Source organism: Rubinisphaera margarita (assembly GCF_022267515.1).
Taxonomy (GTDB): domain Bacteria; phylum Planctomycetota; class Planctomycetia; order Planctomycetales; family Planctomycetaceae; genus Rubinisphaera; species Rubinisphaera margarita.
The window spans coordinates 807,400-865,070 of sequence record NZ_JAKFGB010000014.1; the positions used below are offsets into that span (position 1 = coordinate 807,400).

Annotated in this window: 47 protein-coding genes (2 of these 47 only partly in view); 23 read left to right on the plus strand and 24 right to left on the minus strand. The window is 58.0% G+C overall.

The features are described from left to right. Positions 1-123 carry the 3' end of a GDP-mannose 4,6-dehydratase gene (gmd, locus tag L1A08_RS16060; protein ID WP_238757462.1) on the plus strand. 972 nt of this gene lie to the left of the window's left edge, so only the last 123 of its 1,095 coding nucleotides appear in the window; the start codon falls outside the window, past its left edge; its stop codon occupies positions 121-123. 92 nt (positions 124-215) lie between these two features. Here the strand turns inward: gmd and L1A08_RS16065 are convergent, their stop codons facing one another. The 10 genes from L1A08_RS16065 to L1A08_RS16110 all read right to left on the minus strand — a co-directional run bounded on the left by L1A08_RS16065 (position 216) and on the right by L1A08_RS16110 (position 10,527). Beyond that, the gene (locus L1A08_RS16065) at positions 216-1,316 is read right to left on the minus strand and encodes a hypothetical protein (RefSeq protein ID WP_238757463.1); all 1,101 of its coding nucleotides are present in this window, start codon (positions 1,314-1,316) and stop codon (positions 216-218) included. Next, positions 1,291-2,622, minus strand: coding sequence for a hypothetical protein (locus L1A08_RS16070; RefSeq protein ID WP_238757464.1), 1,332 nt, complete (start codon positions 2,620-2,622; stop codon positions 1,291-1,293). The genes L1A08_RS16065 and L1A08_RS16070 overlap by 26 nt, the downstream gene beginning before the upstream one ends. A gap of 16 nt (positions 2,623-2,638) precedes the next feature. After that, entirely contained in the window at positions 2,639-3,664 is a 1,026-nt protein-coding gene (gene pseI / locus L1A08_RS16075) for a pseudaminic acid synthase (protein WP_238757465.1), read from the minus strand. 122 nt (positions 3,665-3,786) lie between these two features. Beyond that, positions 3,787-4,581: a UDP-4-amino-4,6-dideoxy-N-acetyl-beta-L-altrosamine N-acetyltransferase gene (gene pseH / locus L1A08_RS16080; protein WP_238757466.1), complete on the minus strand. Its 795-nt coding sequence runs from the start codon at positions 4,579-4,581 to the stop codon at positions 3,787-3,789. Between the two features lie 5 nt (positions 4,582-4,586). After that, a complete protein-coding gene (locus L1A08_RS16085; RefSeq protein ID WP_238757467.1) occupies positions 4,587-5,327 on the minus strand; it encodes a cytidylyltransferase domain-containing protein in 741 nt (246 codons plus the stop codon). Continuing rightward, entirely contained in the window at positions 5,327-6,520 is a 1,194-nt protein-coding gene (gene pseC / locus L1A08_RS16090) for a UDP-4-amino-4,6-dideoxy-N-acetyl-beta-L-altrosamine transaminase (RefSeq protein WP_238757468.1), read from the minus strand. Before pseC ends, L1A08_RS16085 begins: the two co-directional genes overlap by 1 nt. A gap of 106 nt (positions 6,521-6,626) precedes the next feature. Continuing rightward, a complete protein-coding gene (pseB, locus tag L1A08_RS16095) occupies positions 6,627-7,640 on the minus strand; it encodes a UDP-N-acetylglucosamine 4,6-dehydratase (inverting) (protein WP_238757469.1) in 1,014 nt (337 codons plus the stop codon). A gap of 192 nt (positions 7,641-7,832) precedes the next feature. Further along, on the minus strand, positions 7,833-9,083 hold the full coding sequence (locus L1A08_RS16100) for an ABC transporter ATP-binding protein (RefSeq protein WP_238757470.1): 1,251 nt from the start codon (positions 9,081-9,083) through the stop codon (positions 7,833-7,835). Then, a complete protein-coding gene (locus L1A08_RS16105) occupies positions 9,083-9,937 on the minus strand; it encodes an ABC transporter permease (RefSeq protein WP_238757471.1) in 855 nt (284 codons plus the stop codon). The genes L1A08_RS16100 and L1A08_RS16105 overlap by 1 nt, the downstream gene beginning before the upstream one ends. 89 nt (positions 9,938-10,026) lie before the next feature. Next, positions 10,027-10,527 carry a hypothetical protein gene (locus tag L1A08_RS16110; protein ID WP_238757472.1) on the minus strand — a complete coding sequence of 167 codons (501 nt, stop codon included), beginning with the start codon at positions 10,525-10,527 and terminating at the stop codon, positions 10,027-10,029. A 254-nt stretch (positions 10,528-10,781) separates the two neighbouring features. Here L1A08_RS16110 and L1A08_RS16115 point away from each other — a divergent pair, with 254 nt between their 5' ends. Continuing rightward, a complete protein-coding gene (locus L1A08_RS16115; protein WP_238757473.1) occupies positions 10,782-11,363 on the plus strand; it encodes a DJ-1/PfpI family protein in 582 nt (193 codons plus the stop codon). A 60-nt stretch (positions 11,364-11,423) separates the two neighbouring features. Next, the gene (locus L1A08_RS16120; RefSeq protein ID WP_238757474.1) at positions 11,424-12,341 is read left to right on the plus strand and encodes a hypothetical protein; all 918 of its coding nucleotides are present in this window, start codon (positions 11,424-11,426) and stop codon (positions 12,339-12,341) included. Between the two features lie 126 nt (positions 12,342-12,467). Here L1A08_RS16120 and L1A08_RS16125 read toward each other — a convergent pair whose 3' ends face one another. Then, positions 12,468-15,266, minus strand: coding sequence for a hypothetical protein (locus L1A08_RS16125; RefSeq protein ID WP_238757475.1), 2,799 nt, complete (start codon positions 15,264-15,266; stop codon positions 12,468-12,470). 493 nt (positions 15,267-15,759) lie between these two features. Here L1A08_RS16125 and L1A08_RS16130 point away from each other — a divergent pair, with 493 nt between their 5' ends. The 3 genes from L1A08_RS16130 to L1A08_RS16140 all read left to right on the plus strand — a co-directional run bounded on the left by L1A08_RS16130 (position 15,760) and on the right by L1A08_RS16140 (position 19,350). After that, a complete protein-coding gene (locus L1A08_RS16130) occupies positions 15,760-16,047 on the plus strand; it encodes a transcriptional regulator (RefSeq protein ID WP_238757476.1) in 288 nt (95 codons plus the stop codon). 159 nt (positions 16,048-16,206) lie between these two features. Beyond that, the gene (locus L1A08_RS16135; protein WP_238757477.1) at positions 16,207-17,979 is read left to right on the plus strand and encodes a c-type cytochrome; all 1,773 of its coding nucleotides are present in this window, start codon (positions 16,207-16,209) and stop codon (positions 17,977-17,979) included. 222 nt (positions 17,980-18,201) lie between these two features. Next, positions 18,202-19,350: a hypothetical protein gene (locus L1A08_RS16140; RefSeq protein ID WP_238757478.1), complete on the plus strand. Its 1,149-nt coding sequence runs from the start codon at positions 18,202-18,204 to the stop codon at positions 19,348-19,350. 196 nt (positions 19,351-19,546) lie between these two features. On the opposite strand, the gene L1A08_RS16145 is transcribed toward L1A08_RS16140, so the two are convergent. Continuing rightward, the gene (locus L1A08_RS16145; protein WP_238757479.1) at positions 19,547-20,365 is read right to left on the minus strand and encodes an HAD-IIB family hydrolase; all 819 of its coding nucleotides are present in this window, start codon (positions 20,363-20,365) and stop codon (positions 19,547-19,549) included. Positions 20,366-20,602: 237 nt separating this feature from the next. Here L1A08_RS16145 and L1A08_RS16150 point away from each other — a divergent pair, with 237 nt between their 5' ends. The 3 genes from L1A08_RS16150 to L1A08_RS16160 all read left to right on the plus strand — a co-directional run bounded on the left by L1A08_RS16150 (position 20,603) and on the right by L1A08_RS16160 (position 25,182). Continuing rightward, the gene (locus L1A08_RS16150) at positions 20,603-22,765 is read left to right on the plus strand and encodes an HAD family hydrolase (protein ID WP_238757480.1); all 2,163 of its coding nucleotides are present in this window, start codon (positions 20,603-20,605) and stop codon (positions 22,763-22,765) included. 11 nt (positions 22,766-22,776) lie between these two features. Then, positions 22,777-24,741, plus strand: coding sequence for an amylosucrase (locus L1A08_RS16155; protein ID WP_238757481.1), 1,965 nt, complete (start codon positions 22,777-22,779; stop codon positions 24,739-24,741). Positions 24,742-24,984: 243 nt separating this feature from the next. After that, the gene (locus L1A08_RS16160; protein WP_238757482.1) at positions 24,985-25,182 is read left to right on the plus strand and encodes a cold-shock protein; all 198 of its coding nucleotides are present in this window, start codon (positions 24,985-24,987) and stop codon (positions 25,180-25,182) included. 294 nt (positions 25,183-25,476) lie between these two features. Here L1A08_RS16160 and L1A08_RS16165 read toward each other — a convergent pair whose 3' ends face one another. Beyond that, on the minus strand, positions 25,477-26,283 hold the full coding sequence (locus L1A08_RS16165) for a 3'-5' exonuclease (protein WP_238757483.1): 807 nt from the start codon (positions 26,281-26,283) through the stop codon (positions 25,477-25,479). A gap of 154 nt (positions 26,284-26,437) precedes the next feature. Here L1A08_RS16165 and L1A08_RS16170 point away from each other — a divergent pair, with 154 nt between their 5' ends. Both L1A08_RS16170 and L1A08_RS16175 read left to right on the plus strand, forming a co-directional pair. Further along, on the plus strand, positions 26,438-27,508 hold the full coding sequence (locus L1A08_RS16170) for an AAA family ATPase (protein ID WP_238757484.1): 1,071 nt from the start codon (positions 26,438-26,440) through the stop codon (positions 27,506-27,508). 54 nt (positions 27,509-27,562) lie between these two features. Then, on the plus strand, positions 27,563-27,973 hold the full coding sequence (locus tag L1A08_RS16175) for a hypothetical protein (protein WP_238757485.1): 411 nt from the start codon (positions 27,563-27,565) through the stop codon (positions 27,971-27,973). 240 nt (positions 27,974-28,213) lie between these two features. Here the strand turns inward: L1A08_RS16175 and cysK are convergent, their stop codons facing one another. Together cysK and L1A08_RS16185 are read right to left on the minus strand one after the other, a co-directional pair. Beyond that, positions 28,214-29,146 (minus strand): cysteine synthase A, encoded by a 933-nt coding sequence (gene cysK, locus L1A08_RS16180; RefSeq protein ID WP_238757486.1) that lies wholly within the window; start codon positions 29,144-29,146, stop codon positions 28,214-28,216. Positions 29,147-29,337: 191 nt separating this feature from the next. Further along, positions 29,338-31,074 carry a trypsin-like peptidase domain-containing protein gene (locus L1A08_RS16185; protein ID WP_238757487.1) on the minus strand — a complete coding sequence of 579 codons (1,737 nt, stop codon included), beginning with the start codon at positions 31,072-31,074 and terminating at the stop codon, positions 29,338-29,340. 541 nt (positions 31,075-31,615) lie between these two features. Here L1A08_RS16185 and L1A08_RS16190 point away from each other — a divergent pair. The 6 genes from L1A08_RS16190 (at position 31,616) to L1A08_RS16215 (ending at position 39,270) form a co-directional block, all read left to right on the plus strand. Continuing rightward, a complete protein-coding gene (locus L1A08_RS16190; protein ID WP_238757488.1) occupies positions 31,616-32,314 on the plus strand; it encodes a hypothetical protein in 699 nt (232 codons plus the stop codon). 195 nt (positions 32,315-32,509) lie between these two features. Beyond that, complete coding sequence (gene ccsA, locus L1A08_RS16195; RefSeq protein WP_238757489.1) at positions 32,510-36,241, plus strand: cytochrome c biogenesis protein; 3,732 nt, start codon at positions 32,510-32,512, stop codon at positions 36,239-36,241. Positions 36,242-36,366: 125 nt separating this feature from the next. After that, positions 36,367-37,290, plus strand: coding sequence for a GSCFA domain-containing protein (locus tag L1A08_RS16200; protein WP_238757490.1), 924 nt, complete (start codon positions 36,367-36,369; stop codon positions 37,288-37,290). 185 nt (positions 37,291-37,475) lie between these two features. Continuing rightward, positions 37,476-37,898, plus strand: a complete 423-nt coding sequence (locus L1A08_RS16205) for a hypothetical protein (protein ID WP_238757491.1) — start codon at positions 37,476-37,478, stop codon at positions 37,896-37,898. A gap of 67 nt (positions 37,899-37,965) precedes the next feature. Further along, entirely contained in the window at positions 37,966-38,841 is an 876-nt protein-coding gene (locus L1A08_RS16210; RefSeq protein WP_238757492.1) for an NAD(+)/NADH kinase, read from the plus strand. 204 nt (positions 38,842-39,045) lie between these two features. After that, positions 39,046-39,270: a hypothetical protein gene (locus L1A08_RS16215; protein ID WP_238757493.1), complete on the plus strand. Its 225-nt coding sequence runs from the start codon at positions 39,046-39,048 to the stop codon at positions 39,268-39,270. A 36-nt stretch (positions 39,271-39,306) separates the two neighbouring features. On the opposite strand, the gene plsY is transcribed toward L1A08_RS16215, so the two are convergent. Beyond that, on the minus strand, positions 39,307-39,972 hold the full coding sequence (gene plsY / locus L1A08_RS16220) for a glycerol-3-phosphate 1-O-acyltransferase PlsY (RefSeq protein WP_238757494.1): 666 nt from the start codon (positions 39,970-39,972) through the stop codon (positions 39,307-39,309). Positions 39,973-40,188: 216 nt separating this feature from the next. Here plsY and L1A08_RS16225 point away from each other — a divergent pair, with 216 nt between their 5' ends. The 4 genes from L1A08_RS16225 (at position 40,189) to rsgA (ending at position 45,944) form a co-directional block, all read left to right on the plus strand. Then, complete coding sequence (locus L1A08_RS16225) at positions 40,189-43,296, plus strand: PSD1 and planctomycete cytochrome C domain-containing protein (protein WP_238757495.1); 3,108 nt, start codon at positions 40,189-40,191, stop codon at positions 43,294-43,296. 155 nt (positions 43,297-43,451) lie between these two features. After that, positions 43,452-43,883 carry a DUF2203 domain-containing protein gene (locus L1A08_RS16230; RefSeq protein ID WP_238757496.1) on the plus strand — a complete coding sequence of 144 codons (432 nt, stop codon included), beginning with the start codon at positions 43,452-43,454 and terminating at the stop codon, positions 43,881-43,883. Positions 43,884-44,184: 301 nt separating this feature from the next. Then, positions 44,185-44,745 carry an FHA domain-containing protein gene (locus L1A08_RS16235; protein ID WP_238757497.1) on the plus strand — a complete coding sequence of 187 codons (561 nt, stop codon included), beginning with the start codon at positions 44,185-44,187 and terminating at the stop codon, positions 44,743-44,745. A gap of 146 nt (positions 44,746-44,891) precedes the next feature. Next, entirely contained in the window at positions 44,892-45,944 is a 1,053-nt protein-coding gene (gene rsgA, locus L1A08_RS16240) for a ribosome small subunit-dependent GTPase A (RefSeq protein WP_238757498.1), read from the plus strand. A gap of 73 nt (positions 45,945-46,017) precedes the next feature. Here rsgA and L1A08_RS16245 read toward each other — a convergent pair whose 3' ends face one another. The 7 genes from L1A08_RS16245 to L1A08_RS16280 form a co-directional block, all read right to left on the minus strand. Next, positions 46,018-46,920, minus strand: coding sequence for a 3-keto-disaccharide hydrolase (locus tag L1A08_RS16245; protein ID WP_238757499.1), 903 nt, complete (start codon positions 46,918-46,920; stop codon positions 46,018-46,020). Positions 46,921-47,219: 299 nt separating this feature from the next. Continuing rightward, on the minus strand, positions 47,220-47,537 hold the full coding sequence (locus tag L1A08_RS16250; RefSeq protein ID WP_238757500.1) for an ArsR/SmtB family transcription factor: 318 nt from the start codon (positions 47,535-47,537) through the stop codon (positions 47,220-47,222). Between the two features lie 176 nt (positions 47,538-47,713). Further along, on the minus strand, positions 47,714-48,148 hold the full coding sequence (locus L1A08_RS16255; RefSeq protein ID WP_238757501.1) for a carboxypeptidase-like regulatory domain-containing protein: 435 nt from the start codon (positions 48,146-48,148) through the stop codon (positions 47,714-47,716). Between the two features lie 181 nt (positions 48,149-48,329). Then, on the minus strand, positions 48,330-49,373 hold the full coding sequence (locus L1A08_RS16260; protein WP_238757502.1) for a DUF1559 domain-containing protein: 1,044 nt from the start codon (positions 49,371-49,373) through the stop codon (positions 48,330-48,332). A gap of 34 nt (positions 49,374-49,407) precedes the next feature. Beyond that, on the minus strand, positions 49,408-49,818 hold the full coding sequence (locus tag L1A08_RS16265) for a carboxypeptidase-like regulatory domain-containing protein (protein WP_238757503.1): 411 nt from the start codon (positions 49,816-49,818) through the stop codon (positions 49,408-49,410). A gap of 60 nt (positions 49,819-49,878) precedes the next feature. After that, positions 49,879-50,829 (minus strand): DUF1559 family PulG-like putative transporter, encoded by a 951-nt coding sequence (locus tag L1A08_RS16270; RefSeq protein ID WP_315860592.1) that lies wholly within the window; start codon positions 50,827-50,829, stop codon positions 49,879-49,881. Positions 50,830-51,258: 429 nt separating this feature from the next. Next, entirely contained in the window at positions 51,259-54,024 is a 2,766-nt protein-coding gene (locus L1A08_RS16280) for a hypothetical protein (RefSeq protein ID WP_238757504.1), read from the minus strand. 251 nt (positions 54,025-54,275) lie between these two features. On the opposite strand from L1A08_RS16280, the gene L1A08_RS16285 reads away from it, so the two are divergent. Together L1A08_RS16285 and L1A08_RS16290 are read left to right on the plus strand one after the other, a co-directional pair. Further along, positions 54,276-55,064, plus strand: coding sequence for a sugar phosphate isomerase/epimerase family protein (locus L1A08_RS16285; RefSeq protein ID WP_238757505.1), 789 nt, complete (start codon positions 54,276-54,278; stop codon positions 55,062-55,064). Positions 55,065-55,240: 176 nt separating this feature from the next. After that, a complete protein-coding gene (locus L1A08_RS16290; RefSeq protein WP_238757506.1) occupies positions 55,241-56,488 on the plus strand; it encodes an alpha/beta hydrolase in 1,248 nt (415 codons plus the stop codon). A 113-nt stretch (positions 56,489-56,601) separates the two neighbouring features. On the opposite strand, the gene metH is transcribed toward L1A08_RS16290, so the two are convergent. Further along, positions 56,602-57,671: the final stretch of a methionine synthase gene (gene metH, locus L1A08_RS16295; RefSeq protein ID WP_238757507.1), read on the minus strand. The gene runs 2,614 nt beyond the window's last position; only the last 1,070 of its 3,684 coding nucleotides appear in the window; its start codon lies beyond the right edge, outside the window; it ends in the stop codon at positions 56,602-56,604.

The following is a 57,671-nucleotide window of genomic DNA, read 5'->3' on the forward strand; positions in this document are numbered from 1 at the left end:
GCCCGCGCCGAACTCGGCTGGAAACCACAGATAACGTTCGAAGAACTCGTCCAGACCATGGTCGATTCCGACCTCGTAGCGGAGGAACACAAACCCGGCCCCTTCACCGTCAACGAACTCTGAACCGGTAACGTCCACTCCCGTGTCAGCGAGGCCGGATGTGCCGTTGTCGTGGAAGTTCCTCGCTGACGTTTCGGGTTGAGATGCCGCCGGCTTCAGCTGGTTGGAGGGATTCGTCGCAGGATTCGCTTGTTGATCTGGTACTTGGTGAACGCGGTCCAGTCTTTGGCAAACTTTCGGGCTCCGTAGTAGCGCTGATCGAGCCAGCTCCATCCCAGATACCGGGCCAGTTCCGCCGGGTCGCGCTGATTCTCCGCTCCCAGTTCCTTCCGTCCCCAGTCGACTGCGGTGACCGCCTGTGCGGGATGATCGACGAAGCCCCAACCGAGGCGTTCCCGGGCGAACTCTTCTCCCAGCAGGGGAGCGATATGATCAAGAATCTGCGGGTAGGTGCGGTAGATCAGTGTGTCGGCCAGTTCGCCTTGCGTGCGACTGTAGAAGTCGCCCCAGAGGCTGACGCGGCTCCCTTCGCTCGTCGCATAGGGAATCTGTGAGCCAAGTGCGTTGGTGGTCATGAACTCAAAGCTGCGAAACAGCACCCGCAGCCGATTGTGCGACTGCCGATCCTTCGCCCCCGCCCCCTGCACCCACGGAATGCCGTGGCGGTCGAGATGTTCCGTCAGCCCTTCCGAACGAACCGTATGCTCGTGCAGACAGAAGCAGATCGTCTCGAAGTCCGTTCGCAGATCGAGAATCGCATCCACATAGGTTCGCTGATCCTGCGAGAGTTCTCCCTGGTCGATTCCGTGGGTCGGCATCACCAGCAGCGTCCCCAGTCGCCGCTCAATGGCGGGGAGAGCAGCCGCATAGAGATACGGCATTCCCACGGCTTCGACATTCGTGTAGCCGTGATCTTGCAGCAGCTTCGCATTCTCGGCCGTGTGCACCAGATATGTTTTCCACCGCCGCTGCTGACAGTCGGAATCGACGATCAACTCGGGATGAATGACCGGGAACATATTGATCCAGCCGTGCGTCCACTCCGCATAACTGTGCGGCACCCGCTTGCGTCCCAGATGATTCGCGATATTGAACGAAGCCCCGTAGTAGTCGGCTTCATTGCGGGTTCTCCACAGCTCCACCGGAGGAACTTCCGCCCGAACGGGGAGGTCCAGAAAACTCGCCGAGCAGTACGGCGGTTCGATCAGGTGGCTCGGTTTCGGGGGCGCGTCACTCGACATGTTTGACGTGCTCATCAATACCCAGCTTTTTCGGATCGGCGGGGCCGGGGCTCTGAAGTTCCGGAAACGGGGTGGTGCGAAGCCATTCCTCGATGGGCATTTGATACCGAATGACGGGAGTGGTCAGACGCAGAGCACCGAACTGCACGTTGGCTGCTTCGCCGATGACTCCGTCAACCGTCTCGAGATTGTAATGAATGGCGTAGTGCAGCAGCGGAACAGAGTCCGCTCCCCAGAGATTCAAATGCCAGAGATAGATCTCGCCGGATGGAACGTCGGCTTCGAGGGGATACCTGAGTTCCCAGACCTGATCCTTTTTCACCGACTTCAAATTGACCCGATCAGATGCCGCCAGAAGGCCCGGCAGTTCGTACTGCTTCGTCGCGAACACGTGTTCCATGATACGATCCGAATAGAGAACATCGGCTGTGAAGGGAGCGCGGGTGATCGTCAGCTTGAGGGAGCATTTCTCCGGGCGGGCGGCACCGGGCGTCAGGACCGTCCCCGCATCATCCACCACGGCGACATCAAAGGTGCAGGTGAGGTAGTTTCCGCCGTTGAACAACTCGGGATCGCGCTCGTCGTTCCCCCGATAATACCGTTTCTCCAGTGCCGGACCGTCATCGGTGGGGAAGGGCGGTTGTGGGGGATTCCCGAAATGATAGTGCATCTCCTGATGCATCCGAGCCGCCTGCGGAGCAACGCCTTCTCGCTCGATGGCGGGACCGATTCCTGAGTAGCTCGCGGCGTTCTCGTGCGAAATCTGGCGGTAGGCCAGTGCGATCAGCAGGAACTGAAGGCTCGCCGTGATCAGAATGAGATAGGCGGTGCAATGAGCCGCCAGACCGATTGAGAGATAACGTCGCCGGAACGTCGTTCCAATCGGAAGAGCCAGGACCCAGACGATCACGATGAGGCTGACCAGAATCAGAACCGGCCAGTAAGGAACTCCGGAGAAGTAGTCCGCGGGAGACCAGATGGGCAACGTTTGGAATCGGTGCCACGTTCGGCTGAGCGAGGAGGAATTCCGGCTGGACGGAAACGATTTGCTGTCACTCTCGACGACGTGCCGCAGTGCGGGAGGAAGATTCGCGACGTACTCATCGGGATTGTCGCCGAATTCCGCGCGACAGATCTCACAGCAGAAATAAATCTTCGTGTCACCACGTTCGATGAAGATCTCGCGGTCCACTTTCCGATCGGTCATCACCGGACACATCTCGTTCGTCAGGCTCTCGGCCCACAAACACGACGTGCCCCCCCCGGCGAGCAGCACACAGGCCAGAGCCATGATTCGGATGAACGAACTGAAATTAACCATGCCAGAATAACAAACGCTAGGAAGAGATCATGGACCAGTCGAGCGGCGTATTCGCCGGGACATCCACGCTGAGTGTTCGTCCCATGACCGTGTCCCAGTGTTTTGGGGAAAGACCGTCGGCAGGTCGGATCGATCGCACGTTCTGTGTGGTAATCGTTTCTCCTGCCTTCACGTCTTTCACGACATAGAGGGACCGACGAAACTTCAAGCTCCCTTCCTCGGCGGCCGATCTTCGGTACGAGACTTCTCCGAGTGCTTTTTCGGCGATTCGCACGGCGTCGACCATCTCGCGAAACTCGGCCGGTTCCAGCGAAAAGGCTCCGTCCGGTCCGCCATCGGAACGGGCAAGCGTAAAGTGTTTCTCGATAACGCGTGCTCCGAGAGTAACCGCGGCAATCGGGACGGTCGTTCCCAGCGTATGATCGGACAATCCCGGGATGACGCCGAAGCGCGTCGCGAGATTCGGGATCGTCAGCAGGTTGGCGTCTTCCGGAAGAGCCGGGTACGCGCTCGTGCATTTGAGAAGAGCGATCTCCTTCGCTCCCGCATCCCGGGCAGCGGTCACCGCATCATCAATTTCATCGATCGAGGCCATTCCGGTCGACATAATGAGCGGCTTCCCCGTCGCCGCCACCCGTCGGATCAACGGGATATCCACCAGTTCAAACGATGCGATTTTGTACGCCGGCACATCCATCGCTTCAAGAAAGTCCACCGCTGTGTGATCGAATGGCGTACTGAACAGCGGCATCCCCAGGCTCTCCGCGACTTCCTTCAGCTTCGGTTGCCACTCCCAGGGCGTGTAAGCTTCCTGATAGAGATCATGGAGCTGTCGCCCATCCCAGAGGCCGCCGTGAATCAGAAACTCGGGACGATCTGATTTCACGGTGATGGTGTCTGCCGTGTATGTCTGCAGTTTGACGGCATCGGCACCGGCTGCCTTCGCCGCTTGCACCAGCTCGACGGCTCGTTCGTAACTATGATTATGATTGGCCGACAATTCGGCGATAATCAGGACCCGCTGGTTGCTTAACAGACTCATCCACTTGATTCAATTTCGAGGGGTGCCACTGCTGAGCTGTCAGCAGCGCGGGTGAAGTGATTGATCAGGTCCGCCCAATAGATTGGTGAACGTCATCCGCGTCCGTCCAGCGAACCCAGACGTCATGAGTTCTCTTCTTCGAGTTTTTCAGTCAGACCGGAAATCTCGCGGTCGATCTTTTTGATCTCGGAAACAATCGGAACCGCAATGTCGGGCGATTTTTCCAAGGCGAGCCGCATAATATTCATCCAGTTTACGTTATTTCGAGCCCGCGCCGCTTCGATCTGATCAATCGCCTTGGGCACAACGCCATTCTCGCCCTCACCGTTCCATTCGATTCGGACCTGGAATCGTTCAATTTTTTCTCGCGAACGTTCGAGCACGGTGTCCCGTTCAGCGAGCCACTCGTCTCGTGTCAGGCCAACGAAATGAACGCCCAGCCGCTCACCGTGTTTCACGATCTCGGATCGCCGAAAGCCTTCGTCGACGAAAAGAAATTTGTGGTGCATGTTCAGCGAGACTTCATTGCCTTCGAGCACTTCACAGTTCAGTTTTTCAATCTGCAGGGTCTCGAAAATGAAGTTCAGAAAATGATACTCGATGGCGGAACCAAGTCCGCCGCGTGCAGATGCTGTCAGGTAGTATGCGCGTTCGGCTCGCAGATTCGCCCGATCGATTTTTGTGACGCTGATCACGCCGAGTGGTTGGCGGTCGTCATTCAGGACTGCAAAGACAATCTGCGAATCGTCCTTTTTGAGCCGGCTGATCCACAACAGATGTTCGTTCACACTGATTTCGTGATCGGTGAACATCCAGCGTCGAACTTCCGCTTCATTGCGGAGTTCGCGGACCTTCATCTGATCTTCGACTTCTAGGGAAACAATCGGAATGAGATGGATCGGCTTCGGTTCGTTCATGAAAGCTAGAGTTTCTTCTGTTCGACGTGTGCATTGAGCTTCGCCCAGTCTGGATGGTCCTGGCAAAGTGTCAGAATGGTCTGCCAGTTCGCGAACCGATCTTCAAGGCTTTGACAGATGCGTTCGATGAGTTCAAAGTCCTCGGGAGTGTCGACTGTCCATCGCCAGGACGAATGGTCGACTGGATTCTGAAAAGAACGCAACGAGAACTGCTCGTGGTTCTGATACAGATAGGGGGTCACGTGTTCTCGCTGGGCGGGCTCATCAGCTTCTTTTCGAGCGATGCCGAGAGCATCATAAGAAAAGACCTCGCAGTCGAGTCCACGAGGGAACGTGCGGACCGGAATGGCATTCGACGCGTAATCGCACTCCGGGCGGGCGCTGTGGTAGAGTTCGACGACTTCGTCAACGAGGTCCGGGTCGATCAGGGGGCAGTCGGAGGTGATGCGGACGATGGTTTCGGCCTGGAAGTCGGTCGCCGCGTGGTAGTAGCGGTCGAGAACATCGTCCCGGCTGCCGCGATAACAGGGGTAGTTGTGCAGCTGGCACTGGGCGACGATGGCGTCATCTTCCGGGTCGGTCGTGGTGGCGATCACGATGCGATCGAGCGTGCGGGCCCGTTTCAGACGTTCGACGACCCAGCAGAGCATCGGCTCCCCGAGCAGCGGCTTGAGCACCTTGCCCGGCAGGCGGGTGCTGGTCATTCGAGCCTGAATGATGGCGACAGTGTGCGGGCGGCCTTCCATTATGTTTCCTCCATCAGACGGCGGACTTCCGTGATCACCGTGGCGACATCGTCTTCGGTCATCGCTGGAAACAGCGGCAGACTCAACAGCTGTGGATAGATCGCCTCAGCATTTGGACATTTGCCCGGTCCGTAGCCGTACGTTTCACGATACCACGGCTGGAGGTGCACCGGAATGTATAAAACCTGACTGCCGACCCCGCGTTCGCGGAGTTTCGTCATGAACTCCGTTCGTGTGGTCTGCAGGGCCGCGAAATCAATGCGAACCGTATACAGATGCCAGGAAGTCAGCTCGGCATCGGCTGGATTACGCAGTCCGGGGCTCTCCAGATGAGGAACGTCGGCAAAGGCGTCGTTGTAGCGAGCAACAATCTCCTGTCGACGGGCGATGAAGGCGTCGAGTCGCTGCAGTTGACTCAGTCCCAGAGCACACTGCAGATCGGTGATTCGATAGTTGTAGCCGAGTGCCTGCATTTCGTAATACCACGGCCCCTGTTCGCCGAAAACTTCGTCGGTGCTGAGGCCAGTGAAGTCCTCGGGATTGCGGGTCATGCCATGATTCCGCAGCAGCCGCAGCCGGCCTGCGAGGACGTCGTCGTTGGTGACGATCATCCCTCCTTCACCCGTCGTCATCGTTTTGACGGGATGAAAGCTGTAGGTTGTCATGTCGGCCCAGGGATGATTGCCGACGGGCCAGGTTTGTCCGTCGTGTTCGAAGCGTCCGCCGATGGCATGGCAGGCATCTTCGATGATCAACGCTCCGTGCCGACGTGCAATCTTGGCGATGCCGGGCATGTCGGCGGTCTGGCCGGCATAATCGACGGCGACCACGGCTCGCGTGTCGGGCTGCCATTGTTCGGCAAGAGCATCAGGATCGAGGCAGAGCGAAACGGGATCGATATCGGCGAAGTCGGGTGTCGCTCCCACGAACGCGGCGGCATTGGCGGAAGCGAGGAACGTGTTCGGCGTGGTGAGGACTCGATGTCCGGGACCGATCTCAGCGGCCAGCATCGCCAGATGCAGAGCAGCGGTTCCATTGGCGACGGCGATCGCATGCTTCGCACCGAGCCGGGCGGCGAACTGTTCTTCAAACTCGGCGACGGTCGGTCCGGTCGTCAGCCAGTCCCCCGAAAGCGCAGCGGCAACCCGAGCAATGTCGTCTTCAGAAATCGACTGGCGGCCGTAGGGAATCATGGGGTGTTACTTGTGTCTAACAGCAAAAGTAGGGTGCGTCTTGACGCACCAAAATGAGACTCGGCCAAAGGGAGTCCCCGGTGCGTCAAGACGCACCCTGCATGTCTTAGTGCATCCCCGTGTCGATCAGTTCGCGGAGTTCCGCCACGCTCAGCCAGCGGTCGTTGCTGTCGGAGCGATAATGGAATCCTTCCGGAACCCGTCGGGCATGATGATGCTCCTCGAAGCGGGCGATGTTTTCTTCCTGAGACGTGAATGGAGCCGTCGGCACCATGATGTAATTGTCGTCGGTTTCGATTGTGGAAAGGGAATCGGTTTCGGTGATCATTTCTTCGTGCAGTTTCTCGCCGGCCCGGATCCCGACAACCTTCTGTTCACACTCGGGGCCGACGGCTTCAGCGACATCGACGATGCGATACGACGGAATCTTCGGCACCCAGAGTTCGCCGCCGAGAGAGGCTTCCATCGCATGCAGCACGAGATCGACGCCGTGACTGAGCAGAATGTTGAACCGTGTCATCCGCGGATCCGTGATCGGCAGCACGCCGGTTTCCTTCTGCTTGAGGAAAAACGGAATGACCGAGCCGCGGGAGCCCATCACGTTGCCGTATCGGACGACGGAGAGACGCAGATCGCGTTTCCCTTTCATGTTATTGGCGGCGAGAAAGAGTTTGTCGGAACAGAGTTTCGTCGCTCCATAGAGATTGATCGGAGCACAGGCTTTGTCAGTCGACAGAGCGACGACCCGCTTCACATTGCGATCGAGTGAAGCCGAGATCAGATTCTCAGCTCCCATGACGTTGGTTTGAATGCATTCAAACGGATTGTACTCGGCTGCGGGCACCTGTTTGAGGGCGGCGGCGTGAACGACATAATCGATGCCATCGAGAGCGCGGCGAAGTCGGGGCTGGTCGCGGACATCTCCGATGAAGAACCGCAGCTGCGGAAACTCGCCCCGCGGGAACCGCTGCTGCATTTCGAACTGCTTGAGCTCGTCGCGGGAGTAGATGACGATCTTCGTCACTTCGGGATGGTCGGTGACCAGACGACTGATCAACGCCTGACCGAAAGAGCCGGTGCCGCCAGTGACAAGGACTGAAGAGTTGGAAGGGAAGTTCATGAATTGCAAATTTCAGTTCTGGTCACCTGATCGTAGCGGCGGCATCCTGCCGCCGAGAAAGACAACACATGTCGGCTGGGATAGGCGAAGCCGTATCTCAGCATCGAACGTCCAAAACACCGAGATAGGCCTGCGGCTATCCGCGACTCCTATCTTCGCCGGCCACGCCCATTCGGCGGCAAGATGCCGCCGCTACAGGTCGATCGGCTTCCATTCGAGCAGGGTACTGACGACACCGCCCCGGTTGTCGCCGCGAGCGGTCAGGAGATCGCTGACGCGAAACGCGAGTGTGTTCCCCGGCAGATCGACCTGGAAAGTCTCTTCCCGTCTGCTGGCCAGCGAGAGATAGACGCTGTATTCCCCGTGTCCGAGCACCCGTGGCGGCACGGTCATTCTGATCGTTCGCCGACCCGGCTGCAATGTCGCGAATGGATTGCTGGCCAGATCCTGACTGTCCGAAACGAGGACGGTCAGGCCGTCCGCTCGGACAAGTTCCAGGTAACCGTAGACGCCGGCGATGTCCCGACGGACTTCGAACTCCATGTCGATCCCGATCGGCTCGTCGCAGCTGAACGAGATCGCGGGATCGCCGTTCTGGTTGTGCAGCGAAATTCGGGCGAGCTGAACGGGCTTCGATTCATCGAGCTCGAACTCGCGATAAGTCTGATCAGCGGCTGGCCAGAAGCTGGTCAGGTATTTGTCGACGGCCGCGTTGACATCGTCGTACATCGTGGAGGTGCCGTCTTCCAGCCAGAGGCATTTGTTACAGAGCCGCTGGATCGAAATCATGCTGTGCGAGACGATCAGAATGGTGTGTCCGCTGTGGGCGACATCGCTGATTTTCTGCAGGCACTTCCGCTGAAACTCGGCATCGCCGACAGCAAGTACTTCATCGACAATAAGAATCTCGGGCTGCAGATGGGCGGCGACCGCGAAGCCGAGTCGCACCTGCATCCCGCTGGAGTACCGCTTGACGGGCGTATCGAGAAACTTTTCGAGACCGGCGAACGCCACGATCTCATCGAACTGAGCAGCGATCTCGTGCCGCTGCATGCCGAGCACGGTCCCACTGAGATAGATGTTCTCGCGACCAGTCAGTTCCTGATGAAATCCGGTCCCGACTTCAAGCAGCGAGCCGACTCGCCCTTTGATTCCGAATCGCCCCGAGGTCGGTTCCGTGATGCGGGACAGGACTTTGAGCAGCGTACTCTTGCCGGCTCCGTTGCGTCCGATGATGCCGACGACGTCGCCGCGGTGGACTTCGAAGTCGACGTCTCTCAAAGCCCAGAACGTCGTTTCGCTGGAAGAGTCGCCGTCCCGGCTTTGGCGGAAGGGAGCCGTCAGCCAGCCCATCAGCACTTCGGACAACCGGCTGTAGGGCTGCTTCTTCCCGATACGAAATTGTTTGCCGAGTCCCTCGGCGCGGATGACGACGTCGCTCATCACACCCGATCCGTAAAGAGGCGTTCCATCCGGCCGAAATTGTAGATGCCGGACAGGAGCAGAATCGTGGTGCCGATGCCCGAAATGATCAGCGGAATCAGCGGGGGAAATGTCGTATCGAGGATCGACCAGCGGATCAGCGAAAGCAGTCCGACAAACGGATTCAGGCAATAAACGAACTGCACCGTGGGCGACATGCGTTCGAGGACCGCGGCCAGCTCGTAAGTGACCGGACTGGCCAGCAGACCGATACTGATCAGAAACGGCACCGTATATTGGACGTCGCGATAGAGGGCGTTCATGGCCGAGAACCACAACGCAGCCGCCAGTGCGGTGAGAAACAGTCCGAGAGCAATGACGGGCAGCCAGAGAATCTGCAATGAAACGCCGACGCCGTACCAGAGCATCACGCCGATCAGCACGACGGCTGCAATCGCCAGGTCGACCAGCGGAGGGATCATCGAGGCCAGCGGCAGAATGATTTTCGGAAAGTAGACCTTCTGCACCAGTTGAGCATTCATGGAAATCGACTGCGTCGCCGCGACGACGGAAGTGGCTACGAATTGCCAGAAAATCAGAGCGCAGAGCGAGGTGACGGCATACGGCAGCCCGCTGGTTGTCGGACGGCCATCGAGTGTCGAAAACAGCATGCCGAAGACGATCATAGTGACAACGGGCTGAATGACTGCCCAGAGAGCGCCGATGAGCGTCTGTCGATAGCGGACTTTCAGATCCCGCAGCGCGAACTGCCAGATCAGACTGCGGAAACGCCCGATCTCCATCACGTTGATGGAATCCCAGACGGTCCGTCGCCCGAACCAGGTCAGGTCGTCGGTAGAAGAGTTGGTCGACATGCGATGAAATTCAACAGAGGCACGCGGCTGCGAGTCGACCGGCATGATAGTGAAACGAAGGTGCCGGCTGTACCGAGCGGGCCTCGGGCTTACTTCGCCTGTTCGTAGAACGCTTCTTTGGCTTCTGGATCTTCGAGGATCACAAACTCGCCTGTTTTGTCGTCGTAGGCGTAGTTCTGATAGTCGGGCAGGGCGTTCAGCTCCATATTGTGCTGAGCCATCATAGCCATGAATTCCTCGTGCGTCGGGTAGCGGTCGTCAGCGGCTTTCATCAGATCGATCTGATGTTTCATGTTCATTACATTGATCTGGGAAGAGGCGGAGATGTAGCCGGTAAGGACCGTCGTCAGCGGATCATTCCCGGAAACGCGGTTCTCGGTCACGACGAGATTCGGGTTCTCGGCCATCGCCTTGTTCTTGTCGAGAACGACTTTCGTCTTCCGTTTCACGAGATTCGGCCGCTTTTCCTCAGCGGGAGCGGGAGCCGAATTCTCCTGAGCAGTGGGAGACTGAACAGCGGAATCGTTGCAGCCGAGGGAGAGGCAGCAACCGAGAATCGAAAGGCCGACAAGAGAACGAAAGCAAAGCATGAGAGCGAATCCTGACTGAAAAACAGGAGAAGTGGATGGACGCCAGTGTCCCGAAATCCCGAGTCTGCTTCAAGCATGCGGGAAAATGGGATTTGACGGAGCGACCGGAGACGATCACAATAATGTGACCCGCTCGGGAATATCCCGATTGTCAATACGACCGATTTCATTAGCTTTGCGAAAGCTGCTGCAGACCGGTTGCCCGCGCTTTCGCACCTCGCCTGCCACCAGCTGAATGGAGTGACCCCTTAGACATGGCTGATCCAAAGATCCTTCTGCTTGCCGGCGATTTCGTCGAAGACTACGAAATCATGGTTCCGTTCCAGACGCTGCAGACCCTCGGGTTCCAGGTCGATGCTGTCTGCCCGGACAAGAAAGCCGGTGACAAGGTCCGGACCGCCATTCACGATTTTGAAGGCGATCAGACCTATACCGAGAAGCCGGGACACAATTTCACGCTCACAGCCGATTTCGACAGCGTCAATCCGGCGGACTATGCCGGACTGCTGATTCCCGGGGGCCGGGCTCCTGAGTATCTGCGGCTCAACGAGCGTGTGCTCGAAATCGTGCGAATCTTCATGAAGGACAACAAGCCGGTCGCGGCGGTTTGCCACGGATTGCAGATTCTGGCCGCCGCTGGTGTGCTCGAAGGTCGCAGCTGCACCGCTTATCCCGCCTGTGCTCCGGAAGTGAAAGTCGCCGGCGGAACGTATGTCAGCACCGAGATCGATGCCTCGGTCGTTGACGGCAATCTGGTCACTTCGCCGGCCTGGCCGGCTCATCCCGCCTGGCTGCGTGATTTCGCGAAGCTGCTGGGCGTCACGATCTCTCACTGACAATGAACTGAAATCGATTCCGATAGCGGGCGTTCCTCTTTTTTCGGCGATGGTGCGAGTATGATCAAACTGGGCATTATCGGAGCGAGCGGGTCCGACTTCGCAAAGCTGTACGTGCCGGCTCTGGAAGCTCTGCAGAAACGGGTGCGGGTCGAGTGCATTTACGACTATGTCGCGCACTGCGCCGAACAGTCAGCCCGGTTGATCAACTCCACCGTGGCGCACTCGTTTCGTTCGCTGATTCGCCGGAGTGACATTGACGCCGTGCTGGTCCTCGGAAGCGGCTGGCCGGGAATCCTGCCGGTTGTCGAATGCCTCAGGGAAGAGAAGCCGGTCTATGTCGCCAATTCTCTGGCAATTCCCGAGGACATTATGCCGGAGATCGGCCGGATGGTCGTCGAATCGGGTGCGATCACGGCGGTTGAGAATCGTTTTTGTTACGCCCCGGCCGGGCTGCGGTCTCAGGAACTGATCGCCAGCGAACTGGGCCGACCGGTCACGGTGACACGCTTCCTGTCGCGGGAAGCCGCACTGGAGTCTCAACTCGCCACCATTGCCGAGGCAATGGGCTGGTTCCGGCATTTGTTACCCGGTTACGAGTTCCAGATTGATTCGGCAGCCGAGGATCCGCTCGATCGCTTTGTTCTCCAGAGAGCCTCCCGGACGGGCGAGGTCTCAACGGTCAATGTGCAGTTTTCCCTGCAACCGGACGACCGCTGGTTCGAACTGGCCACTGATCAGGGCGCGATTTCTATCTATTCGGCTGAAGAACTGGGCTGGTTGCATCACGATGCCAAGGGGACGGAACCTGCTCGAGAGATCCTGACTCACGAACGAAACAGCGTCTCCAGGCAGATTGACTTCTTTTGTCGCCGAATCGTCGGCGGCTTGATTCCCGTGCACGATCTCTCCAACGGACTCTGGTCGCAGCAGCAGGCTCTGGCTGTCCTGCAACGTCTGTCGAGTTCGTCGACCTGAGCGTCAGGCGTATCCCGGCAAATGCGCGTTCCATGCAGCGAATCTCAATCCGAAGCGTGAGCGAGGACGTCTCGTCGTGGTCCTCGCTGAGGCTTCGAGTTGAGAAGTCCACGGCGATGACGCGTTCTACTTGAGTAGACCCTTGAGCAGTTCCAGCGGTTTGCTCGATTTGGAGGGCTCGTCGGTGGCGGGTTCAGCGGTTGCCAGAGGCGGAGTGTTGCCCCGCGGGAGCGGCAGGACCTGGACTTTCAGGTCGTCGATGGCGACATCGCCCAGGCCATGGAGTTCGAGAACGAGCTTCAGGTCTTCCTGCTTCCAGATCGGTCGCAGCATCTGGAACTGATGCCATTCGGTCTCTTCGGTCCACTGCAGTGCACAGCTCGCTCCGAATTGTGTGTCGTAGATGCGGAAGCCTTCGAGGCTGTCGGTGATGTCCCGCGGAAGTCGCACCCAGCCGGTCACGTGCAGCAGATCGCCCGACTTCACCGAGATGGGCGGCGACTGATAGCGGACCGACGGATTCTCTGTATTCGTGACGTGCTGGTTCTCCGCGGCAACGGCGACCATTCTCAGGCTGTACTCCCCTTCGCGAACATTGCTCGGGTCGAGTGCATCATAAACGACGATCTGTTCGGACGTCGTCAGATCCCGGGTCCAGCCTTCGACTCGCATTGCGCTGGCGTCCTCGAACGAAGCCGATCGGATCACCGAAGCGTTTGCGGGCGTTTCCTGTTTTCCAAGACGCTGGATGAGATCCCAGTAATCGGGGAGCGTCTGGTAACAGACCGTGTGTGGCACCGAAGAGGGGGCGGAGACATGCTGGACAGCGTGCTGCCAGTGCAGTCGCTGGAGGATCCGCATCAGCTGGCAGGCGACTTCGGCGTTGTCGCGGGCCTGGTGATAATGCTGTTTCTGCCACGACAGGCGAGCTTCGTCAATCAGGCGGCGGCTCTGATCGAGCAACTGCGGAGCTTCCGGCAGTCCGACGCCGAGGTTGGCCAGCTGTGCGTCCACTTCAGTGACTCGATTCAGTTTGGCTTCCGCCAGTTGCACGGAGAGATCGGCACTGCGGGACTGGATCTTCTGAATCTTCCGCTCCATTTCCTGAGCAACCCCCTGATCGGTCGCTACCATGAGCGCGGTTGTCATGTTGAAGCGGGGAATGCGGATCTCTGTTCCGCCTGATTTGCGGCTCGTTTCCAGGGGCCACAATCCGGTTGGCGTGATCTGCCAGAGAAAAGCGGATTCCGGGAGGCTGCGGACAAGGACCTTGAGATCGTTCGCGGCCAGGGGGCCAGGCACATACTGCGAATCGGCCTCGGCTGCTGAGATGAGGATCACCAGACCATGCTCACTGCGAACGAGCGCGCAGGTCAGTTGTTCTTCGGTCGTCACTCCCGATTCGCTTCGACTTGCCACCGTGCGATTGCCACCCATCGCTCGCCCCAAAGGCAGGGAGAATCGATCGATCACTTCACCGTTGGCGAGAAACGGTTCGAGCAGGTCGAGTTCGGTGATGAGCTGTTCGAGCACGAGGCGACGTTCTTCAAGCCCCGGGCCTTCGGCATTCAGCGGCGTCCAGTTCCAGTATCCAAGTCCGCGGCAGCCGGAGCAGAGCGCATGATAGGTCTGCAGCCGTATCTGCTCCGGTTCGATCACAGCCGGGCTGAGTCCGGAGTTCTGGCGGAAGTCGGCGATCTCGCGTGACGGTTCGGTTTGCAGCCAGGTCATCACAAATGTCCCGGGGCGCGCCCGGCGAATACGTCGCTCGAAATGCTGAGCATATCCCTGCATGCTGCATGGGGTCTGCAGGATGTGTTTGCTGATCCCGAGCAGGTCGACATCGCGTGAGAAGACAAGTTCTTCGGAGGTGACATCCGCCATCACCGGACGGTTCTGTCGACGATCGCTCGATTTGACCTGATGCACCCAGTGTCGCAGCTGTTGATGAGCGTCCGGCTGGATGCGAACACCCAGATTCCAGAACAGGATGCCGTCGGTTTCCGGACCGAACGGAGCCAGACTCCCTTCCACGGCATCGAGGATCTGGCCTTCCTCGGATTTTACGCTGGGCGGCCAGGCAGTCGCCCAGATGCCGCGTTCATTAAGCTCTCGGATCAGATCGCGATTGAGATAATTATCGATCCAGACGACATTTGCCCCGAGCCGGTCGAACATCTCGGTCGGCTCTTTCTGGTAGGGGAGAATGACCGGAAAGATTTCGCGTCCATCGACGGAGAGTGAATCGAGCTGAAAATCGATCTGCGGCCCCTGCGGACGGGCACTGGTCGGAGTTACAACCTGTTGAGTCTCGATATTCGGACTCACGATCGGCGACATCCGGAGATCGTCGATCATGATCTCCGTCATCCCCTTGCCGAGATTCTGACGCAGGTAGATCCGATCAACATACATGCCCCGCGGATCGAGTTCCTGCGGCTTCATCGAAGCCCGCCAGAGAATGAGATGTTTGGCGATAACGCTGTCGCTTGTACTGCAGGTCAGCTTTTGCCACTTGGTCGCTTCGGTGAGGGAGTCGCCGATGATGAGCCGTGTAACCGGCTGCCCGGTTTCAGGATCGATCTGATTGGGAAAGACGATGCGAGCTGCCAGTTCGGTTCCCGGACGATTGCTGTAGGCGGCGACTTCGAGGCGGAGTTCATCGAATACGCGGGCCGGCTGAACAGGACACTCGAGCACGACCGAAACGTTCTGGTCCTGGGTCATGAACTGAAGGCGTTCTGCCCCCTGGCCGGAGTAGGCGAGCGACTTGGTCCGCTCGTGCAGGCGAAGCTGAACTCGCTGGTCGTCGAAGAAGACCTTGCAGCTGACTTCGTCGCCTTCGAATTTGTTGGTGTATTCCTCAGCGTCGACGAATGGACAGAGCGTCAACAGTAGTGCGAGCACGCGCAATGCGAGAAGCATGCCGCCTCTCAAACCGCAAGCGGTTCGGTGGCAGTCAGTTAAGAATCGTCGACTGTTCAACAGACGATCAGAATCCAGGAAGCGCCGATTCACAACTGCTCGTCCCTGAGCTTGTTATCTGACTCTCTGTCCAGCCACAGAGATGTCGGAACAATCGTTAGATTCCGTCAGAACAGACTGGACTTCGGTCATAGCCGCATGCAGAATCGATTTGATCTGTATAAACGGAACCGAGGGATCGGGGCTCGTTCGATCCGCGTCCTCGGGACGTCGGGAGAACTTGCCGCGATTTGCTCCGGGTGCCAAGATCTCGTCCTTCATGTCCCGCACCTCGGGGGCGTCCGAAGTGTATCAGACACGGTCGGGTACCGACAACACCATCCGTCTGGAGCGTTTGGTCGGATTTCCGTTGAGATTGAAACACAAGACCATTCGTTTACCAACGTTGAGGGCTCGGATTTGTCCGGTCACCTGAACGAACAGGATCAGTGCCATGCTGTCCAATCATTCCCGCTTCGAAGGCAAAGACACGGAAACCCTCCCTCGGGAACTGGTTGAGCTGGGACGGCACCTGCATAAAATGCCGTTGTCTGTGCAGAAGGAACTGATGGACAGCTACGACCAGGTGGTCGACTGTGTCCGTCGTCGCCGGCGGATTCTCAATCTCGTGCAGGAAGCGTTGGCACAACTGCGTCTGGACATTAAATATCTGATGTTCGACCTTGAGGTGACCCGCCGGGAACGCGATGAACTGAAGGCCCAACTCGACGAACGGGAGTAATCGGCCTATTATGCATCAGGGATTCCTGATGTATGGCGGCGTTGAGGTTTGCCATCGTCCGGGAACGCCCGTATAAACGGAGAGTGTCAGCTCTCGCAGCTGTGCGAGTCACCGTTGTTCCGATTTCCCACCTGCAGTGTTCTCCCCCAGGAGTTATTCGTGATCTCTTTGCGTCGAAAATTCGTCCCTGGCCTCCTTGTTGGACTGTTGGCCCTGCCGACTTTCGCTCTGGCTCAGAACCCCTCCGTTGCGCCGATGATTCGTCTGCTCGACAGCGATCGGCTGCCCGAAGCCCGGTATCCGCTTGTCGTTGAACTCATCAGCAAACGGGGCGATGCGGAGGATCTGCAGACGGTCTTTGAAAAAGCCTGCAACGACTTTTCGCCCAAGACACGTCTGGCGGCTTTTCAGACCCTCGCCCAGACAACACGGGATCGTAAGATCAAGCCTGCCGGCGATCTCTCCCAGCTCTCGACGGTACTTGACAGAGCGATCGAATCGAAAGACGTCTCTCTGCAGCGGCAACTGATTCAACTCGTCGGGCTCTGGCAGGTGAAGGGGCTGGCCGGAGATCTGGAAAAACGACTGCAGGATGGTTCGGCCAAAGGTTTGACCGGGGTGATTCTCGATGCCCTCGCTGATCTCGGTGGGGCGGAGGCGCGGAGCGTGATTGAGTCGCTTACGTCCGGGAAGCATTCCAAGTCGGTGCGAGCCGAAGCAATTCGGGCTCTGGCCGGACTCAATGTCGACGCAGCCGCCTCGGCCGCTGCTCAGTTTCTGGCGGATGCCAGTCCCCGTGACAATCTGAACTCCGTGATCCAGCCGTTTCTGGATCGTCAGGGGGGGCCTGAGAAGCTGGGGCAGGCGGTTGCTCAACAGGAGATCTCGGCCGATGTCGCCAAACTGGCCCTGCGATCGATGCTGACGGCTGGCCGGAACGATGAAGCGCTTTCGAATCCTCTTTCCGCGGCCGCCGGATTGAATGCCACGACCGAACCGATGACCAAGGAAGAGCTGGCCCAGCTGGCCCAGGAAGTTCAGAAGCATGGCGACGCGGCTCGTGGCGAGAAGATTTTCCGCCGCGAGGAGCTGAACTGTTATAAGTGTCACGCCATCGGCAAGGCCGGCGGAGAAATCGGTCCGGATCTGAGCGCCATCGGCGGCAGCTCGCCGATCGATTACCTCGCCAACTCGCTGCTCTTCCCCAGCCAGGCGATTAAAGAAGCGTACAAGACGCTCATGATTCTCGACATCGATGGGCTTCAGCACACCGGAATTGTCGTCGATCAGGACGACGACCGGATTATTCTCCGCGATGCTCAGGGGAAAGAAAAGACGATCGCCGTCGACGACATTGAGTTCGAGAAGGAGGGTGATTCGCTGATGCCTTCGGGCCTGACAAAGTTCCTGACGCATCAGGAGTTTCTCGATCTGGTCCGGTACCTCTCGGCTCTCGGCAAGGATTCCGGCTACACGATGTCGGCGGATCCGACTGTCTATCGCTGGCGGATCTATCCGCGTCCCCCTGGAAAGGTGACCGGCGAACTGTTTGATGACGATTCCGTCCGCAACATGCTCTTCGAATATGCCCCGGAGAAGTGGCAGCCGATTTATGCTTACGCCTCTGGCGAGATTCCGGTTGGTGAAGCGAAGTCGATTGCCAGGAACAGCGTCGTCTTCCTGATGGCTGATTTCGATGTGACCGTTCCCGGGAATATCGCGATCGACCTGCCTGGTCAACAGGGGTTGACCGTCTGGGTGGATGATGAGCGCGTTCCCGTCGAGCAACTGCAGAACGTGAATGTTTCTCAAGGCTCGCATCGGCTTCTGCTGCGGATTGATACCGCGACGTATGAGCCTTCGGCGATCAAGGCTGTGATTCGCAAAGGAAAAAGCCCGGCTGCTGAGTACAGCATTAAAGTCGGTCTGTAGCCGCCGATTGCTCTGAACCATTTCAATAGAACCACCGCGCGATCGAGCCAGAACTCGGTCTCGCGGTTTTTCGTGCGCCTCGGCTTCAAATGTTAACCTTGGCGCTTTGGTTCGTTTACGCTGGTATTGCCGATAATCCCTGCTATTCTGACTGTACAAACTGCGCAGCTTGTCAGGAATTGCGCGAACCCCTGGATTAACAGTCTGTAGAGCGAGGTCACGATGAGATTCAGAACTGCTGTCATGACAGGCGTTGTCGCCTGCATGCTTCTGGCAACAACGTCGGCAGATGCTGGCCGGCGACGAGCCTGTCGTCTGTGGAACTATGGATGCAGCAACTACGGCTGCTTCGACGATGCTTACGGTCCCTGTGGTCCCGCCCTCGATGCATGCTGCGAGCCTGCCTACCAGGACGTTGAATGCACTGTGATGGTTCCTCAGACGAGCTACGAAACGCGGCGGATCGTGACCACGCAGTACAAGCCGGAAGTTCGTCAGCGGACGGTGACCGTTTACCGTCAGGTCCCGCGTGTCGAAACACGTCAGGTCCAGTACACGGTTTGCGATCGCGTGCAGCGAGAACGGACGGTTCCTCACGTGACCTGCCGTCCAGTCTACGAAGAAAAGCAGGTGCCGTACACGTACTGCGAACCAGTTTACGAACAGCGGACCGCCACCCGGACTGTTCATCGACCGGTTTACGAAGACGTGCAGCGTGAATACACCGTCATGGTGCCTCATACGGAATGGCACACCGGCGTTCGCAAAGTGTGTCACATGCAGCCCACAACCGAGATGCGTTCGATCTGCGTCGATCAGGGTTGCTGGGAAGAGCAGTGCGTTTCGGCGCCCTGTGGACTTGGTTGCGATCCCTGCGGCCTCAGTGGCCACATGGCCTGCCGTCCGATGACCTGCCGCGTGTGGCGCCCGAACCTGGTGGAAAAGCAGATTCCTTACACCGTGTGCCGTCCGGTTTATGTCGATCAGGAATACCGTTACTGCACGACAAGCTACAAGCCGGAAACCCGGACCTGCACCCAGCGGGTCTGTCGTCATGTGCCCGAAGAAGTCGAGTACAACTACACGGTCTGCCGGATGGTTCAGCGCCAGGCGGAACGCACTGTGCGGGTTTGTCGCTACGTGCAGGAAACCCATCAGCGCGTGGTTCACTATACCGAGCTGGTCCCGCGTACTGAAACTCGCGAAGAGCAGTACACCGTTTACGACTGCGTCCCGGAAGAGCGGACTGTCGACTACACGGTTTGCGTCCCGGTTCCCGTTGAACGTGAGGTTCAGGTCGCCGTCTGCAGAATGGTCCCCCAGACCGTGGTCCGCCGCGTGCCGGTTCCTTGCAACACCTGCAACTACTAATAATTGACAAGCGAGAAACTTCGCGGGTCCGCGAAGTCCACTCCAGCGACTGAAGACAACAGGCCGCCTTTGATGGGCGGCCTGTTCGCGTTATTGCGGTCCGATTGTTCGACGTCAGTTGATACTCAGAGACTGGGACAGGCGAAGCCGTAACCCTCCAGAGAAAACGAAACGGTAACCCGGATCGTCGCAGGTACTACTCGGGGTGAGGAAACACCCCATAAGCGTGGCAGCCTTCCAGCACGCCGCTCGTCGCTCGGGCGTTCGCGTGATAGGCATGACTGGTCAAGCCACGACGCTCGTGTTCTTCCCGCACCTGTTGGACAATCCGGGCGTCGGTGTTGTTGACCAGGATGGCGCGGAAGCCGCTGATGAATGCGGCGTAGTCGTTCCCGGAGTCGCCCGCGAACACAACCTTCGACAGATCGATGCCGAAGCGGTCGGCCCACCATTGCAGTGCGTGGGCTTTCGAGACCTCTCGCGGCAACAGATCGATGAGTCCATCCCCGTTGAACGGATCGATGCTGGCGATCATTGTCCAGGGAACATTGTCCGCGTGCAGTCGCTCGCTGATCGCCCGTTCGGTGGCTGGCATCGCCTCCTGGTTGACATAGTAGCTGAGCTTGAACGGACCCTGTTTGACCTCTTCCTGCAAGACGAGATCGCCGATCGACTGGAACTCCGCTTGAAGCCGATCGCGCGGATACTCCTGAACGATCGTGTCCTGATAGTCCATGTAAGCTTGCAGAGGTTTGAACGTGTCGTCATCGCTTCGTTCGCAGATCGTGGTGCCGACATCGCAAACGATCCACTCCGGCTGGGGCAGCTGATGCTCACGCTGTTTTTCGAGAACCGATTCGAGATGGCGGCCGGTTACATACACGAGCGGCACACGGTGCTCCTGCAGCTTTCGGCGCAACATTTGCAGATCACGGACGTTGTCCTGATCGTTCTCCAGAGGGATCAGGGTGCCATCGAGATCCGTCGCCAGAATGGCGGGAAATTCCTCGTACATCGGATTCCTGTTCTCAAGCTGTAATCGCTGGTGTCTTGAAGTTTCAAGGCGTCCACTCGATGATAGCAGTTGCTGCACACGGCCGCGACAGCCAGTTTCGACCACTTTTTCCGGTCCGACTGCTGTCGTCAAGCAGACGAATATCGCGGAGATTGAACAGCCGACCCGATCGATGAACGACCAGCCGCTTCGCGACACGATGGCTGCAACAACATCGACACAACACAACAGGGCGCCATGACAGAAACCAGAATTTCTCACAACGCAAAGGTCACATTGATTAGTCTGCACGGTTTGATTCGTGCCAATGATGCGGAGCTGGGAAGGGACGCGGACACGGGAGGCCAGATCAAATACGTGCTGGAACTGGCCCGCGAACTGGGCAAGCACGACAACGTCGCCGAAGTCGAACTGCTGACGCGACAGATCTTCGACAACAAAGTCAGTTCCGACTACGCTCAGGTGGAAGAGCGGATCAGCGAGAACGTGAAGATCGTTCGACTTCCGTTCGGTCCCAAACGCTACCTCCGCAAAGAAGCCCTCTGGCCCTTTATTGAGGTCTTCATCGACCAGGCTCTGAGCCACTTCCGTCGCAACGGCTTGCCTGACATCATTCACGGCCACTACGCTGACGCCGGTTACGCGGGGGCTTATCTCTCCCGGTTGCTTCACATCCCGTTCGTATTCACGGGCCACTCGCTGGGCCGTGTGAAACGCGAACGTCTGCTCGCCGGGAAAGCCAACTCCGCGTCGATTGAGAAGACGTACAATCTCAATACGCGGATCGAAGCCGAAGAGTTCGCGCTAGAAACTGCGGCCATGGTCGTGACGAGCACGAATCAGGAAGTCGAGCAGCAATACGCGGTCTACGATCATTACATGCGCGAACGCATGGAAGTCATTCCGCCAGGTGTGGACCTCGATAAGTTCATGCCGGAAAGCCCGGATGATCGCGAACGACCAATTGTTGAGAGCATCAACCGATTCTTTAAGGATCCGAGCAAACCCATCATTCTCACGATGGCTCGCCCCGACGAGCGGAAGAATCTCGACATGCTCGTGCGGGTTTATGGTGAAAGCCCCGAGCTGCAGAAAATCGCCAACCTCTGCCTCGTGATGGGATCCCGAGACGATCTGCGGGAGTTGCCGAAGAGTCAGCGAAAGGTGATCTCCAACATCATCACACTGATCGACGTGTATGATCTTCATGGCAAAGTGGCTTATCCGAAGGGGCATGCTCCGTCCGATGTGCCGGATCTGTATCGCTATTGCCGGGAAATGGGAGGCGTCTTCATTAACCCGGCACTAACTGAGCCGTTTGGCCTGACACTGCTGGAAGCGGCGGCCACCGGGCTGCCAGTTCTGGCCACCAACGATGGCGGACCTCGGGATATCATCGCGAACTGCCATAACGGGGTGCTGATTGATCCGCTCGATCAGAAAGCGATTGAAAATGCCTTGCTCCGAGCGTTGACCGAACCGGATCAGTGGAAAGAATGGTCTGAGAACGGAATCTCCGGAGCTCGCGAACATTATTCCTGGGCCAACCACGCCCGGCGTTATCTTCGCGATCTGAGTGACATTCTCCAGACGTCGCCTCCACCGGCGTTGACTGTAAATGCTCCCCGTCGGCAAATTCCGAACTTTGATCGGTTGATCATTACCGACCTCGATAATACCCTGACCGGCGATGAGGCCGCCCTGAAGGATTTTGTGGAGCTCATCAAGGAAAACGAGCACGTCGGGTTCGGCATCGCGACCGGCCGGCCGTTGCACAGCGTGCTCACCATGGTTCGCGAGCTTGATCTGCCGATGCCGGATCTGCTGGACACGGCCGTCGGTACCGAGCTGTACTATGGCAAGGGGCTCGTCCCCGACAAGAGCTGGCGGAATCAGATTGGCTATCAGTGGAACCGCAAGGCGGTCAGAGAATTGCTCGACGCGCAGCCGGGGTTCTATCTGCAGTCCGACGACAATCAGACAGAGTTCAAGGTCAGCTACGAAGTCGATGCCGAGGTTGCTCCCAGCCTGACGGAGATCAAGCGTCTTCTGCGGCAGGCGGGCATCAAGGCGAACGTCGTCATGTCGCTGGGAATGTATCTCGATGTCATTCCCGTTCGCGGCGGCAGCGAATACAGCATGCGGCATCTATTGTATCGCTGGGGGTTTGCTCCCGAGAAGGTCCTCGTTGGTGGCGATTGCGGCAACGACGAGGGGATGCTGAAGGGAAGGACGCTGGGCGTGGTGGTGGGCAATCACAGCCCCGAGCTGAACAAGCTCAAGAAGTGGCCCCGAATTTACTTTGCTGAGGGACAGCACGCCCGAGGTATTATTGAAGGGATCCAGTACTACCAGTTTCTGGACAACATTGTCATTCCGAACGACAGCATTGACGAGTAACCCCGGTATTGATGAATAATCTCCTGGACGTTCCCACAGAGGCGCTGCTCACCCGCCGCCGCCTTCAGCCCCGACTCGATGCGCTCTGGCAGTCGAGCGGTGCCGATGACGTGATAGTCGAGGAGTTCGAAGCGAGGCTGGAAGAAGTCTGGCCGCGACTCTTCCGGCTGCTGCTCGAACTCTACGGCGAACGGTACGACTTCTTTTACCACCTCGAACAGATCCTGCTCACGGCTGCCGAGTCCTGGGTTGATCGGCCGGAGGATCTCAAACGGCTGGACCGACATCGGATCTATGAAGAAGACTGGTTCCGCTCCGAGAAAATGGTCGGAGGGGCGCTGTACGTCGATCTGTTCAGCGAGAACCTCGGCAAACTCCGTCAAAGCATTTCCTATTTCAAAGATCTCGGGCTGTCTTATCTGCATCTGATGCCGCTCTTCGCGGTTCGGCCGGGTGATAACGACGGTGGCTACGCGATCAGCAATTATCGGTCGGTCGATCCCCGGCTCGGCACGATCGATGACTTGCGGGAACTCGGCCGCGATCTTCGTGAGATCGGCATTTCGCTTGTTCTCGACTTCGTGTTCAACCACACCTCAGACGACCACGAATGGGCGAAGAAGGCGCAGGCGGGAGATCCCGAGTTTCAGCAGTACTACTACATCTATCCCGATCGCACGATGCCGGATCAGTATGAGCGCACGCTCCGTGAGATCTTCCCCTCGGTTCGACGTGGGAACTTCACCTGGCATGACGGGATGCAGCAGTGGGTGTGGACCACGTTCAACAGTTACCAGTGGGACCTGAGATACACGAACCCGGCTGTGTTCCGAGCCATGCTCGGCGAGATGCTTTTCCTGGCGAACACGGGAGTGGACATTCTCCGGCTCGATGCCGTGGCCTTCATCTGGAAAAAGATGGGCACCAGTTGCGAAAATTTGCCCGAAGCCCACACCGTGATTCAGGCTTACAATGCGCTGGCACGGCTGGCTGCTCCGGGGCTTCTTTTCAAATCGGAAGCAATCGTGCATCCGGACGATGTCGTGCGATACATCAGTCCGGAAGAGTGCCAGATCTCATACAATCCCACGTTGATGGCGTTGCTTTGGGAGTCGCTGGCCACGCGGGAAACGAAACTGATCCGGCAGTCGCTCAGCCATCGTCATCAGTTGCCGAAGCACACGATCTGGGTCAACTATCTGCGCTGTCACGACGACATCGGGTGGACGTTCGACGATGCCGACGCCGCCCAGGTGGGCATCAACGGCTTCGACCATCGGCAGTTTCTCAATCAGTTCTACACCGGCCAGTTTCCCGGTTCGTTTGCGCATGGAGTTCCGTTTCAGCACAACATCGAAACGGGCGATATGCGTATCTCCGGCACAATGGCCTCGCTGGCGGGGCTCGAGCAGGCGATCCAGCTGGATGATGACCGGCTCAAGGATCTGGCGATTCGCAGAATCATTCTGCTGCACGGCATCACGCTCTCGATTGGCGGGATTCCGTTGCTCTATCTGGGTGAAGAGTGGGGGATTCTGAACGACTACGACTTCGTTCGCGATCCGGCGAAGGCGAACGACACTCGCTGGATTCACCGCCCGAAAATGCGCTGGGACTATCTCGAAGAACACCACGAGCAGGTCACGCCGGAAGACCGGGCGATTCGCCGCCGGCTGTTCAATTCGATTCAGCGGATGATCAAGATCCGTAAAGAAGTCCCAGCCGTCTCCGGCCTCCAGATGGAACTCGTTCCTCTCCATAACCAGCACGTGCTCGGGTACAGCCGGTTTAATGAAAGCGATCGCCTGATTGTCCTCGCGAACTTCTCCGATTATCCGCAGACGGTTTCGGGAAATATCGTGCGCACCGCGGGCCTCGGACGCTTCTTTGAAGACCAGCTTTCGAACACGACTTACCAGACTTCGCACGACATGGAACTGCTGCCGTATCAGGTTGTCTGGCTCCGGCGGGTCTAGTTTCAAGAGGCGTGCGACGCCCCAACTTGAGTGGATTGTGGTTGCCTGCTGTCGACCCGCCTCCGAAACCGGGGTCCGGACCCTCTCCAGAGGTTTGATCGAAAGTTGGGGAATTTACAAACCGGCTTTGACAAACTGATTTAAGCGTGCGTATAGTGTGCTCACGAGATTCGTTTCTTTTCTTTGGTCCAGGTTGCGGCTCAAACGGATCTCAAGCACGTTTTTTTTGACGATGGGAAGGCTATGGCTGAAGGCACGATTACACGGCTGACTGACAAGGGGTTCGGCTTCATTGCAACGGATTCCGGGAAGGATATTTTCTTCCACATGTCCAACTTGGAAGGGTGTCGTTACGATGACCTCCAGGAAGGTCAGCAAGTCTCTTTCGAAAAGGGACAGGGACCGAAAGGTCCACGAGCAGAGCATGTTCGCTTGATCTGAGCAACATCAGGAATTGAATCAATGGGCCGGCAGTCGCTTCAACTGTCGGCTTTTTCTTTGCGCGCATCGCAAAGTAGAGCGTCAAGGCGCGCATCGCAAAGTGGAGTGTCAACGCGCGCATCGCAAATTAGAGTGTCAACGCGCGCATCGCAGAGCCGAGCGTCACAGCTGTGTTTCAAGACTGTGCTTCCTCGAACGAGACAAACTGCCAGTCGCGTCACAGAATGCAGGTCAACCAGCGAGAGCGGTTCAAAAGTCGACTGCAGGCGTCTGCAGGAGATGCACGAAAAGTCTCTAGGCCGGCGGCTGCCAGTCGCCCCAGTGGGTAAGATAGTGTTCGAACGCGGGGCGTTCTTCCCGCAGCGACTCCAGCGTGGCCTTGGCTTCGGCGACGCAGTTCTGTTCCTGCTCCAGTGTGACCTCGCCGGTCAGCACCCGCGTCCGCAGGAACACGAAGTAGGTGTCGAGCACATCGCAGGTGCAGTAGTCGTTGATCTGACGGACCCCACCGGCGTTGTAGACGTCCTGGACCTGAGAGCCATCGATGCCGGTCTTGCCCGGCTTACCGATGATGTTGGCCAGCACATTCAGGCCACCCGCCATGCGGGTCGCGCCAAAGTTCGACATCATATCCATCAGATCAAGATGGCTCTGGGAGTTGTACCGGTTTCGAGGTTGCTCGAAAGACCGGCCCGAGACCTGAAACCAGTCTGGCAGCGACAAGCCGTACCGATACGCTGAAAGTTCCATCAACGGCAGATCGTAGCCACGTCCGTTGAAGGTGACGAACGTCGGACGCCGGTACGCTCGCCAGCCCTGCCAGAAAAGATTGGTGATCACCGACGGACGGAATTCCGGATCATCGAGCACCACGACGTCGACCAGGCGGAAGTCGGTCTGCACTTTGGCGATCGCGACCGAGATTGGCAGCATATAGGTGTAGGGGATGAAATCGCTCCCTTTCTCGGCCATCAGCTCGGCTCGAAAGCGGGCGATTGCATCCTCGCCGGTGAGGTCGAGTTCCGGGTACTTCAGTCGAGCGATCAGGTCGCCGTCTGCCACCGCTTCGACGTCGAAGACCAGCCAGCCAATGTCTGCCATCACGTCGCTTCCCTGCAGGAATTGAAAAAGGGGTTCCGCGATGGATACTATATAACGCGACAGGAGCGGATTCCACGAGGACCTCCTCTCCACTCTGTTGCGGTCGTCATTACTCGCTGTCGCTCGCCCATTTCTTCTGCCGCTGGACCATCTCATGAGCAGCCCTGGATTTACTCCCGAACCGATCAACCTGGATGCCCAGAGCAAATCCAAGGAAGCCCAGGCCATTAAGGGGCTGGTTAATGCTTCGGCTCGGATGCGGGAAGAGATCGGCAAAGTCATCGTCGGTCAGCACGAAGTGGTCGAGCAGCTGCTGATCGCTTTGCTCTGCCGTGGACATTGCCTGCTGGTTGGCGTGCCAGGGTTGGCCAAGACGCTGCTCGTCAGCACGGTCGCTCAACTGCTGCACCTCTCCTTCCGCCGCATTCAGTTCACACCCGATCTGATGCCCTCTGATATTACCGGAACGGACATCCTTCAGGACGACATCGAAACGGGACGGAAGCAATTCCAGTTCATGCCGGGGCCGTTGTTCTCGCACATCGTACTGGCCGATGAAATCAACCGAACGCCCCCCAAGACACAGGCGGCTCTGCTGGAAGCCATGCAGGAGCGGCACGTCACGGTCGGTTCCAGCACGTACCGGCTGCCGGCTCCATTCTTTGTGCTTGCCACCCAGAACCCGATTGAGCAGGAAGGAACCTATCCGCTCCCCGAAGCCCAGCTCGACCGGTTCATGTTCAACACGATCGTGAAGTATCCGACCGCTTCGGAAGAACTCGAAATCCTGATGCGGACCACAGCCGATGCTCCACCGAAGTTGAATCCGATCCTCAATGACAAGCAGATCCTCGCTCTGCAGGATGTCGTCCGCAAAGTCCCGGTTGCCGAGCACGTTTTCATCTACGCCCGCGATCTGGCTCGTGCGACGCGGCCGACCGAGTCGGAAGCCTCACAGTACGTGAAAGACTACCTCAGCTGGGGAGCCGGCCCGCGGGCAGGGCAGAATCTGATTATGGGAGCCAAGGCCCGCGCGCTGCTGCACGGCCGCTACCACGCCACGACCGAAGATGTCCGGGCCGTCGCCCATCCGGTGCTCCGACATCGAATTGTGACCACCTTTCAGGCCGACAGCGAAGGCATCACGGCCGATTCGGTCATTTCAAAACTGCTGAAGGAAGTTCGCATGCCACTGGAAAAACTGTCGGAGAAAGCGGTGACGTAGTCTTCTGCCAATCAGCGCTGAAGCACTCCCCTTCGACTCTCGTGGAGAATGACCATGCCTGGACAAGTGCAGCAACTTAATCCTGTCGTCTGGCTAATCATGTCCGGAGGGGCTCCGTTGCTCGTCGCCGGTGGAGTTCTCGCGTTCCTGGCGTTGATTCTCTGCATTCTTCCGCATCGAAAGCTGGCCGTTCTGATGCTTTGTCTTTCGTTGGGACCAGCGATGCTGTCGATTGCCGCCGTGTATACGGGGGCGACAGAATACATCGCTCTGGCAGCATCGCCTGAGCCACCCAAGCCGGCAGTTCTCGGTCAGGTCGTCGGCACGACGCTCTCTTACGCCTTCTGCGGCCTGGTTGGAACAGTTCTCCCCTCCATCTGTTCGATTGTCTCGCTTGTTCGATCCCATTCCCGGCGGTTTAAGACGGATGGCCAGGCAAGCTCGAACTTCACCGATCATGAATAGCCCGGTTGATTCAACCGGGGAGGTGAAGCCACACGAGGCCCTCGGTCGCTCATTCCTAACCCGAAACGTAAGTGAGGGACGGGAGACATCGGAAATCCGGTGACTCGCTGTAGTCCCATGCCGCGTTGCACTGCTGGGCAAGCCAGCAGTGGCACCTATTCTTCGGGGGAGGCTGCGCACGAAAAAAGCCCGGCGGAACGGTGTTCCGCGCAGGCTTTTTAATCTTCCCATCCGCTCCGCTTATTCGCGGGTGAAGTCGAACATGGGGGTCGACAGGTAGCGTTCGCCGGAGTCCGGCAGGACGACGACGATGGTCTTGCCTTTCGATTCCGGACGGGCGGCGACCTTCAACGCGGCGGCCATGGCGGCTCCGCAGCTGATGCCGCAGGTGATGCCTTCCATCGTCGCGATCTTCGGAGCGGTGTCGAAGGCTTCCTCATCGGTCACCTGCACAACTTCATCGACGAGCGACATGTCGAGGTTGTCCGGGATGAAGCCGGCTCCGATGCCCTGAATCTTGTGCTTACCGGGAGATCCACCCGAGAGGACCGGGCTTCCGGTTGGCTCAACGGCGATTGTGTGGACCGGGTGATTCTTCTCTTTTTTGAGATAACGCGCCACACCCGTGATTGTGCCCCCAGTGCCGACGCCGGCTACGAAGATATCAACCTTGCCATTGGTGTCTTCCCAGATTTCAGGACCAGTCGTCTTGAAATGGATATCGGGGTTGGCGGGGTTATTGAACTGCTGCGGCATGTAGTATTCGGGATTCTCGGAGATCTCGGTCGCCCGGTTGATGGCGCCCTTCATTCCCTCGGCTCCCGGAGTGAGGAGGAGGTTGGCTCCGAAAGATCGCAGCATCATCCGGCGTTCCATCGACATGGTGTCCGGCATGCAGAGAGTCAGCTCGTAGCCGCGAGCGGCACAGACGAAGGCCAGGGCGATCCCCGTGTTGCCGCTGGTCGGTTCGACCACCTTCATGCCAGGCTTGAGCTTACCCGACTTCTCGGCTTCCCAGATCATGTTGGCACCGATGCGGCACTTCACGCTGTAGGCCGGGTTTCGACCTTCAACTTTCGCCAGAACGGTGGCATCGAGTCCCTCGGCGAGGCGATTGATGCGAACAAGAGGGGTGCGGCCGATGGTCAGCGAATTGTCTTGGAAAACGGGCACTGTCTTTCCTCCATGGATTAGCCGTAAGTGCGGACGGTCCGAGCCTCATTCTGCACTCATTGCAGTCTGCGCGGACGCTCATCGCATCAATCGAAGTATCAGCGGATGTTCGGATTATCGGCATAATCGGCAGAAAAGGCAAATCTTTTCCAGATTTGCAGCCTGCTTCCGTTCACTATGTTCGCGTCGCTTTACTGGCGGACCCTGCGGTAAGGCTGAGCGGCGGAGAAATCGGTCGGCATCGTCTCGGATCGATCCTCGATTCGCAGTTCCCGTTTGATGGTCGGAGCGGCGTAAGCCTGTGGCGGCGTAACCATTTCGGTCGGAATGAACTCGGTCGCCGGGGGACTGGAATTCGCCACCACGGTCTGCGACGGATTGAGTTCGCCGGTCAGGTCGGCCAGAAGCCGCGGCGTGGCTGACGGAATGACGACCACTTGCGGCTGTCCCGGATTCTGCGGGTTTTCGATGATGATCGTCAACTTGGCTCCCTGAGCAGCCTGCAGGGCCTGAAGGGTGGCGGGGTTAAGTGAGGCCGTCGCGGCGGGAGTAATCGCGACCGGAGCGTCTCCGGCGGCGTCGAATGGTCCCGGAGCCTGAGGGGCGGCGGCTTCCGCCATTGCGGGGACACTGGCGTCGGTCTGGACCAGAATCTGGCTGTCCCCGGTCGGAGTCTGACGACGAATCGTATGAGCCAGTCCGCAGCCTTCGAGCAACTCGACGACCGGTTGCAGTCCGGCATACAGGCCGCGTTTTTCTTTCGGATCGGCTGCGATACAGACGCCGACCACTTCGTTGTCTTCGTTGAACAGGCCCCCTCCGGAACGTCCCTGGACCGGAACGCCGGTGCATTCAATGTTGTCCGGGCCGGTGTAGCGATTCAGAGCGGTGACCGACAACGACTCGATCGTCGGGTTCTGACCGCCACTGCAGCCGACACTGATGACCGAGTCGCCTTCCGACAGTTTCGATGGAATCTGGGCCAGGCGGGCGACTGGCAACGCTCCATCGGTCGGCACGGAGATCAGTCCGACATCGGCGTCGAGATCATACTTCACCACGGTGCCGACGAAGCTCTCGAAGCGATCGTCTACGAAAATGTCGATGTCAATCTTCGAAGAGTCGGTGACGTTGCGGAAGATGTGTCCGCAAGTCAGGACAAACGTGTTTCCGGGTCGGGAATCGATGACAGTTCCTGAGCCGTAGTTGATTCCCTTTTCGTCGCGAATCCGGATGCGGACGTTGGCGGCTCGGGAATCGATGTGCGGCGTCGGTTTGGTGACATTTTCTCGTTCGTCAAACTGGGCACGAATGACGGGGGCATCGGCGTCAGCGGCTGTGGAGTTGCTCGCGAGAATGGTTTCAGCGGGGAATGGTTCGGGATTCGCCGGGTACTGCTGAGGACTCGCTGGAGCAGTTGGCTGAGAGACGGGAGCGGCTGGTGTTGTCGGAGGCTGATTGCCGGGAAACGCCGATGGTGAGCCGAGCCGAGGTTGTTCGTATCCCGTATTTCCCCGGCCGACAACATTATGCGGCGTCTGGGGAGTCGCGGTGTTGGCCATCATCTGCTGGGGCGGAGCAGAGGGAGTCGCCGCGGGTTTCGGAATTGAGGCGAGCATGCGTCTCAGCTGGCCTTCGGTGGTTCGTCCGACTTCGCGAGCGACTTCTTTCCCGTTGACGACCAGCACAAAGGCCGGGATCGAAGAGACGTTGTACTGTCGAGCCAGATTCGGATTCTGATCGATGTCAACGACCTGGACGGGAAAGCCTTCCCGTTCCAGCTTGTGAACGATGGGCTTCATCTGCTGGCAGGGGCCGCACCAGCTGGCAGAGAAGTCGTAAAGGACGGCTTGCTGAGCAGAGGCCAGATTTGCGGTCGCCGACAGGCAGACGATCGCCAGCGCGATCTGTTGCGCGACAGTTTTCATAAGTCTCTCCGGGAATCCATTCGCCAGGAGTGGCAGACGCGGGTTTCGTCACAATAGACAGGAACAAAGAAGCGACAGTCCTCAGAAGAAGAAAATGAGGCTTCTGGAAGTGAGGTCCTGATGATCGGTTCTGATGAACTCCACGCCGATGATCCATCACCGACGTGTAATCTTTACATCTCCGCGGCGGACACTATTACAATTTGTCAGACGCGGAAAGAGGAATTTGTAATTCCGACAATGAGTCGTAAAATACGTAAATCCCTGCAGTGCAGTGCTTTGTTGCCAAAAGTCCGAAAATTGTGGTTTCGTTTTTTCTGGAACAAGAGGTTAGTATGCAGACCCGGTGCCGAAGCATCGAGAATTGCATCTGCCGAAGAGATTCTTCGGGAAATCGCCGGCAAAATCCTGTTCTGCCGGGGGCTTCTGCGATAGGATGCATCAATCCTTCCTGAAATGTCCGTGGCAAACCACGCGATTCACCAAACCATCCTGCCCCGTTTGCCACGTCTGATCCCCCAAGAGATATGGAGTTGATGCTGTGCAGAGCATCTTTACATTTCCGCGCGGAATTATTTTCAACACGTTCCTGCTGGCCATAGTTGTTTTCACGCTGACAGGGTGTGGCGACAGCGAGCAGATTCGCACTTACGAAACTCGTAAGCCAGAGGATGTCTTCGCCGAGAATCACATCGAGGGAGCGAAACCGCCCGAGCGGACGGCTCCTCCGATGATGTCTGCTCCTTCGACCGAAGCCGTCGGCGAGCCGGCCCGCATGTTCGGAGCGATGGTTCGCGTGGACGATCAGACCTGGTTCTATAAGCTGACCGGTCCGGTCGACGAAGTGAACAAGATCGTGCCTCAGCTGCGGGACTACGTGGTCTCCATGAAATACGAGAACGGACAACCCGTGCTGACAAAGCCGGAAGGCTGGGAGCAGTTGCCGGGGAATCAGTTCCGCTTCGCCACCATGAAGATTCCGGCTGAGTCGGGGGCGTTGGAAATGTCGATCTCGCCGCTGCCGAGCAGCGAAGAAGAACTTCTGAACGCGGTGGCGAACATCAACCGCTGGCGCGGACAGCTGGGACTCGGGGAAATCAAATCGACCGACATCGAAGCCGCCGGGGACGATCCTTCCCTGGAGATTTCCAAAGCGAGCCAGGATGGGCGAACCATTTACTTCGTGAATATCGTCGGCGAGCAGAAGTCCACGGGCATGCGTCCGCCCTTCGCGGGCTAAGCCCGGAGGAGGAAGCGTCGAGCTACTTCCCGGCAAGGGGAAACTTCGGCGGACTTGTCGCAGATCTGCAAAATGCGGCCCCGCGAGTGGAATGCGGATCCTTATAATAGCTTGAATTGGAACGTCTGATTTTCTGCGACGTTCCATTGATCAATCGGAAACTGGAAGAGATTCATGGCCAGCGTACAGGACAGAATGGAACCGTCAGCAGACAAGAGAATCCGACCGGCGAACAATCAATCGCTTGCGTTTCTTCGGCCTCTGGCTTCACTCAAACTGAGTGTCGTCCTGTTCGCGCTGGGGATTTTTCTCGTGCTGGCCGGGACTCTGGCTCAATCGCACAAAGATATCTGGGACGTCGTTCACGGCTACTTCCGCTGCTGGATGGCCTGGATCGAGTTTCAGGTGTTCTTCCCCAAGTCGTGGGCTCCTCAATTCCAGAACGTGCCAGGCGGCTTCTGGTTTCCCGGAGGCTGGACCATCGGCGGCCTGATGACTTTGAACCTGCTCACGGCGCACGCGCTACGTTTCAAAGTGCAGGCAAAAGGATCACGGCTCCTCTGGGGCAGCGTGGTCACGTTGATCGGAATCCTGCTCACCTGGGCGGTAATTGTGTTCGGAACCGAACGCGATTCGGTCTATGAAACGGCCAGCATCGACTGGTCGAAATATTGGAACCTGATGTGTTACAGCCTGTTTCTTCCAGCCATCGGCTGCGGAATCGCGGCCAGTAAGCATGCGGGCGACGCGGCGAAGAAGGTCGAGTTCTACACCTATTCTGTACTGTCGCTGCTGTTCCTGGGAACGGGCTGCTTTTTGGTGGCTGGTGGCGAGTCAGTGCGTCTGGACAACTCATCGATGCGAATTATGTGGCAGCTGATTCAGGCCACGTTCGCGGGCGGTGTGCTGCTGGGCGGCTGCCTGCTGCTCTTCAAGAAACGCGCCGGGATCGTTCTGCTGCATGCCGGCGTGCTGATGATCATGGCCAATGAAGTCGTGGTGTATTCGCTGCACGAAGAAGGGAACATGATTCTCTTCGAAGGCGAAACGACCAACTTCGTGCAGGACATCCGTTCGGCCGAACTGGCCGTGATCGATCGTTCGCCATCGGACAAAGATGTTCAGACTGTCGTGCCGTCTTCGCTGTTGAAGAGGCGTGCCGGAGACGACGAACTTCTCCGCAGCGAACAGTTGCCATTCGCCCTGCGGGTTCGGGAATATTTCCAGAACGCCGACCTGAAACCCCGCGAAGCTGACGACGAGAACCCGGCCGACTTTGGTCTGGGAAAAACGCATACGATTGAACCGCTCGCCGGGACGACGGGAACTGACAGCAACGCCGACTATCCGGCCGCCTACGTCGATATCGTCGACTCGGAATCGGGCGAGACCCTGCACACGCTGCTCATCTCGGCTCTGGCCAGTGCCGTGGATCGTCAGGATACCGTTGAGGTCGGTGACAAATCGTACGAAGTCTCTCTACGGTTCAAGCGAGTCTACAAAGACTTCTCGATGCACCTGATCGACGTCCGAAAAGACGACTACGTCGGAACGAATACGCCCCGCAACTACTCCTCCGAAGTCCGACTGGTCGACAAGACACGCAACGAAGACCGGAAGATCAGGATCTGGATGAACAACCCGCTGCGGTTCGCCGGGGAGACCTTCTATCAGAGTGGGTTCAATCAGTTGCCCCGCGGCGAAATGACAACGCTGCAGGTTGTGACCAACGAGGGTTGGATGATTCCCTACGTTGCCTGCATGATCGTCGCGATTGGCATGCTGTATCAGTTTGGAGTGAGCCTGATGCGGTTTCTGAACCGCCTGGCGACCGGCAAAGTCGGTGGACATGCCCTCGACACGCCGGAATCGATCAGGGAGTTCGATCCGGTCGGCTTTGCCTTAAACGTGGTGCCAGCCGTGCTCTTGCTCGGGGTTTGTGGCTACTGGCTGCTCAGTCTCGCCAAGGTTCCGCAACCTGCGGCTGAAGAATTCAATTACTACGAGTTCGGCAAGATTCCGGTCATCTACGAAGGCCGTGTGAAGCCGATCGATACGCTGGTGCGAAACACGCTGCGGATCACTAGCAATCGGGAATCGATCCGCATGGAAGAGAAACCGGCGACTGAAGATCAGCCGGCTCGTGATGCCGAAACGCTCTCCGGAACCCAGTGGTTCCTGGAAATGATCGCCGGCTCGAGAAGGGCCTTGCAGCGACCGATCGTCAAGATCGACAACGATGAGCTTCTCTCCTCGCTCGAACTGGAACGCAGGAAATCGCACCGTTACACCCTCGGTGAACTTCAGCCGAAACTGGCGGAGCTGACTGCCGCGACGCGGGAAGCCCGCGAGCTCAAAGACAAATCGCCGGGGTCTCTTTCAGTTTATCAGCGGAAGGTTCTCGAATTCGAACGCAAGTTCGGTGCGATCGATATCCTCGCCGCTGCCTTCATTTCGCCGCAGATCGATATCGAAGGCGAGAACGTGACCGAACAGTTCATGTCGGCTCTGGCCCGCGCCCGGCAGCTCGACGAACGCGAACCGCCATTGCTGGTTCCGCCCGTGGAAGAATCGATGGGGCCGGACGACGAAAGTCTCAAGCGAGACGAATGGGAAACCTATTCGAAGGCCTTCCTGAACGACATCATTTATCCAACGGCGTTCAAAGCGGAAGCGAATCCGTTCTCCGGTAAGTTCACGGAGATCATCAACGCGTATCAGGAGGGAGATGCGGCGACGTTCAACAAGAAGGTCCGCGAGTATCAGTCTCTGCTCAAGACGGAGAAGGTCGAAGACGTCGACATGACCCGCGTTTCCTTCGAGACCCGGTTCAACAGTTTCGCTCCGTTCTTCTACCCCGGCTTCCTCTACATCCTGGCCTTCGTGATTGCAGTGGCCAGCTGGCTGATGCCGCGAACAATTCTCCCGGCCAACTGGGCGGCGATCGGATTGATCTTGCTCACATTCGGTGTCCATACATGGGCGATCTGGGCTCGCATGGCGATTTCGGGACGTCCGCCGGTCACGAATCTGTACTCGTCGGCCGTTTTCATCGGCTGGGCCGGGGTGCTGTTCGGCATGGTAATGGAGTTCGTCTTCAAGCGGGGGATCGGGAACGTGCTCGCTTCCGCGGCCGGTTTTGCGTCGCTGTGGATTGCTCATGGACTCGCTGGCGACGGTGATACGTTTGTCGTGCTTCAGGCTGTACTCGATACCCAGTTCTGGTTGAGCACGCATGTGGTCTGTGTCACGCTCGGTTATGCTGCGACATTCGTCGCCGGTGCACTCGGACTCATTTACATCTGCCGCCGAAACCCGATCGCCCTTCTGGGCGTTTGTGGTGCGGTCGCCGGAGTGCTGGCGTTGCAGGGGACCGGCATTCCGCCGCTCGTCCGCAACATCGGTCCGTTCCTGTTGGCGATTCCCGTCAGCATCATACCGATGCACTTCCTGTTCGGGGCACCGCAGGTGTCTCTTTCGGAAGGTATGGAGAAGGCCTTGGCCCGGATGATTTACGGCACGCTCTGCTTTGCCCTCTGGTTCAGCTTTGTCGGAACCGTGCTCGGCGGGTTGTGGGCCGATGATTCCTGGGGCCGCTTCTGGGGTTGGGATCCGAAGGAAAACGGGGCCCTGATTATCGTGCTCTGGAACGCCCTTGTGCTGCATGCCCGCTGGGATCGCATGATCGGTACGCGTGGTCTGGCCGTGCTCGCCGTGGCCGGCAACATCACGACCGCCTGGAGCTGGTTCGGTGTGAACGAGCTGGGTGTCGGGCTGCATTCGTACGGCTTCACCGAAGGGGTGCTGTTTAATCTGATGCTGTTCGTGTTCAGTCAGCTCACGCTGATCGTGATTGGCCTGTGGGGAAAACCGGCCGATGCGGACACGCCTGCGGCAGAGCCACAGACTCTGGCCGATTCGACGTAATCGGCATAATCGTTCCAAGTTCGCTGCCCAAATCGGCCGATAGGTAGAAGTGCGGATGTCGCGAAAACGCTCGCGGCTCCAATCATTTGCCTCGCTGTCCATGCGTACGAGGAAGGAACCTCGCCATGCTGCCGCCGGTCCATTACCGCCAGGGTCAGGAGAAAAAGGTCGCTCACGGCACCTGGTATCGCGGAGAGCACTGCAACTTCATCGCCAGCAAGGGCAATCTGGCCGAGCCCGATTCCGCGGCGAAATATGTGCTGCACGGTTGGACGCCGGAATTGCCCTTTCTTACGCGAAAGGACTGCTTCACGGCTTTTGGCAGCTGCTTTGCCGCCCATCTGACGAAGTTCCTGCGAGCCCATCGGTATCAGGTCGGCTCCCCCGAATGGAACACCGACAGCTACATCATGACCTACGGAGCGGGGATCAATAACACCTTTGCGATCCGCCAGCAGCTCGAATGGGCACTGGAGAACCGCACGTTTCAGGAATCGCTCTGGTACGACCAGGATCGCAGACTCGTCCCGCCCGACGTCGATGCCCAGCTGGCGACTCGCGAAATTCTGAAGTCGACCTCCGTGTTCATCTTCACGCTGGGGCTCTCCGAGATCTGGTACAGTCGCGAAACGGGCGAAGTCTTCTGGCGGGCGATTCCGCAGGATGTGTTCGATCCGTCCCGCCACGGGTTCCGCGTCAGCACCTGTGCGGAAAACGCTGCCAATCTGGAAGCAATCTATCAGCTCGTGCGGCACCATCGTCCCGATGCGACCATCATCTTCACGCTTTCGCCAGTGCCGCTCGTGGCAACATTTCGTCCCGTCTCCTGCATCACGGCGAATTCGGAGTCGAAAGCCATTCTGCGAGCGAGCCTCGGCGAAGTTGTTCGCAGCCACTCCCGCGACAATCGCCTCTTCTACTTCCCGTCCTACGAACTGGTCAAAGAGTATTTCACCGATCCGTACGAACAGGACAACCGCCACGTCCAACCCGAGATTGTCGAGCAGGTCATGAATCTGTTTGCCCAACACTATCTCGCCGATTTCTGATCGACGCCTTTTGAGTTTCACATCGATCTCGCGCCGGGCAGCCGCGTCCACAGACGTCGCCGATGATTGCCGCGCGATGATGAGTCCCGCGAATCGAGCCGAATTGTCGCAGTGTCTTGCGGCGTGAACTGCTTATAATGCCGTGGATAACAATTCGCGGTCTTTTCCGAACAGCAGTCCGACCCATGAACGCCGACCAGAGCTATCTCGATCCTCACGCCCGCATCCGGACCGCCACCGGCTATGTGGTGGCCTGTTCGCTGCTGTTTCTGTTCGTGGTTGTGGTGACCGTCCTCAGCGTTTTCGCGATGCCGGCTTCCAGCGAAAGTGGTCATATCCTTGTCGCTGAGTTCACCGGCACGGACGACGGCGAAGTCGGACCGGTTCAGATCGAGGACCAGTGGGAGTTCCGCTGGGAACATTCAGGCCATTTGAAGCGGATTACCTGGACTCGGGATGATGGCGAACAGGACATGTTTCTGGAGATGCCCGGCAAGCCGATTCGCGGGCATGGCGGCGTCAACTACGAGGAATGCGGGGAGTACCGATTCAAGGTCGAGGGGACCGGTCCGTGGAAGATTCAGGTTTACCAGTTCGTCGTCGAGTGACTGCGAAAAGCTGCCCGAATTGGCGTGCTGAATCTGTTCCGCGGCTCACTTCTGGTATACTCGCGGCATGAATTCCAAGCCCCCGATCCGCACCATTGTTCTGGCGCGCAGTCCCCACGAGCATGTTCGAACTGCCTGGGAGAAGCTGCAGCCGTGTCTGGCATCCCGTAGAGAGATCGAAGTTGTCGGCGTCGCGATGACTGAAGACCTCGAGCACAAGGAACTCGATGCCGAGTTGGCCATTGTGCTTGGTGGCGACGGATCGATTCTGCGAGCCTGTCGGCAATTCGGCGATCATCAGATTCCCATTCTGCCGATCAATCTGGGACGACTCGGTTTCCTCGCCGATCTTACGCTTGAGGATCTGCAGCGGCATCTCGATCTGATCGCCCGGCGGGAGTTCAAGATTGCCGAGATGCTGATGTTCGAGGCGATCATCCGCAAACAGGACGGATCCGAAGAACGGCATCTTGGTCTGAACGAACTGGCGATTCGCGTGGGGCACGCACCGCACATGTTCGATGTGCAGCTCTCGATCGACGGGGAAGCGGTCACGACCTACAGCGGCGATGGCCTGATTCTGGCCACGCCGATCGGTTCGACTGCCCATTCACTTTCAGCGGGCGGCCCGATTCTGCGACAGACGATTCGAGCGTTTGTGCTCACGCCGATCTGCCCGCATACGCTGACCATTCGCCCGATTGTCGACCGAGCCGACTGCTGCTACGAACTGACTTTGCCGGAACAGGACGAGAAAGTCCTGGCGGTCATCGACGGGCACATTCATCGTGAGTTCTGCCACGGCGATTCGATCACGTTCCGGGAAGCGGCGGCGAACTGCAAACTGGTCCGGTTCCCGAATCACAGCTACTACGAAACGCTCCATCGCAAGCTCGGCTGGGAAGGGCAGCTCTCGTACAAGACGTATCTGGAGCAGCACTAAATTCGTGAGCGCGACGAGTCTGGGGACTATTCTGTCGGTTTTTCGCGAATGGCAAAATCTCGTAATTGACGGTTCAAATCAGCAGTCGTATCCTCGTTATCAACGAAGGTTGATCGATACGTTGCCGTCGACGGAGCGGCTTAGACAGTGGATGTTGAATCCCGTTTCGGGACGAAGCAGCGTAGGCATGGAAGGGAACCGATAATGGACGATCATGCGTGGCAAGAGCATGCGAACCGCGTCGAACAGGCCATCCGGCAGATGACCGGCGGACTCATCCGGGGATTGCAGGTGTCGTCTCACGACAATTCCCTGGTGGTCACGGGCACGACCGATCGCTACTACCACAAACAGCTGGCAACGCGGGCTGCGATGCAGGCGGTGAATGACCAGACGTTGAAGAACGACATTGTCGTTTCTTCGCGATAACCGAGGCTCGGAACCGTCGCCTCCGCGGCGGGAATGCTACCTGGGTTCCGGTGACCGTGCAGAGTCAGCTGCCTCTTTTGGCGTGAACGCCTTCTCTTCGCCCCGGATGAGCCGGACGATGTTGCTGCGATGCCGGTAGATGATTAATCCCGGGACCAGCAGACTAAAAATCCCCAACGCCCAGTTCTCTCGCGTAAACGGGTGAGGCTTGAGTAGTAGCAGTTCGGCCACCGCAAAGGCCAGGGCGCCGAGCAGGGAACTGATCGAAACCGTTCTCCAGATCAGCATTGAAAGCGCAAACGTCCCCGCTGCGATCGCCGAAGCCAGTGGCGCCAGGACGAAAACGACTCCGAGCCCGGTGGCGACTCCTTTCCCCCCTTTGAACTTCAGGTAGCAGGGGAACATATGTCCGATGATTGTCGACGCGCCGACGATGGTCGCGCCATGCATCGAACCGAGTGTCGGCAAATCGGAAGCCAGCAGCAGTTTGGCGGCCAGAGTCGGCAGCAGGCCTTTCAGGGCATCGAGCACGAAAACCACGATGAACCATTTGAAGCCCATCACGCGACCAACGTTCGTGGCACCGATGTTTCCGCTCCCCACCGTGCGGATATCGATCTTTCCGAACACGCGGGCAACGAGCAGGCCGAACGGGATACTGCCGATGAGATAAGCCAACAGGCTCAGGACGAAAATCAACACAAAGCACTCGCAATTCAGGACTGAGACGCTCGACTGGAACGCAGACAAATGCCCGTTTGAAACTTCGCATCAACGGATGGGTTTGCGTCCGAGCGGACCAGCCGGCAAAATAGGATAAAGAGTTCCCCGCGAATATTCCCGGGACTCTCCGTGAAAATCAACACCGCTGCTCGAACTCTCCAGGGAGCGGCGAATCTTTTAAGCAGGGCCCGCCACATGACCTGTCGCCCTTTTTCGTGTTTGTCGCTTGCCAGCGCAATCTTCGCCTGCAGTCTCGTTTCGCCCGCCGTCGCGGAAGACCGGATCGACTTCAATCAGCAGATCCGTCCATTGCTTTCGGATCGCTGCTTCGCCTGTCATGGGCCTGACGCCGAACATCGGGAAGGAGGGTTCCGACTCGATGTGCAGGCCAGCGCCTTCGGTCCCGGCGACTCCGGCGATCCGATCATCGTCGCCGGTCATCCGGAACAGAGCGCGATGATCGAACGGATTACAACCGACGACACCAGTCTGCGGATGCCTCCTGAAGATGCTCCCCGCCCGCTGACTGACGACGAGATCGCTCTCCTCAAAAAATGGGTCGAGCAGGGAGCCGAGTGGCAGGATCACTGGTCGTACCGTCCACTCCAGCGCCCCGCTGTTCCCCAGCTGAGCAACTCGGAGCAGCCGTCTTCGCCAATCGATGCGTTCATTCTCAGGCGACTCGAACAGGAGACAATGTCTCCCTCCGGGGAAGCCGCCCGCGAGACGCTGATCCGTCGAGTCACGCTCGATCTGACCGGACTTCCTCCGACGCTGGAAGAGATCGATGCATTTCTTGCCGATGACAAACCCGATGCCTACGAGCGGCTCGTTGATCGACTGCTCGCTTCGCCACGCTTTGGCGAGCATCAGGCTCACTACTGGCTCGATGCCGTTCGCTACGGCGATACCCACGGTTTGCATCTCGACAACTACCGCGAAATGTGGCCGTATCGCGAATGGGTGATCAACGCCTTCAACCAGAATATGCCGTTCGATCAGTTTGTCCGCGAGCAACTCGCCGGCGATCTGCTGGAGAATCCGACGAGGGATCAACTCATCGCCAGTGGATACAATCGCTGTCACGTCACGACCAGTGAAGGTGGCTCGATTGCCGAAGAGGTCTATGTGCGGAATGTCGTGGAGCGGGTCAACAACTTCGGGACCGTTTTCATCGGCACGACCTTTGACTGCACGCGGTGTCACGATCACAAATTCGATCCGATTACGCAGCACGATTACTACTCGATGTTCGCGTACTTCAACAGCCTCGATGGCAACCCACTGGATGGGAACCGGAAAGATCACGCACCGGTCATTACGGTTCCGACCCCGGAACAGGAAGACCAGCTCAAAGAACTCGATCAGCAACTGGCCGGCATTCGCAAAGAGCTGAAGGACCAGGAGCCGAAGCTCGCTGAAGCTCAACTCGACTGGGAGCAGGCAGCGGCGTCCTCCGCGGAACAGCAGGACGACTGGATGGTTCTGGTGCCGGAAGAATACATTTCGCAGGGGAAAGCCGATCTTCAAGTCCTGCCGGACCTGTCCATTCTTGCGTCCGGAACCAATCCCTCTCGAGAGGTTTACGAGGTCGTCGCCACTATCGCCAACGGGCCCAAGAAATCGGTTCGCCTTGAGGGGCTGATTCATGAATCGCTCACCGCTGGGGGAGCAGGCCGCAGTCAGAACAGCAATGTCGTTCTCAGCGAGTTCGAACTGTACGTCTCCGAGGGAACAACGCCGGGCGAATGGAGACGCGTCCCCATCGATGCCGCTCGCGCCGATCACGAACAGTCCAATGGCGACTTCAAAATCGCGAACGCGATCGATGGCGAACCAGGAACTGGATGGGCAATTGAAGGGTTCAAGCTTCGAGAGAATCGCACTGCGGAATTCGTGGCCGCCGAACCCTTTGGAGCGAACGAGCCGTTCCGGGTAAAGATCGTGCTGCGGCACGAGTCGCCCTACGCCCAGCATCAGTTCGGTCGAGTGCGACTGTCGATCGCTGATTTCGATCCGATCGCCCGGAATGTTCCCGATGGAATTCGCAAGATTCTGCTGACGGAAACCGACAAACGGACCCCGGCTCAAACGGCGGAACTTCAGAAGCACTTTCGAGCCAACGTTGTTGATCTCCCAGATTACAAGCAGCTGCAGAGCCAGCTGACGGCGACAGAAAAGCAACGGAGCGAATTCGCCGAGACGATTCCGACGACGATGGTCTTCAAAGAGATGGACAAGCCGAAGCCGTCGTACCTGCTCAACCGTGGCGAGTACGATCAGAAGGGAGAGGAGGTCGAGCGTCGCACTCCGGAAGCGTTGCCATCGATGGATCCCCTCTGGCCGAATAACCGTCTGGGGCTGGCGCACTGGCTCGTCAGTGAAGAGAATCCGCTGACCGCTCGCGTGGCGGTCAATCGATTCTGGCAGCAGTTGTTCGGGATCGGTCTGGTCAAAACTTCCGAAGATTTCGGTGCGCAGGGAGAACGTCCGAGCCATCCGCAGCTGCTCGACTGGCTGGCGGTCGAGTTTCGCGAGTCAGGCTGGGATATGAAGCACATGGTTCGCCAGATGGTCCTGTCGAAAACGTACCGTCAGCGTTCTCATCTTCGTCAGGGCGATTTCGGTCGGGATCCGGAGAACCGGCTGCTGGCTCGGGGGCCGCGGTTTCGACTCGACGCCGAAGTTCTCCGCGACCAGGCGCTCTTTGTCTCGGGACTGCTTGTCGAAGAACTTGGCGGACCGAGTGTGAAGCCACCACAACCGGACGGACTCTGGTACGCCGTCGGCTATACGCGATCCAATACCGCTCGCTTCGTGGCCGACACCGAACCTGAGAAAACGCATCGTCGCACTCTCTACACGTTCATCAAGCGGACGTCTCCTCCGCCGCAACTTGCTACGTTCGACGGGCCATCGCGGGAATCGGGCTGCGTGCGTCGCGAGCGGACAAACACGCCGCTGCAGGTGCTCATGCTGTTCAACGATCCCCAGTTTTTGGAATGTGCTCGCGGTCTGGCTGAACGGGGCATGACTGAAGGTGGAAAAACGCCACAATCCGTAGGAACGTTTCTTTATCGCACATGTACAGGGTACGAACCGACCGAAAAAGAACTCGCTGTTCTGGTCTCCGGGTACGAGCAGGAAGTACAACATTTTCTCAATAACCCCGAGAAGGCACGGCAGTTGCTTCAGGAAATCAAGGTTCCGGTCGCGAAGGATTTGCCTGCGGAGGAACTGGCGGCGTGGACATTAACCGCGAACATTCTGCTGTCTCTGGATGTCGTAGTGACTAAGAATTAGGCAGTGCGTCCTGTTTTCTGACAGGGCAAACGGCCCTGCCAGAAAGTCGTGGGCGAATCTTCGGGCGGCAGTTATCAAGAAGAGCTGTTCAGAGGTCGCCCGGCCGCATATAATTCAGTAGATATCCCTACGTTCTTCAAGAGAAAGATTTGCTCATGAACGCCACGATGCCACAACCTGATCTTTCCAAGAAGTTTTACACGGTTGAGGAAGCAAACCGGGCTTTGCCGCTGGTCCGCGCCATCGTTCGGGACATTGTCGGACTGTATGGGGAAGTGAGAACCCGCCGGGAGCGGCTTTCGGCACTGGAACGCTCGCATATGGCCGTTCCGGAACGCTCGGATGCATTCAGCGAAGAAGTGGAAGATATGGAAAACTCGCTGCTCGAAGACTTCGAACAGCTGAAGGAATATGTCGACGAGCTGGGCAACCTGGGACTCGAACTGAAAGATCCGGAAACAGGGCTGGTCGATTTCCCGTCGATGCAGGAGGGGCAGGAAGTCCGGCTCTGCTGGCAGTACGGCGAAGATCGTGTCGGGCACGTTCACGATGTTGAACAGGGATTCGGAGATCGCCGGGCGATCTGACTGAGTCGGCAGAGTCCAGCAGATTCATTCGATATCAGAAAACGGCGTGGCGAACATTCGCCACGCTTTTTTATGCGCCATTCAAAGCGATCGCACCAGCAAGTGGTGTCGTACAAGATTGCTGGATTGGGGACGAAACATCAGGCCCAGCCTTTGGGGTGTAAACCGGACATCATGTTTCCAGGAGACATCATTTTGAATGGGCTATCAACAGAGCCTGTCTCGCAACGGGGTGGTGATCAATTCTGTTCTCTCCCTGCTTTCGGCTTTTCATTGAACCTGTAATCCGTAGAATATACAGATGGCTACGGGCCGACAGGACGACCTCGGAACATTCGCGGGCGAAAAGCAGCTTGATTTTATGTTTGGTGAACTCATACCGAGTGGCGGAGGAGATCCCATTCCGCTCTTGAAGCAGCGGTTGGTCGTCGGACGACGACCCACGTGCGACATCTGCCTGCCGTTCCCGAATGTCTCTTCGCAACATTGCGAGCTGGAATTCCGCAATGGATACTGGCACGTTCAGGATCTCAACAGCAGCAATGGCATCAAGATTAACGGTGTGAGAGAAGAGTCCCGCTTCCTCCATCCCGGCGATGAGCTGACGATTGCCAAGCACGCCTACGAAGTCGCGTATGAACCGGCAGCCGATGCACCGCCGCCCCCGGAGGAGAACAATCCGTTCTCCAAGAGCCTGCTTGAGAAAGCCGGGCTGATGTCGAAGAAGCGACGTCCCCGACCTTCGAGCAGTGGCGAGGAAGACCTTGTCGGCGACGCTCCCCGGGTGAACTTCAAGAAGAGGCCGAGACCGACCGACAACCCTGAAGACGACCAGATCCTCGGGTGGCTCGACGAAAGCTGACCGGCGGAGACTTCGTCAGAGTGGCATCGGTCGGTTGGACTGATCCGCATCACTCAGGAATGGGTTGAGATATCGCACCGCGCAAACGAAAAATTCGAGTCGACTTCAAGAAGAACCGCGGAAGGCGATCGCGCGCCGGTCATGAATTGCGGGAGGCGATCCGCCAGGATGATGTCGAACATCTGACCTCCGACGAACGCATCTCCGGCAAAGGGGGGCTGACGCGGCGGCGGACTGTGATTGCCGAAGAGAACGAAGACGGCGAACTGATCGCCAGTCTCGACGTCGATGAATCGGTCTGCCTCAAAGGGCGTGTCATCTCGATCGTCGGAGCGCACCAGTGCCGAGTCGAGACGTCGGATCATCGCATCTACGTGTGCGCGGTTCGCAAAGTCCTGCGGGAACTGGCTCAGGATTCGCGAAACACAATCGTCGCGGGCGATGTTGTCCTTTTCGAACCGCTGGGGGCTGAACAGGGCATGATTCAGCGAATCGAGCCCCGGACCAGCACGCTTTCCCGAGGGACGCAGCGAAATCAGCAACTGCTGGTCGTGAACGTCGACCTGGCGGTCATCGTCATCGCCGCGGTCTCGCCTCATTTCAAGCCGAGCCTGATCGACAGATTTCTGATCAGTTGCGAAAAAGGCAATGTCACACCGGTGATCTGCATCAACAAGTGCGATCTGGTGGACCTGCGGGAGCTCATGCCGATCATCGGCCAGTATGCCAATCTGGGCTATCCGGTTCTGACAACGTCCGCGACCACAGGACAGGGAATCGATGATCTACGCGAGTTGATCGCCGGCAACCAGACCGTCTTCAGCGGACAAAGTGGCGTCGGAAAAACATCGCTGCTCAACTCCATTCAGTCCGGGCTCGGACTGAAAACGTCCAGCGTCTCCGACGATTCCGGTAAAGGACGACATACGACTCGCATGGCCATCCTTAAGCCGCTGGAATCAGGGGGCTGGGTGGTCGATACCCCGGGCATTCGACAGCTGCGACTCTGGGATTTGATGCGGGAGGAAACCGAAGGCTACTTCGTCGAGTTCCGTCCGTACGTCCGGTACTGCAAGTTTCCCGATTGCCTGCACGTCCATGGAGAGCAATGCGGCATCCGCTCCGCCGTAGCCGCCGGCCTGATCTCATCGCAGCGATATGACAGCTACGTCAAGATCCTGACCGACGACGAGTCGTAAGACCGGAGGAAATTCAAAATTCGACTGCAGGCGTTCGGCGCCCATGCGACTGCAGGAGAAGCACGATAATGCTCTATTCCTCCTCCCCGGGAGTGGGCTGATCACTCTGCCGGGTGGCGTCCTTCTGCTGATCCTGATCCTGCTTCTGCTTCCCCTGCTTCTTGTCGGACGGCTTCCTGTCCGTAGATTTTTCGCTGGCGTCGTCGGAAGCTTTCCGTTCAGGAGAGTCCGAGAGGTCTACTTTTTCGGGTCGTTGAGCAACGTTTCGAACCCAGATATTGCGGAAGCGGACCGGGTTGCCGTGATTCTGAAAATGGATTGGAAGCGCTTCCGGGTGTTTGTTGTACTTCGGCGGGACATGCCACGCGGTGGCTCCCTGGAGGGGGACATGGTTCTGGATCAGAACCCCATTGTGGAGCACGGTCAGATAGGCCGGGGATTTGACCGTGCGATCTTCATTGAAGCGGGGAGCGGTGAAGATGATGTCGTACGTCTGCCATTCTCCGGGCGGACGGCAGGCGTTGACGAGCGGCGGATACTGCTTGTAGATCGCGCCAGCCTGTCCGTCGAAGTAGGTTTCGTTCTGGTACGAATCGAGAATCTGAACCTCGTACTTCTCCATCAGATAAACGCCACTGTTGCCGCGGCCCTGGCCCTGACTGGTCACCTCAGCCGGGGCGGCCCATTCCAGATGAACCTGACAGTCGCCAAAGACTTCTTTCGTCGTCAGTCCCTGCTTTCCGCCGGCAATGATGGCTCCGTCCTTCACGGACCAGCCTTCGGTGCTGCGAAAGGCGGAGAGATCGTTGCCGTCGAACAGCACGATCGCGTCTTCAGGAGGCTGCTCCGGTCCACCCGGCGCAATGACGTCCGGCTCTTTCCAGTTGATTCCGCTCTTCCATTCCTTGACCAGCGTTGCACCGGTGCAGACAGCGACGGACAGAACAATCATCGCGAACGAAAGCAGTCGAGGCATGAGGAATCCTTTAAGTCCAAAGGGACGTTGAAGAGATGGCAAAGTCTCATTCTAAACCGTCGCTCCCGCATGGCAAACCCGCTCCGGAGTTCTTCAGCGGCTCTTCATTCTCCAGCAGCCCAGGGAGCACTCGCCTGTGGTGTTTTTCGAGTCAACGAGGGTTGAGTAGCGTTGCTTCGAGGAGAATCGTCTGCGACCCGTGCATTTCCGTGCCGCTGCACCGGCTGCCAAGATGCTCCGCGACCTGCATGATTGAGAGGTCACAATATGTCGACATTTGCGGAAAAAAGGGGAGCTCGCTACGACGACTCATGGAAGCGCGCCTCGATGCACTTCATGATGTTCTCCAGGTGCGACTCCACAACTTCGTAGTACGCCTTCCGGCCGTCCTTCTCGCTGGTCAGAAAGCCGGTCCGCTGCATCAGGCGGAGATGTTCGGAAGCCATGTGGCTGGGGATTTCGCAGGCCTCGGCCAGCTCGCCGACCGTGAACCGCCCCTGCAGCAACATCTGAATGATCCGCAGTCGATGCGGATGGGCTAATGTCTTGAGGCACTCCGCAGCCTTTTCCATGGCCGGCAGTGGTGTCAGGACCAGGTGTTCCGCATTCTCACTCATTGTCGATTCTCACTCCTAATTCCGTGTACGATCAATCGTATCGGAAACTGTCGACATCTCAAATGAGCAGACGTTAATTTTTCGATTTCTCAGGGACAAATTGTTCAGTTGTCTGGAAGAAAAAAAGGCCGCCGAGTCGAAACTCCGCGGCCTCTGGGTGGAGTGCTGGTCGGCGATTACAGATTAAAGTCCATATTGTTCTCGCCTTTGTCGACCGTGACGGACTGTCCGCTGGAGTCGGGCGAGCGGAACTTCTCAGGAATGATGGCTGACGAATCCGGGGCCTTGTATTGACCGGCGGCTATCTGGTCCATCAATCGATCAGGATCGGTTTCCGGAGCGGCATCAGATCCCTGGGCGACAAAGCCAACGTTGTAGGAACCGACGATTGCTCGCGGAAAGGTATAAGTACCGTCGTCCCGGACCTGAGCGGAGGTCGCCGCACCGGTGTCAGGGTTAATCATCGTCATCACAGTTCCGGCAGGAGCCGGTTTCCCCTGAAGAGTGACCATGCCGGACAGAGAGCCGTATTCCCGGGGATCACTGGCTCCACAACCCGTGGCGATCCCCGCAGCGGCAAGCAGGCAGAGCGAAATCATCATTCGGGACATCGGAAATCACTTCCTCGAATCTAGTACGTTTTTGAGCAGAGACAGATGGGGACTACGTCAGCTGGTTTCCAGACAGAGACCGAAAACAAATTCAACATTCGACTGCAGGCGTTTGCAGGAGCAAACTCAGCATGGCAGAGGATTGGCGCCGATGCGACTGCAGGAGAAGCATGAAAATGCTCTAGTATTCGCCGACCGGCTGACGGTCGTCACGCAGGGCGAGTCGTTTCAGGGTGACCAGATCGACGTTGTCGCTGATAAAGGCCACGTGCCCATCGAGCAGAACGACCTGCACTCCGCCCTTGTGTCCCGACATCAGCGGATTATTGGCTCCGTGATTCTCTGCGACACCGGGCAGGGGATACGTTTTGTTGTTCGGTGCGTAGCGAATTGTTGTCAGGTTGAATTCACGACGCCGGTTTGCATCGTGATGCGTTCCCATCATCCAGCCGTGTGGAAAGCTTCCGTCCACAGAACGCGGAGTTCCGGTGGAGTCGAACGCGAAGTCAGAGCATTCACCGACGACGATGATATTGGACGTCCCGTCGACTGCTTCGGCGAAACGTCGGGCCCGTCCGCCGGTCGCGACGGAAGTTTCTCCCGTGGACCCGCCACCGGCCGGTCCAACGAGCATGCCGCCCGTCGATTTGATCCCGGTGTCAAAGAATCCTGGGCCCGAACCGCCACTGTTGCAGCACTGGTTGTGATTGTTGCCGACAACCTTGGCCTGAATCGCCGAGATCGTCGCATCATCTGCGGCCCCGGAAATCCCCACATACGACGCACGCATTGAATTCGCGCACGTGGCCGTGACTCGCTGCGGCAGCGGGGAACTGGGGCAGAGGAAGACCGAGATCAGAGTTTGTCCGTCGGTGCCAAGATTAGTGCACTGTCCGCTGTAACCCGAGTTGGCGAGGCTGAAGTCGAATTTGTCGTAGAGCGCGCTCTGTTCGACATAGGGCAGGAGGGCGGGCATCCACGAGATTCCCCATCCATTGCGGCTGTGATTACCCATCGGCAGCACGCTGTAGGTGTCATGATAGTTATGGAGCGCCAGTCCGATCTGCTTCAGATTGTTTTTGCAGGAACTGCGTCTGGCCGCCTCGCGGGCCTGTTGGACGGCGGGGAGCAGCAACGCCACCAGAATGGCGATGATCGCGATAACAACAAGCAGCTCGATGAGCGTGAACGCCGATCGGCGTCGTGATTGGTTCAGGGGAATCATGTCGAGTTCCTTCCGAAAAGAAATGAATAAATCGCTACTCCGCGAGATTGAAATCGATGGGGGCGTCCTGTCCTGCGACGACTTCTGCTTTCAGACCGGACGTTTCCGCATTGTTATAAACAGCTGGAATCTCCGACTTGATCGCTTCGAGATCTTCCGTCGAATTGCTTTCGGGAATGGTCTGCTTGGAGATGGAGACCCGATGCTCGCCGGGGACAGCTCCGTCGCCCGTTTCGAAGGTCGTCAGGGTGTAAATCCCCTCGGCATCAGTTCTGCCAGTCGCCGGACGACCGCTGTCCGGATAAAACGTGACACTGGCATCGGCTACCGGAGTTCCATCGAGCGTGACCAGGCCGGTCACGGGAACGGTGGAGGGGCGGGAATCACCGCAGCCTGCCGTAAAGAGCAAGGTGGCCAGGCACAGACTGAACACAGAATATCTCATCTTCACTTCTTCAATCAGTTGCAGGTAAAAGAACGTCACTGGGGTGCAAAAAACCGGGTATCAGAATTCGCCGATGCTTTCGCCGCCCGAGATTGTCGCCAGACTTCGATAAAGGTCATTGTCAATGTTCTCGCCGACGAATCTGACCGAACCATCCACGAGTGTGAACTGGGCTCCGCCTTTGTGTTCGCTGGCGAAACTGTAGTTGCGGGGCCAGTCTCCGATTCCATATTTGTTGGGCGGATAGTAATAGTTCAGCGGAACACCGGCTGTTGCGGTCGTCGCGTTCGGGTTCCACCACCAGGTGTGATTGCTGCCACCCGGGAGTGCTTCGCCAATCGCCAGCGTATTGCTGGTCCCGTCGGTCACATCCTTCATGAGTGTGACTGGCGAGGCGGAGTGATAGCCCGTGCGACGACCGATTAAGCCGTTGGGACCATCCAGTCCGTTGGGCTGATTCGGGTTGCGGCGACAGGTCACACAGACTACGCCAGTGTGATCGCCCCAGTTCCAGTTGCTTCCTGCGACGGCTTTGTAGTTATTCACGCCGTACGACGTCCCGGCGGACGGAGCATTGGCGCGGTTGGGGAGCAGGCCATTCTGCTTGAGCGGATCCGACGGACAGAGATAGGTCGCGATCGCAGTCTGTGCGGCGGCGTTATTGCCGGCGTCGGCCAGGTCGACATCGAAATTGATCGTGTCATACAGCGGTCCCTGTTCCATGAAGGGCAGCACGTAGGCCATCCACGAGAATCCCTCCTGGGTCCCTTCATTGAAGTTATGGTTCACCGTCCAGTTGATCGGGAACATGCTGTGCGTGTCGTGGTAGTTATGAAGAGCCAGTCCGAGTTGTTTCAGATTGTTCTTGCAACTACTGCGACGAGCCGCTTCCCGGGCCTGCTGGACGGCCGGGAGAAGCAGGGCGACCAGAATCGCAATAATCGCGATCACGACGAGAAGTTCGATAAGTGTAAACGCAGAACGACGGGGCAAAGCAGGACCATGTCTCATGGAAATTTCCTCTGCTGTGAAAGGACAATTTCGATGAATCAAGGCAAAAGGGAAGCGCTCCGATCCAATTCCCGGATCAGGTGGTATGAGCGACGCACTGAAGTGCGGCTATGGGAGTGGCGGAGAATCTCTTTCGACTTAAAACATCTAAAACCATGATGTTTCAGGAAGGAGCCCCGCGAACGGGTGCCATCCGGTCCTCACGGGTGGGAGTCCACTGCCGTGTGGTAGAAACAACAACGTAAAATCAAAGGAAGAAAATGACCGAAGCCAGATTGATTAAAGTGCTGTTGTGATTCGTGGCGAGCGGCCGCCCACAGCTGTTAAAAGATCAGCAATGTGTTGTGGGACCCCACGCCTTGATCCCTTGAAAATGACATAACTCCCTATTTATGTCAACTGCTGCTTATGCGTTTTCAGCGGAATTCGTCAGTTCTCCGCAGTCCCGGTTTCAGAGGCTGGCTCCGTGGTCTCGGCTTCAGGTGCCTGATCCGTGATCGCGTTCTCCAGAATCCTGATGACCTGATCCTCCTTGAGGATTTCGTTGAGCGAGCGGTTCCCGTTCTTCTGTTCGGCTCGCAGCCACAGATCTTTGGACTGCAGGGTGTCAAAGTCGGGAATCAGGTAGCGGGTCTTCCGCGACTGGCCACTGACCAGGCCGGTCATATTGCGGGTGAGACGACGTCGGCCGCGGATGAGCAGATTGCAGCGGAAGTCGATGACTTCTGCCGGACTGGTCTCGTTGGTGACGATCTGCTCAACCATCACGCCGCCATCCGGCAGTCGAGTCAACTGGATGTCCATGTGCACGTCGCCGGTGCCGACCTGATAGTCCCGATAGACGCGGAAGGGGAAGCTGAGACCAGATCCGCCAAGATCGAACTCGAAGGCGAGCATCTGTTCGCCAATCGCCGCCTGGGAGGGAAGTTTGATCGTGAGCGGAATCTCGATCTGTTCTTCGCGACCGGCGCCGACCGTTACCTTTTGCGGCTGGATGTCCCAGCCATAACTCGAAATGACTGACATCGTCCCCTGAACATTCCAGGGAAACGTGTTCGTCAGTTTCAGGGTATCTTCGTGTTCGGCCGAAGAGCTGGCAATCTGCCCCTTATCGAACGACGCGTTCATCCGCCAGCGGGCGAGTTCGAGAGAGCAGCCTGTCAGGATGGTCGGCACCGAGGTCACTTTGATCGTCTGCCTGCCGTGCTGCGGCGAACCGTGCATGCGGATCTGGTCGCCCCAGACATCGTTCCTGACAACGTCGTCGCCGAGATAGATTTCTTCTTCGACCGGCTCGTCATTCCAGACCACGATTGCCGCATCGTCCTTGCGGAGAAAGACATGGTTGGTACTGCGGTTCGGCATCTGAAAAGAGCCGACATACTGGCTATGGTTCAACGCCAGAGAGACCGTTCGCCAGGGGAGAAAGAGATCGGTCGGAGAGCCATCCGGATTGAGCAGACCATATTCCGGATCGAACACTTCATGAGCAAAGATGACATCGGCTCCGGTCCGTTTGGCATCGATCATGCGGCGGACAAGATTGTTGGCCCGATCATTCGGGTCACTGTCCTCGGTCCGACGATCAGCTTTGACCACGACCCAGGCTTCATAGCCTTTGTCCTGAATGTCACGGACGTTGTTCGTCATCGCCTCGAAACTCTGATCTTCGTCAAAGGTCAGCGTCAGAAAATTTCGGCTGATGGCGGTGTTGCTCGGCACGGCCGAGTCAACATTCCAGCGGACCCCGAGCTGGCGAATCTGTCCAATCCGCTGGAGCTCTTTGCGGATCGTTTCGACGGTTGCAATGAAATTGGGCATGCCGACAAAGCTCGAATCCCGATCGTCGCCAAGTTGCCAGCGGGTAACGGTTGGGGAATAGGTCGCCATGACCTGATTGGCAGCTTCCCTCCAGACGATGGGCGGCGCGGTGAACAGTTCGCTGATCCCGGTCCAGTCCTCGGCGAATTTGGCGCGGATGTCTGACGGAGGATCGACCAGCATTCCGATGGGAACAATGGACTGGTTGCGCAGTCCCGTCAGCAGGTGGCCCCGTTCGCTGGCCAGCTGCGGAGAACCATCACTCCAGACGGGAGTCTTCACCCAGTTGATTCCGGACTCCCGTGTGATCGCCAGCATGTCTTCGGGCCCGATGCGATGCGGTGCACCAGAGAGGTTCCAGCCGAACTCGCCCGAGGTTGGCGAGGCTCCACGCAGGTTGAGTACCGCAAACGACGTGTATCGGCTGACGATCTCTTCTCCATTCCGTAACAGCATCGCTCGAACGCGATAATAACCCGGCGGATAAACGGGAAGTTCCCAGAGCGTTCGACCTCGCTTCTCATCCGTTTGGCCGGAAAGTTGGCCTTCGATCTTTGTGCTCGTCCGATCGATAATGGTGCCGTAGACGTCTTCCGATTGAAGTCTGAGTTCGTAGTCAAACTGCTGATCGGCGTGCTTTTCATCCAACCCGGTGGCGTACGACTCGATCGTGATCTCCGCCCGGGCCTGACGAAAATGTGTTTCGAAGTTGCTTGCCAGGTTGAGCCGTGGGAGTTTGCCGATGCGGATCTCGTCGAACCAGGCTGACCCGGAGATGTCATTCTGGCTGCTCGGAACCAGGTGACAGCCGATGACGACAAAGCAGACACTCTCGGCCGGCATGATAGGATCGAGCCTGAGTGACTGCCATTCTCCGTGGCTTCCCGACACCGGGGAGGACAGGACGCGGTGAATTCGCTGCTTGCGATGATTGAGAAACGAGAACGACACGATGGCCGCACTGTGCCTCAAGCCCTGCGTGCGAATCGAAGCGCTCATCAGGTAGGAGTGCTCCGCATCAACAGGTAACGGCGGCGAATAGTAGGCGGCACTGCTGCCGTTGGCGTCGATCCGCAAACTTCGACTGCCAGAATTGGCTCTGGCATAGTCGATCTCGGCATTCACGTAGCCACGGAATGCGGTTCCTTTGCGGCGAATCCAGTCGTCCGGTTGCCGATCGAAATCCCGGTCTTCTTCCCGCTCAAACGAGAAATTGGCGATCGGGATCGCGCCGTTCATTCGCTGGCTCGACGCGGGCGTCTTCTCGTCCACGGACGCTGCAAATCCGTTCTCACAGACGATGAGCGGCAGGAGCGCCAGACAGCAGGTCTGGAGCAGCAGCCAACAGATCGTTTGTGGGGAAGGAAGCTTCATCGTAACACTCTGGCCAGCCGGGGATTGAGCGTGGAGACCCGAACCGGCGTGGCGGTTTCCTTAAGAAGTGACTGTTTTCCTGATCTTCTCCTCTATAAAATCGTCGCATTCCGTGAGTCAGAATGGCCGAAGTCGAATCGAACCGGCTGTAACGATTGTGCCGATGTCGGGTTTTGTCGTGATCGATCCCTGTGATTCGTCAATGCGTCCGCGTCGAGTCCCGAACCTCCAGAATTCTCCGAAAACAGTTCATGTCGACCCGATTTTCCGTCAGCACCAGCTCTCTCGAAATGCCCCTGCGGCAGGCGATCCGTACTGCTGCCGAGATGAAGTTTTCGAGCATTCGCTGCGATGTCCGCACTGAGTTGAAGCCTCGAGAACTGACCCAGACCGGGCGACGAGAGTTTCTGCATCTGCTGAAGGAGTTCGATCTTCAGCTGGCCGCCCTGAATTTCACTGTGCGCCGGCCGTTCTATGAACAGGAGGAACTGGATGCCCGTGTGGCGGCGACACGGGAAGCACTCGAACTGGCCGGCCAGCTGAAAGTGCGGCATCTCTGCCTGCGAATCGGTGATATTCCCGAGCAGGACAGCCCGAACTTCGGCATCTTGCAACAGGCGATCGAGGATCTCACGCGGCATGGGAATCACGTTGGAGCCGTGCTCACGGTGATCCCGGTCGGACGCACGCTGGATGGGCTGCAGCAGTTTTTGTCGACGATCCGCTCCGGCCCCATTGCCGTGGACTTCGATCCGTCCCGGTTTCTGCTTGGCGGACAGGATCCCGTTCAGGCGTTGCGGAATCTGCATCAGTATGTGGAACAGTTTACGGCTCGGGACGCGACTCGCGACTTCGCCGGCGGCGGAGAAGAAGTTCCGCTGGGCCGGGGGGAAGTTGTCTGGGATCAAACGCTCGCCACGCTTTCGGAAGTCGGCTATCGCGGCCCGATCCACGTCCAGCGGACGACCGGCTCCAATCGCCTGAAGGATTTGGCAAACGCCGTCGCTTACCTGACTCGCGTCAGTGGAGAAATCTGGTAGCACGTGGCCCCGGCTGAGCATCGTTGTGGAATTGCAGTTTCTGCAATTCCATTCTGGCGTTGACGATTTTCGTGCCATCGTCAAACCTTCGCACCCCCTCCTTTCCTCCTCAGCGAAGTGCCTGTTCCCGCACGTGCTCTCATTTTCGTCGTCATCCAGCCCTCTGTGTGCCGCCCATGAGAAGTCGTATTCCTCTCCTTGCGCTGACCGTATTGATCTCGGTTCCGTTTTTCCACGGCTGCCAGCAGTTCGATGAAAGCGGCGAAACGATGAGTCTGGCGCCGTCCCGCGATCGCAAGTCGAAATCGTACGACATTGTGCGGGTTTTCTACGGGACCAATCGAACAGCTACCGGCGATTCCCGCTGGAATCGGTACTACGGAAATGAACCGGGCGAACTGGAGTACGGCGTTTGCGAAGTCAGCATTCCGCGATCGCACCGGTACGGCGAGATTGAACGTCCCAGCATCTGGCGACTTGAATTCGAGGAATCCGCCGATAAGCACATCCTGCTTCAGAATATCGAACCCCGGTCCGAGGCCGACTTCGTCACCGAACTTCAGCACGACGTCGGGCGTTCCCCACTTCGCGAAGCCTTTGTCTTCATTCACGGCTACAACGTGACTTTCGCCCAGGCGAGTTATCGGGCCGCTCAGATGGCGCACGACCTGCGATTCTCCGGGCCGCCCATTCTCTACAGCTGGCCCTCGCGTGGAGAGCTCTCGGGCTACGTAGCCGATCTGAGCGCCGCCGACGGTTCAACACAGCACCTGAAGACATTCCTGGAAAGGGTGGCCCGCGATTCCGGAGCGGACCGCATTCATCTGATCGCCCACAGCATGGGCAATCGGGTGACGACCGAGGTTCTCAGTAAACTGGCCGATGAAGGGGCCTGGAACCGCATTCCGCGCTTCAACCAGATCATCCTTGCCGCTCCTGATGTCGATGCCAGCACCTTCAAGCAGGAGATCGCTCCCCGGATCGTTCAGGGCGGAGAGCGGGTCACGATTTACGCCTCGGCTCATGATCGAGCATTGCAGGCTTCGCGACTTGTTCATCGCAGCTGTCGCCTGGGGCAGGGGGGTGAGAATCTCACAACCTTCCCCGAGTTGAGCATGATTGAAATGGTCGATGCCACCGGAGTGGACTTCTCGTTCTTTGAACTGGGACACGCCGAGTATGGAGACGCCCTTCTGTCTGACGTGAAGCTGGCTCTTCGCGGCTATCAGGCCGAGCAACGGGGCCTCGAACCTCTTCCAGTCGGAGCCGCGTGGCGCGTGCCGCCGGCCAATCGCCGCCCCAAGCCTGAGTCGGAACCGGGTATCGTTGTCGTAGCGAAAATGGAGACCCCGGCCGAGGAGCCGGAGGTTGTCACGCCGACAGGCTTCTGGAGCTATCTGAAAAGCCTCTGGCCGTTCCAGTAGGGGCTGAGGTGCGGACGCGTACTGGGTACCGCCCGCAGAATGCGGTCTCTGTTTGCTGAGCTGCGGAATTCTCCTGGAGCCATACCACTACTGGAGTGGGGTCGGGCGATGGGTTATCCGAGGATTGGCGAGAGCCATCGGCGGGCGTCTTCCAGAGGCATTCCGATGCGATCGGCGTAGCTGACGAGCTGTTCTTCGGTGATCTGTGTAACCGAGAAGTACCGGGAAGCCGGATGGGCGAAGTACAACCCGCTCACTGAAGAAGCCGGCCACATCGCCAGCGAGTCCGTCAGAGTGATGCCGGTGTTCTCGGTGGCATCGAGCAGCTCGAACAGCCGCGTTTTCGGCGTGTGGTCTGGACAGGCGGGATACCCGAAGGCGGGGCGAATGCCGCGATACTTTTCGGCGATGAGCTGCTCGTGATCGAGGCTCTCCTCCCGGCCGTAACCCCAGTCGCAGCGGGCGACCGCATGCAGAGCTTCGGCAAACGCTTCGGCCAGACGGTCGGCGAGCGCTTTCAGCATTATTGACTGATAATCATCGTGCTGAGCTTCGAACCGGGCCAGTTGCTCTTCAATATTGATCCCGGTCGTCACTGCGAAGGCTCCGAGGTAATCGAGCCGGCCGGAGTCGACCGGCGCGATGTAATCGGACAGGGCGCGGAATTCCGTCTGGCCCTTGCGTTCCCATTGCTGACGGAGCATCGGAAACCGCATGATCTCCTTGCGTTCCGCCACAGCCGTGGGATCGTAGACGATGATGTCGTCTCCCTCGGAATTCGCCGGCCAGAACCCATAGACGCCATTCGCGGTCAACCACTTCTCGGCAATGATCCGATCAAGCATCTCGTTCGCTTCATCAAACAGTTTGCGGGCTTCTGTCCCGACGACACTGTCGTGAAGAATCTTCGGGTATTTCCCGTGAAGGGACCACGTCTGAAAGAACGGCGACCAGTCGATGTATGGACGGACCTTTTCGAGCGGATAATCCGGAAGTTGCTTCAAGCCGAGGAACTCCGGAGTTGGGATGTCGACTTCGGTCCAGTCGGTGGCAAAGCGGCGCTTGCAGGCATCCTCGTAGGAAGCGAGCTTGCGTTCCTGCAGCTTGCCATACGTATTGCGGTCCCGCTCCTGGGCGGCCCGATTCTTTTCTTCGAAGGCTTTGCAGCGTTCCGAATCGATCA

What these genes read in the sequence shown, in the direction of transcription:
- L1A08_RS16065 (WP_238757463.1), bottom strand. Translation starts at nt 1,316, where the DNA reads ATGAGCACGTCAAACATGTCGAGTGACGCGCCCCCGAAACCGAGCCAC.
- L1A08_RS16070 (WP_238757464.1), bottom strand. Translation starts at nt 2,622, where the DNA reads ATGGTTAATTTCAGTTCGTTCATCCGAATCATGGCTCTGGCCTGTGTG.
- pseI (WP_238757465.1), bottom strand. Translation starts at nt 3,664, where the DNA reads ATGAGTCTGTTAAGCAACCAGCGGGTCCTGATTATCGCCGAATTGTCG.
- pseH (WP_238757466.1), bottom strand. Translation starts at nt 4,581, where the DNA reads ATGAACGAACCGAAGCCGATCCATCTCATTCCGATTGTTTCCCTAGAA.
- L1A08_RS16085 (WP_238757467.1), bottom strand. Translation starts at nt 5,327, where the DNA reads ATGGAAGGCCGCCCGCACACTGTCGCCATCATTCAGGCTCGAATGACC.
- pseC (WP_238757468.1), bottom strand. Translation starts at nt 6,520, where the DNA reads ATGATTCCCTACGGCCGCCAGTCGATTTCTGAAGACGACATTGCTCGG.
- pseB (WP_238757469.1), bottom strand. Translation starts at nt 7,640, where the DNA reads ATGAACTTCCCTTCCAACTCTTCAGTCCTTGTCACTGGCGGCACCGGC.
- L1A08_RS16100 (WP_238757470.1), bottom strand. Translation starts at nt 9,083, where the DNA reads ATGAGCGACGTCGTCATCCGCGCCGAGGGACTCGGCAAACAATTTCGT.
- L1A08_RS16105 (WP_238757471.1), bottom strand. Translation starts at nt 9,937, where the DNA reads ATGTCGACCAACTCTTCTACCGACGACCTGACCTGGTTCGGGCGACGG.
- L1A08_RS16110 (WP_238757472.1), bottom strand. Translation starts at nt 10,527, where the DNA reads ATGCTTTGCTTTCGTTCTCTTGTCGGCCTTTCGATTCTCGGTTGCTGC.
- L1A08_RS16115 (WP_238757473.1), top strand. Translation starts at nt 10,782, where the DNA reads ATGGCTGATCCAAAGATCCTTCTGCTTGCCGGCGATTTCGTCGAAGAC.
- L1A08_RS16120 (WP_238757474.1), top strand. Translation starts at nt 11,424, where the DNA reads ATGATCAAACTGGGCATTATCGGAGCGAGCGGGTCCGACTTCGCAAAG.
- L1A08_RS16125 (WP_238757475.1), bottom strand. Translation starts at nt 15,266, where the DNA reads ATGCTTCTCGCATTGCGCGTGCTCGCACTACTGTTGACGCTCTGTCCA.
- L1A08_RS16130 (WP_238757476.1), top strand. Translation starts at nt 15,760, where the DNA reads ATGCTGTCCAATCATTCCCGCTTCGAAGGCAAAGACACGGAAACCCTC.
- L1A08_RS16140 (WP_238757478.1), top strand. Translation starts at nt 18,202, where the DNA reads ATGAGATTCAGAACTGCTGTCATGACAGGCGTTGTCGCCTGCATGCTT.
- L1A08_RS16145 (WP_238757479.1), bottom strand. Translation starts at nt 20,365, where the DNA reads ATGTACGAGGAATTTCCCGCCATTCTGGCGACGGATCTCGATGGCACC.
- L1A08_RS16150 (WP_238757480.1), top strand. Translation starts at nt 20,603, where the DNA reads ATGACAGAAACCAGAATTTCTCACAACGCAAAGGTCACATTGATTAGT.
- L1A08_RS16155 (WP_238757481.1), top strand. Translation starts at nt 22,777, where the DNA reads ATGAATAATCTCCTGGACGTTCCCACAGAGGCGCTGCTCACCCGCCGC.
- L1A08_RS16160 (WP_238757482.1), top strand. Translation starts at nt 24,985, where the DNA reads ATGGCTGAAGGCACGATTACACGGCTGACTGACAAGGGGTTCGGCTTC.
- L1A08_RS16165 (WP_238757483.1), bottom strand. Translation starts at nt 26,283, where the DNA reads ATGGCAGACATTGGCTGGCTGGTCTTCGACGTCGAAGCGGTGGCAGAC.
- L1A08_RS16170 (WP_238757484.1), top strand. Translation starts at nt 26,438, where the DNA reads ATGAGCAGCCCTGGATTTACTCCCGAACCGATCAACCTGGATGCCCAG.
- L1A08_RS16175 (WP_238757485.1), top strand. Translation starts at nt 27,563, where the DNA reads ATGCCTGGACAAGTGCAGCAACTTAATCCTGTCGTCTGGCTAATCATG.
- L1A08_RS16185 (WP_238757487.1), bottom strand. Translation starts at nt 31,074, where the DNA reads ATGAAAACTGTCGCGCAACAGATCGCGCTGGCGATCGTCTGCCTGTCG.
- ccsA (WP_238757489.1), top strand. Translation starts at nt 32,510, where the DNA reads ATGGAACCGTCAGCAGACAAGAGAATCCGACCGGCGAACAATCAATCG.
- L1A08_RS16200 (WP_238757490.1), top strand. Translation starts at nt 36,367, where the DNA reads ATGCTGCCGCCGGTCCATTACCGCCAGGGTCAGGAGAAAAAGGTCGCT.
- L1A08_RS16205 (WP_238757491.1), top strand. Translation starts at nt 37,476, where the DNA reads ATGAACGCCGACCAGAGCTATCTCGATCCTCACGCCCGCATCCGGACC.
- L1A08_RS16210 (WP_238757492.1), top strand. Translation starts at nt 37,966, where the DNA reads ATGAATTCCAAGCCCCCGATCCGCACCATTGTTCTGGCGCGCAGTCCC.
- L1A08_RS16215 (WP_238757493.1), top strand. Translation starts at nt 39,046, where the DNA reads ATGGACGATCATGCGTGGCAAGAGCATGCGAACCGCGTCGAACAGGCC.
- L1A08_RS16225 (WP_238757495.1), top strand. Translation starts at nt 40,189, where the DNA reads ATGACCTGTCGCCCTTTTTCGTGTTTGTCGCTTGCCAGCGCAATCTTC.
- L1A08_RS16230 (WP_238757496.1), top strand. Translation starts at nt 43,452, where the DNA reads ATGAACGCCACGATGCCACAACCTGATCTTTCCAAGAAGTTTTACACG.
- L1A08_RS16235 (WP_238757497.1), top strand. Translation starts at nt 44,185, where the DNA reads ATGGCTACGGGCCGACAGGACGACCTCGGAACATTCGCGGGCGAAAAG.
- L1A08_RS16245 (WP_238757499.1), bottom strand. Translation starts at nt 46,920, where the DNA reads ATGCCTCGACTGCTTTCGTTCGCGATGATTGTTCTGTCCGTCGCTGTC.
- L1A08_RS16250 (WP_238757500.1), bottom strand. Translation starts at nt 47,537, where the DNA reads ATGAGTGAGAATGCGGAACACCTGGTCCTGACACCACTGCCGGCCATG.
- L1A08_RS16255 (WP_238757501.1), bottom strand. Translation starts at nt 48,148, where the DNA reads ATGTCCCGAATGATGATTTCGCTCTGCCTGCTTGCCGCTGCGGGGATC.
- L1A08_RS16260 (WP_238757502.1), bottom strand. Translation starts at nt 49,373, where the DNA reads ATGATTCCCCTGAACCAATCACGACGCCGATCGGCGTTCACGCTCATC.
- L1A08_RS16265 (WP_238757503.1), bottom strand. Translation starts at nt 49,818, where the DNA reads ATGAGATATTCTGTGTTCAGTCTGTGCCTGGCCACCTTGCTCTTTACG.
- L1A08_RS16270 (WP_315860592.1), bottom strand. Translation starts at nt 50,829, where the DNA reads ATGAGACATGGTCCTGCTTTGCCCCGTCGTTCTGCGTTTACACTTATC.
- L1A08_RS16280 (WP_238757504.1), bottom strand. Translation starts at nt 54,024, where the DNA reads ATGAAGCTTCCTTCCCCACAAACGATCTGTTGGCTGCTGCTCCAGACC.
- L1A08_RS16285 (WP_238757505.1), top strand. Translation starts at nt 54,276, where the DNA reads ATGTCGACCCGATTTTCCGTCAGCACCAGCTCTCTCGAAATGCCCCTG.
- L1A08_RS16290 (WP_238757506.1), top strand. Translation starts at nt 55,241, where the DNA reads ATGAGAAGTCGTATTCCTCTCCTTGCGCTGACCGTATTGATCTCGGTT.